The sequence below is a fragment of the Marinobacter sp. F4218 genome, assembly GCF_019443085.1.
GTDB lineage: Bacteria > Pseudomonadota > Gammaproteobacteria > Pseudomonadales > Oleiphilaceae > Marinobacter > Marinobacter albus.
In genome coordinates, this window is the sequence record NZ_JAHZIL010000004.1 from 115,344 (window position 1) to 173,014 (window position 57,671).

Here is a 57,671-nt window from a genome sequence, read left to right on the forward strand (position 1 = left end):
TTCAAGCTCATCCAGCTGCCACTGGCTGCGGTTAATGGATCTCAGCCGGCCGGTATTTTCCACCCGCTCCAGGTCGTTTTCGGTGGCCAGAAGGCTGTGGATGTAGAACGCCGGAATCCCCTCCAACGCCAGCATGACCGTATGCGCGCAAAGGAACCTTGGTAACTGCCAGTGGTCCGCGCCGGTCTCTGCCGTACCCTTCAGGGCATCGTAGAGCGCAATGTTGACTTCGTAGGGCTGGTCCCGCCCATCCGCCGTCCGGCGGTAGGAGACCTTGCCGCCGAAAGAATCCAGGGTGTTGATCAGCCGCTGCTTCTCTTCCTCGGTCAGCAGACCATCGGTGGGGCGCATGCCGATGCCATCGTGGGACGCAATGAAATTCAGGTAGGTGGTTCCCATCTGCGCCGGCGGCATGCTCATCAGCCAGGTTTTCAGGTGCTTGCAGTCCCCGGTTACCAGGGTATTGATCAGCAACGGTGGCAACGAGAAATTATAGATAACATGGGCCTCGTTGGCGTTGCCGAAGTAGGTCAGGTTCTCGCGGTTGGGGACATTGGTTTCGGTGATCACCACCGCGTCCGGGCTGTGGTGCTCAATCAGCAACCGCATGATCTTGATGAGCTCATGGGTCTCCTGCAGATGAATACAAGGCGTCCCCGGCTCTTTCCAGAGAAAGGCCACGGCGTCGAGCCGGAACAGGATTACACCGCGCTCCAGGTAATGACGAATAATGCCGGCAAACTCGATCAGAACCTTCGGATTGGCAAAATTCAGGTCCACCTGGTCTTCACTGAAGGTGCACCAGACGTAGCGCTCGCCGTCATCCGTCTGCACCGGATTCAGCAACGGCGAGGTACGGGGACGAACCACAGCACTCAGGTCGTCCCTGGGGTTACCTTCAAAGAAATAGTCCTTGCCCGGGTCCACACGTTTCCGGAAATTCTCGAACCAGCGGCTGCGGGCCGACATGTGATTGACCACGAGATCAGCCATCAGCTTGTAGTCTTCGGAAATCGCCTCGATGTCTTCCCAGTCTCCGTGGGATTCGTTCACCGCGAGATAGTCCATCACCGAAAAGCCATCGTCCGAGCTGTACGGAAAAAACGGCAGGATGTGGACCGCTGACACGGTATCCGCCAGACAGTCATTCAGGAACTGACGCAGCGTAACCAGAGGTTTCTGATCCGCCTTCTGCACGGTATCCGCGTAGGTGATCAGAATTATGTCGGATTCATCCCAGTTGTTCTGATGGGCAGGAGGTGGTGCCTGATTCGGCGCCAACCCCATGGTCTGTAGCAGTTGCTCGGCCAGAAAATCACAATCCAGTGCCGGATAAACCACTTCCAGCATTGCAACCAGCTTTGCCTTGAGCGGCTGGTTCATGGGCGAAACTCCTGGTTATCCAGTTCAACGGCTTCAAACAACTGCTCCTTGATGTCCGGGATGGCACTGGTAACCCGGTTCCAGCTGGGAATGAAGGGCGTGTCCATGGGGTTATCCAGAAAGTAAGCGCCTGCTCGCATCACGTTCTGGGCGAAGAGCTCAACCGCCTTCTCTTCCTTGTGACGGTCGAACGTCAGACCATTGATGATGGCGTCGTTCTGGTAGGTTTCCACAAAATCGAGCGCAATCCGGAAATACGAGGCCTTGATGGTCCGGAACTTTTCGCTTGAGAAGATCTCGCCGTTGGTCGCCAGCTTACGGAACAGCGCCTTGGAAATATCCATGCTCATTTTCGAGAGGCCTCGACTGGCATCTTCGGGAGAGAGCTCCTGATGCTTGTGGTCGTAGACGTCAGCAATGTCGACCTGGCAAAGACGGTTGGTGGCGTAGTTCCGTTTCATTTCAGACAGCACCCCAATCTCGAGCCCCCAGTCACTGGGTATTCTCAGGTCGTTGATCACGTCTGTCCGGAACGAAAATTCACCGGCCAACGGATAGCGGTAACTGTCGAGATAATCCAGGAAATCGCTGGGGCCACACACCTTCTTGAGGGCGCGAATGAGTGGAGTAACCAGCAGGCGGCTGACACGACCGTTCATCTTGCTGTCGGCCACGCGGGCGTAGTAGCCCTTACAAAACATGTAGTTGAAACCTGGATTGGCAACGGGATAGATCAAGCGGGCCACCAGGTCCCGGGAGTAGGTCAGGATGTCGCAATCGTGCAGCGCCACGGATTTTCCGACACCGGAGGCCAGTACGTAGCCAAAGCAGTACCAGACGTTACGTCCCTTCCCCATCTCCGTTGGCGCCAGATTCTGCTCGCGCAGCTTCAGATCAATACCGCGCATGCGCGGGCCGTCGTTCCAGAGAACCCTGAAGTTCTGCGGCAGGTCGGAAAAGTACTCCAGCGCATGACGATACTGCGCTTCGTTGGCTCGATCGAGACCGATGACGATCTGCTCCAGATACGGCACTTTGGTGAGTTCGTGAACAATATTCTTCAGTGCCGGGCCTTCCAGCTCCGAGTAGAGCGACGGCAGGACCAGGGACATGGGGCGGGCCTTGCGGAACTCCATCAAATCCGCTTCAAGGTCCTCCACTGGCCGGCGAACAAGGTTATGCAGGGTCGTGATAATGCCGTTCTGGTAAAAGTCGCCCATGGCGCCTCTCCTTTTTATTAGTATCCGTACTCAAAAAGGAGATTGAGTACGCACTCATTCCAGCCCTCGGGGCCGGGTTTGATGGAGCGCATGGCGTGTTTGGCCGATGGCAACTGCACCTCGTCGCTGTGAATTCCACGAATGACAACCGGGATATCCGCCGACTCCAGCATTTGCTGATCATTGGGGCTGTCTCCGAGGGCAATGGCAATCACCGGTTCATCGCCATACTGCTCCCGGTATTTATCCAGCAAAAAGCGGGCCCCATCCGCCTTATCAAAGATTCCCATCGCGTGATAAAACCGCCCGCCCTGCACCAAGCGGAGGTTTTCGGCCATTAACGCCGTCTTGAACTCTGCCAGTTCGTCCTCTGAGCCCTCCCATAGAAGAGGCTCGGTACCGAGGCGGTCCTTGGCCATGTCGGCGGACTCCTCATCCAGGCCGGTCACCTCGGCCAACTCCTTCGCCGACATATCCTCGAAGCCCCGAAACCGGGCGCCCGCCTGCCTTTGTGTTGCTAGCACACCGAGAACCTCAGACCGGGATGCCCCAAAATTCACCACTTCCTCCCCGGGATTGCCAAATGTGTGACCCGGAATCACCACCGCTGCACCGTTTTCGACGATAAAGGGAGCACTGTTCCCCAGCTCCTGCCGCAAGCGTCTGACTTCCGGCGCGGTCTTGCTCGAGTTGAGAATGAGGGGTATGCCACCCACTTCGAGCTTTTTGAGCGCGGGAAGCGCCGCCTCCCAGCGATAGTTGTCGTGATTCAGCAACGTGCCATCCAGATCCGAAATAATAAGCAGCCTTGGCTTTGTCATGGGAATTCTCCGTTAGGTTAATCGGAACCGCGGCAAACCAAGGGAATGATCCTCAGCCACCTCAATCAACACGTCGGCCCGGTCCGGCATTTCCTTCAGACAGGAACGGGTAACGCGCTCGTAGTGCATGATGAAGCGACGAACCTCTTCGTCGCTCATTATGCACAGGCCTTGTGCAACACTTATCGCAGCGCTCTTTTTTGGTGCCCCCTGAATTCGGGCAGCAAGCTTGTGTTCCTGAAGGGTGCGCCACTCCTGAACGCTTTCCATTGATGGCGCTTTCAACATCACCAGACTGTCGATCTGCTCAAACAGCTGGCGATAGCTTCCTTTGAGGCAGTCATTTACATAGGTGCGCCACACCCCCTGGGCGTCCTCATCCGCTTCAAGGCGGTTAATGGGCCGCTCAAGGGCCTCCTCCGGCTCGGGACTGGCTCCAAGGCACCACCCCTCCAGCAGAATGACACTCGCAGGGCCCTGAAAAACCGGCCAGTCGTTGGGTGGAACCCGGTCGTCGATCGACTTGTCAAAAGCCGGGATCGGAGTCCGGTCGTTTACGCCGACAGACCGGAGCGTTTCAATGACCTCTCGCCCCAGCTCTACATCATGAGTGCCGGGCACACCGCGGGTGATAAAAAGGGGGTGAACGGTGTCTGCGAGTTCACGACGCTCTGCTCTGGTAAGGTAGATGTCATCAAGCGAAAAGTTGGCCGTAGGGCAGAGGCGATGGGTACTGAGTATTTCCTTCAAAAACAGGGTCAACGTGGACTTGCCGGTACCCTGGGCGCCGTGGATACCCACGACAACTGTATCCCCCGCCTGGCGACGAAGGTCGACAATGTGGTCGACCAACGGGAGGATGGTCTGTTCGACAGTCCTTGCGTAATCCTTCGGAAGCGCTTCCTGCTTAATCAGTGCATCAACGGTTTTTTTCAGCTCACGTTCAGACACGTTTTGGTTCCTGACATTTATGTATCAATCAAAGGGATCAGCAGAATTCGTACCAATGGGAGTATAGGCATTTTATGAGCAACAACGATTTTCGTGTTGAACATCGCTACCTGGAACTCCCGGACAGTTTCTACACTCGGGTTCGGCCAAGCCCGCTGCGAGCGCCCCGGATGGTCTGTTTCAACGAGGGGCTTGCCGACCAAATGGGATTCCACACCGACAACCCGGAGGAATGGACTCGGGTAGGTGCCGGCGCAGAACTCCTCGAGGGCATGGATCCCGTTGCCATGAAATACACCGGCCACCAATTCGGTATGTACAACCCGGAGCTGGGTGATGGCCGGGGCCTGCTGCTCTGGGAAACCGTGGGGCCGGATGGTCGGCGTTGGGACTGGCATCTCAAGGGCGCGGGCACGACACCTTACTCCCGCTTTGGCGATGGCCGGGCCGTGCTTCGTTCCACCGTGCGCGAGTATTTATGCAGCGAGGCCATGGAAGGCCTCGGGATCCCGACCACCCGCGCGTTGTTTATGATCAGCGCCAAGGACCCGGTGCGTCGCGAATCCATCGAAACTGCGGCCGCCCTGGTCAGGGTCGCCCAGAGCCACATCCGCTTCGGACACTTTGAGTTTGCCGCCCATCATGAGGGCCCGGAGACTGTGAAAACCCTGATGGAACATGTGATCGCACTGCATTTCCCCCAACTGATTGAACTGCCGGAAGAGGAGAGACACCGGCGCTGGTTCGAAGAGGTGGTGGAGCGCACTGCCCGGCTGATTGCCGACTGGCAGGCGGTGGGCTTCTGCCACGGGGTGATGAACAGCGACAACATGTCCATTATCGGCGACACCTTTGATTACGGCCCTTACGCCTTCCTCGACGATTTTGACGCGGGCCACATCTGTAACCACACCGATCAGGGAGGCCGCTACGCCTATAACCGTCAGCCCCAGGTTGGCTTCACCAACTGCCAGTACCTGGCTAACGCGCTGTTACCGGTGATGGATGAAGATGATGTACGGCGGGGCCTTCGCTGTTACGAGGTCGCCTATAATGCCCGTTTCCTGCAAAACATGCGGAACAAACTGGGCCTACTGGCTGAGCAGGAATCGGATCTGGGCCTGATCATGGACACCTTCAGCATGCTCCATGAGCACCGCGTGGACTACACGTTGTTCTTCCGGGCGCTGTCGAATCTTCGCGCCCACGGCAATGCCCCCATCCGCGACCTGTTCGTGGACCGCAGCGTTGCGGATGAGTGGCTGAAGCGTTACGAGGAGCGGCTGGACAATGAGACCCGCCCCGATGACGAGCGCGAAAGCGCCATGCGTTCGGTAAACCCCAAGTACGTTTTGCGCAACTACCTGGCACAGCAGGTTATTCAGGAGGCCCAGAACGGGGACTACGAACCGATGAAGGCATTGCTCAAGGTTCTTGAACGTCCCTTCGACGAACAGCCCGAAAACGAGCAATACGCCGCTCCGCCACCGGACTGGGGCAAGCACCTCAATATCAGCTGTTCCTCCTGACCACACAGCCACAAAAAAGGGCGAAGCCTAAGCTTCACCCTTTTTTGGCTTTCAAAGCCAGAAGATCACACGGCCTTGGCTGCAATGATCTTCTCATGCCATTCAGCGGGGCCGGTCTGGTGAACGGAGGAGCCTCGGGAATCCACCGCAACGGTGACCGGCATGTCCTCAACTTCGAACTCGTAAATGGCTTCCATCCCAAGTTCCGGGAAGGCAACCACCTCGGCTTTCTTGATGGCCTTGGACACGAGATAGGCGGACCCACCCACGGCCATGAGGTAAACCGCACCAAACTCGCGAATGGCGTCGATAGCCACCTGGCCACGCTCGGCCTTGCCGATCATGCCTGTCAGGCCGGTCTTCTCCAGCATGGTGTGGGTGAACTTGTCCATGCGCGTCGCGGTGGTAGGACCGGCGGGGCCGACCACTTCTTCGCGCACCGGATCAACCGGGCCCACGTAATAAATAAAGCGACCTTTCAGATCGACCGGCAGTTCCTCGCCCTTCTCGATCATGTCGACCATCTTCTTGTGGGCCGCATCTCGGCCGGTCAGCATCTTGCCGGAGAGCAGGATGGTCTCACCGGGCTGCCAGTCCTTCACATCCTCCGGAGTGACTGTATCCAGATTCACGCGACGCACGTTTTCACCCACTTCCCAGGTGATTTCCGGCCAGTCTTCGAGGCTCGGGGGCGTCTGCAAGGCCGGCCCAGTGCCATCCAGCGTGAAGTGCGCATGGCGGGTCGCGGCACAGTTCGGGATGATTGCCACCGGCTTGTTGGCCGCGTGGGTCGGGTAATCCTTGACCTTGACGTCCAGAACGGTGGTCAGGCCGCCGAGCCCCTGGGCGCCGATACCCAGGTCGTTGACCTTGTCGAACAGCTCAAGTCGCAGCTCCTCGGCCCGGTTCGATGCGCCGCGCTCTTTCAGATCATGGATGTCAATCGGATCCAGCAGGGATTCCTTGGCCATTTCCATTGCCTTCTCGGCGGTACCGCCGATGCCGATGCCCAGCATGCCCGGCGGACACCAGCCCGCCCCCATCTGCGGAACCATCTTAAGAACCCAGTCCACAACCGAATCGGACGGGTTCAGCATGGCGAATTTGGACTTGGCTTCGGAACCACCGCCTTTGGCCGCCACGTGTACTTCAACCGTGTCACCCGGAACCATTTTGTAATGGATGATGGCCGGGGTGTTGTCACCGGTGTTCTTACGCTTGCCGTCCGGATCGTCCAGGATGGAGGCGCGCAGCACGTTATCCGGATGGGTATAGGCGCGGCGCACGCCCTCGTTGATCACGTCATCCAGCGGCATTTGGCAATCCCACTGGACGTTCATGCCGATGTTGACGAATACCGTCACGATGCCAGTGTCCTGACACAGGGGCCGGTGCCCTTCGGCGCACATGCGCGAGTTGATCAGGATCTGGGCCATGGCGTCCTTGGCCGCCTGAGACTCTTCCTTCTGGTAAGCCTCATACACACCCTGAATGAAATCCTTCGGGTGGTAATAGGAAATGAACTGCAGCGCGTCCGCTACGCTTTCAATCAGGTCGTCCTGGCGGATTACGGTGGTCATAGGCGCCTCATCAGCTTGATATCGTTATTTCGTGTCATCGAAAAATGGGGAACAGAGTTTACCAGAAAATCCCGTAAGCGAGGGATTCGACAGACGGCCTAGCCGGTTTGAAAGACTGTAATAGCTGGCCGGAAAAAAGCTATCATGCTAATCAAATCACAACAATGATCCCTGGAGGCGCCGTGACAGACCTCGTACTCATCGAAAAATCCGACCGCATTCTCACCGTTCGCATCAACCGCCTCGATCGAAAGAATGCGCTCACCCACGCAATGTACACCGCTCTGGGGGACGCTCTGGCAGCGGCGGAAAAGGATTCGGACGTCCGCTGCGTCCTGTTCACGGGTAGCGAGGATTGCTTTACGGCCGGCAATGACCTGGGCGAATTCGCCACCGGCTTGCCTGGCGCGTTCGAGGAAACGCCGGTCGGTCGGTTTCTGCTCTTGCTGGCAACAGCGTCGAAACCCGTCGTGGCCGCGGTCAATGGCCCTGCGGTCGGCATCGGCACCACCATGCTGCTGCACTGTGACCTGGTTTTTGCCGGCACCAACACCCGGTTCCAGATGCCATTCGCGAACCTCGGACTTTGCCCGGAAGGTGGCTCCAGCCTCCTTCTGCCTTCCTGGATTGGCAGGCCCCGAGCCGCGGAACTGCTTATGCTGGGCGGCGCCTTTACCGCAGACGATGCAGCCCGCCTGGGCCTGATCAACCGGGTCTGCGAGCCCGCTGAAACCGAGGCACGGGCCCTCGACGCCTGCAAACAGCTGGCAAACCAGGCGCCAGCAGCCATCCGTGCCACCAAAGAGCTACTGAATCGCCCCACCCTGAACCAGCTGAAGGAAACCATGCTCGCAGAGGGTGAACTCTTTGCTGAGCGACTGAAGTCACCCGAAGCCTCCGAGGCCTTCCGGGCCTTTGTGGAGAAACGACAGCCGGATTTTTCTTCCTTTGAATAGACCCTCACGCCCGCCGGAATTCTGTCTGGCGGGCACAGCGCTCAATCCTTAAAAATCCTCACAAAGCAGACACTGCCCCGGCTCGACAAACCGTTCAGTGCCAACTATTTTGCACAATGACCAATCTCCAACCGTGCGGGGAGGTTTCAAAGAGTCAGAATCACACTTTCGGCTGATCAACACTTGCCACACTGTCGCTATAGTCAAAGCTACAGAAATTGGCTCAAAGCGCTGGCTACAATTTCAGACAACAGTTTCAAGCAGAACAGGCCACTGACAACGGGCTTACCGGATCAGACCGGCCCCGTCAGCTGCCGAACATAACGACACAACAACAGGAAAAGGTTCCACCCATGTTCAAGAAAACTCTAATAAGTGTTGCCGTGGCGTCTTCCCTTGGACTTTCAGGCTGCTTTGATAGCGGCGATTCTGGGGCGAATGCTAATCCGGATTACAGGATCAATAACCCGGCTATCGATGGAAAAACCTGGCCCATTTTTAACCCGGTTACCAGTGCGCTTCCTCTTCCTAACGATCTTATATTCAAGTCGGATGATCCGAGCACGGCCATTATCGAAGCTGATGGAACCTTCAGCGTTGCCGACAGCGCCCCACCTGTAACCTCCGCTCTAAACGAGCTGAGTGGTGCATCAACTGTCGCTCCAGCCGTTGTTCGTCTGAATGGCCAGATTGATCCCAATTCGGTCGATTCTCGACCATTCATTATCGTGCAAACGGAAGCTGGCCCACGGCCTGTGCCAAACCCCAACCAAAACGTATTCCTGATTGAGCTAGCATACGCAAGCGGCGACCCGGTACAAGGGCTGGGCATGGGTGAGCCACCCACCATTCCTTTGGCCATAACTGCGCAGGTTGCAGCAGGCGCTCTGCCACAGGATCTATCTCTTCGAGGCCAGGCCGAAGCCGGTGCCTACCTGGCGGATCTTGCCCAGAATCCAACTTATACCCATGAAGTGGTCACACTGGATGGGACTTCGGCGATTCGAATTCACCCAACTGTTCCGCTGAACCCCAAGAAGCGCTACCTCGTCGTAGTGACCAAAGAAGTATTGGATGTAAACGGTGATCCAATCATCGCGTCACCGAGCTACAGCAACCTGACCGATCCAGAGCAACCACTTGGTAGTTCAACGCTTGCGCCGGTCCGCACGATCATTAACGACTTTTGGGAAGCTGTCGCGAGCAGCTACTTCGGCCTGAATAACACCACTCGTCCTGAGGCATTGTCTGCCGAAGACATCGCCCTTTCCTACAGCTTTACGACTTCCAATGACGAGGAGGTACTGAAATACATCGCCGATCCGACAACTTACTTCCGGGATACCGTAGCTGGTGCCGCGCGAGTTGCTGGCGTTAAAGCTGCCCTGGAAGCCGGCGAGACTGATTTCATCACACTGAGTACTGCTGCTGCTACTGCAGAGGCAACGGCTAACCCAGACGCCACGGCAGACGCGCTGAATGCCGGTCTTGGTGCACTTTTGCCTAATCCGGGCGACCGCAGTGGAAGCGCCACATTCGGAGCCCCTCAAGACGTAACGCTGGTATCGGCAGTAGCAAGTCAGTTCGTGGACTTTGGTCAAGTAAATATCGTCCAGGGCACAATCGATTTGCCATATTACTTGGGTATTCCTACCGGCCAAACTGAAGCCGAAGGTGCTGTAATCAACAGCAGCGATTTCACTGCGGATCTGACTGCTGCGTCAGTTATTGGCGATCAACTGGGCGTTCAGCTAGCGCAGTCTGACAAGTCGGTTAGCGATGTTGTGAACTACCGCTTCCCATTCCCCGAAGCAACCAATGCTGGCCAAACCGTACCTGTGATGGTTCTGTATCCAACAACGTGGGATGGTGTGTCGCAGCTCGAAACAGTCATCTACATGCACGGCATCACTACCGATCGCAGCGCCGCCCTCACCTTCGGTAGCGCGCTAGCTGCAAATGCCAACGTTGCTGTTGTTGCTATTGATCAGCCGTTGCACGGTGTGACTCCATTTAGCGCTGAAGAGCAGCAGAGCCTGGCTCTGACCCTGCTTGTTGCAGGCGGCGTTGTTCCCCAACCGGAACTGGACGCAAACGACGCGCCGATCGTCACTGCTGAGACGCAGGCAACCATTGATGCCGTAATTGCTGGCACGTTCAAGGTAGGCGTACTGCTCCAAATCCAGGCCCAGGTTGACGCCTCAACCGGTGGCACGAACAGTCTCGGCATCACAGATCCAACGGACCCTACACAAATCCAGAATGCCATCAGTACCGTTCTGGCTGGAGATGTAGGTGTGGAAGCACAGCAAACACTGGCAGGAGCTATCGGACTGGAGAATGCTGTCGCCAATGCTGGGAGTACCGTTCCAGGTCTGGCGCAAACGGAGAATGAGCGTCACTTCAACTTCACAGCTGGCGCGGCAAGTCAGCCTGTCCCGATGACGGCCACTTCCGGCCAGTCTGGCAGCCTGTTTATCAACCTGACCAACTTTACCAATACCCGCGACAAGCTGCGGCAAGCGGTGCTGGATCTCTTGAATCTGCGGGAGTCACTCGCAGGCCTGGATATTAACGGCGACTCCGCTGGGGATCTTGGAGGGCCCGTTTACTTTACCGGCCACTCCATGGCGACCATTGTTGGCGCGCCTTTCGCGGCAGTCGCCAATTCATCGGCTGACACTGCCGACGACCTTGTGGCCTCACACTTCCTGACCCCGGGAGCTGGCATCGTCCGCCTGCTGGAGAACTCTCCAGCGTTCGCACCTTCGATCCTCGGTGGCCTTCAAGCCGCCGCAGGACTTGAGCAAGGCGATGCCAATCTCGAAACGTTCTTCAACGTTTTCCAGGCAGCCGTGGACTCAGCGGATCCAATCAACTTTGCGGATGATCTGAATAACTCAGGCTCAAAGGTTCTGCTCTCCCAGGTTAACGGTGACCAGGTTATCCCGAACGATGCACTAGCGAATCCCCTTGGCAATGCATTTGAAGCTTACCTCTCGGGTACTGAACCATTCGCGGAGTTGCTTGGCGCAACTGCAGTCACGAATGCAAACGAGGTGGATCTGGGCATCACTACAGGCCCACTTACAGGGGCGACCGGAGTACCACTTGCCGATGCAGCGATCACTCGCTATACAGAGGGCACCCACGGAACACCTGTTCTTCCCCAAGGGGGCCCGCTTGATGAGCGAGTGTTTGCCGAGATGGTTCGCCAAACGGCTACCGTCACGGCAACTGGAGGCGGTGCTGTGATCCTCAATTTCATGGACGCGGATCCAGACATCACCGAAATCGTTCAGCAGGACTAACCGCTAACGTAAAAAAAGGGACGGCCTAGGCCGTCCCTTTTTTTGTCTTGAGAACAGTACCAAAGCCTCCCAACCTGCTCACAAAAAAGCCAGCACCCCGAGGGAACTGGCTTAATCAGAAAGCGCTAAATCTATTAGTGGAAAGAGCCAGATCGATTGCTCATCGCTCCTGGGCTTGCGACGAAGGCTAGAGACCTTGCCGCAGCCAGTCAGTTCGTTAGCGAAACCGTACCCTGCGGCAATAGATTCGCCTCAATATCAGCTTCCTTGAATAGAATTGGACGGTAATTCTTTTCAGAGTAACGCAGGCTTTGGTCATTAAAGAATGGAGACGCCGAGTCAGTTGATTGCGAGTAGCTAATCAGACCGAAGGCCTCCGGACCATTGTCCGTGAACTCCAATCCAAAATGCCAACTGGTTCCGCGCGCCATTTTCCAACCCTCGCCCGGAGCGTCAGACAAGCCAGCTGTATTTTCAATGGTACTTGGTGCAACGCGCGGGAAGCGCGTGTCCTGTGCAAAATTATCCGTTACTACACCAATTGCATTGAAAGCGCCATCTACTGAACCATCACCACCATGCCACGGGAAGGAATTGCCGAGATCACTTGGCGTGCCACCGCTCAAACTACCGCCTGGAAGCCCGGGTAATGCCCCACCCGATGGCTGGTAGTACTGAACAGAACCTAGAGCGACATCGTAGGCGATATTTACCGAATCGAGAGTCTCTAGTCCCACGGCAAGAGCCTGGAGCATCACATCGTCAGGACCACCTTCACCGGTACTCGAAGGTGTTGAAGGGGTATTAACAGGCTCAGTAGGATCAAAGGCTACAGTAAGATCCGAAGCGAAGCTGTCGCGGTAATTCGCGATGAATACCCGGAACACGTGGGCGCCAACGCTATCAACATTGTAGAGCCCGTCCCAAGATTGCAAAACACCGCACGCCTCGTCAACGGTTCGCGAACCTCCGCTGGGGAGATTGACCGCTGTCGCGCCAATCGCTGTGCAACGAGTCCTCAGTTCGGCAAGGAACTCATCCGTGTACCAAGCCCGATTGTTATAGATAACGTTAACCAGATCTTCAGCCCCAAATTTGCCATCCTGGCCTGCTGGCAACGGCGCAGTCGGTGACACTGGACCTGCCGACAGCGGATTCTGCAGCATCGTGATGCCAAGGCGCGTCCTGGGACCCAGTTCAGACTCTTCAGGCCCGAATAACGGCGAATAACCGGTCAGAAATTGAGCAGGATTGGTAGACCAATAACTGTCATTTGAGTTTTGAACCCAATCCGCCCGCAACAACTTTGGTTTATCGTCATAGGGAACCAAACCGTCACATTCGCCCTCAACCCAATCATCCCTTGAGGTATCGCCGTCGAGCAATGTCAGGCCGGCATTAAAGAGCTGATTATAGGCCTCGCTGGCCTGACGCTTAAACTGAACAACTGCAAGCGCCGCGTCAGACAGATTCGGCACCGAACTACTATCGATGTAGAAGGCATTGCCTTCGTCGTCTGCGTAGGTGGAATTGGTCCAAAATGTGGTACCGCAATCACGGAATACCTGCTGGAATTCCTCCAGATTCTTGGCCCGACTCATCTGCAGCCAGGTATCCAGAAGTTTGGTGGTACCGGCGTTTGCGTCCCTGTATGTATACGCCGTGCCATCCGCGCCCCATGTCGGCAGACCTCCCTGTGTTACGGCGTTCGCCGACAGCATTGGACCATACTCGGAGTAATAGAATTTACGCTCAAGGACGGTTGGCGTGGGGGAACCATTAAACACTTCTACTTGGAAGGTCTCAGACGTAATAGGGCGTTCCTCGCCATCCTTGATGTAGGTGAGATTATCCCCCGACTTTAGCGTCAACTCATAGAGCGTGAATCGCCGACTGGTGGTTACAGTGTGGGACCATCCAAGATTTTCATTGAAATTAATCAGCGGTATCGCGGTTCCAAGTAGCCCCGCCCCCATCGTGTTGAGATAACCTGGGACAGTCATTTGAACCTGATAAAGTCGTCGATGGCCGGTGTATGGAAAGTGCGGGTTAGCCAATAAGGCTCCCTTCCCGCTTTCGGAAAGCTCCTTACCAATACCCCATGCGTTACTAGCCAAGCCCATATCCTGGAAATTATCCGCCTGTTCTGCGCTGACCCGCGCGTTAGCAGCAATCCGCCGCGCCAGTTGTCCACTATCATCGGAGGATGTCTGTGCGACCACTTGAGGAGCGACCGCCCCTTCAGGAGGAACAGCAAGAAAAACAGCGCCTGTCGCAAAAAGAGCGCCGCTGGCATATTGACCAACAACCCGATAGTGAGCAAATAGGTCTACCGGTGTAATTGGCTTCACCCAAGGCTGGTCTCTGCATTCAGTCGGTAAGTCAGCAGGATCAGTTTCGGCCACGAACTTATTGTAGCCCTCGGCAAACCCTTCGATCAGAGCTTTGGATTCATCGCTGAGAGACGAGAATTCAGCCTCAGCACCACTCAGAATTTTCTGGGCCTTGTAACTAAAGTCGTTGATAATATTTATATCATCTGGCCCCGGCCCAAAGTACTTCGCCCGTTCGCTGCGGGCTTTTACTATTGCCTCTGCCAGTACACACACATTGTCCTGCGCTTGAGCGTAACCATGGCCAAAAGCCGCCGATTTGAGATTGTCGGCCGTAATATGAGGTACACCACCCGTGGTACGGCGGATGGTCGCTTCTAATTGACCATCCGCCGGGAAAAGATTGGTATCAACAGTGTTCCCAGAGCCTCCAGAGGAGCTATCGCCATCAAAACAACCCGTTAAGAACCCACTGCCTATCAATACGAGTGCCAGGCTTCGCCCGCCCCAACCTCCGCGTTTAGTCCAGTTTTTCATAGTGTCATCCTTATACTTGTTCACTACGGATTCACCGTTTCCGGCAACACTAATAAAACTAGCAGAGCCCCCGAGTTCGACCAGAAAATAACGGAACAGGAATTCACTTGATGATTTGAAAGGAGGCGGCGCCTTCATCCTTTGTCGCCGCCCGGTTCAGGTGGGCCTAGGAGGATGCTTTCTCAAACTTGATGGGGAATCCGAGTTGCCGTTGTTGCGTACCATCCCCCCGGTCAACCTCAATCACCATACCCCGTGCTTTCAACTGCGGATGCTCAGCCGCCTCCGAAATAGTCAGCACCGGTTCCACACACGCATCCTGGTCCGCGAAGATTTCCTGCCATTCCGCGAGCGTCTTTTCCGAAACCTTTTCCTTTAGCGCCGCTTTTAACGTCTGCTGATGTTCCGGGTTCTGGCTCAGGGCAAGGCTCTTCATCTCGCTCAGGACAAGGGTCTCACAGAGGCGCGCGGAGAACTGGGGTTCGAGGCTGCCGATGGACAGCCAACGGTTGTCCCGGGTTCGGTAATAATCGTAGAACGAACCACCATTAAGAAGGGCGGTTTCAGGCGCCTGTTCCTGCCCACCGGCGAGGCAGGCGGCACCGGACATGGCATTCAACGCGAAGGCGGCATCGGTCATGCTGATGTCGACAAACTGCCCTTCCCCGGTCTGCTGGCGCTCGATGACGGCAGCGAGAATGCCCATGACGGCGTGGTGCGAGCCACCGGCCACATCGGCCACCTGGATACCCATGGGAGGGGGGCCGCTATCGGCGCGGCCACAGTGGCTGCTGACCCCGGCCAGCGACAGGTAGTTGATGTCGTGGCCGGCACGGTTCCGGTAGGGGCCCGTCTGGCCGTATCCGGTGATGGCGCAGTAGATGAGTTGGGGATTGATCGCCTTGAGCGTGTCATACCCGATACCCAGGCGGTCCATAACACCCGGCCGAAACTGCTCGACCACGATGTCGTAGTCCCGAACCAACTCCTTCACTTTCTCAACGGCCTCGGTCTGTTTGAGATTCAGCTGGAGGGTTTCCTTACCCCGTGTCAGATAGGAAAACGCGGTGCTGATTTTCCCGTCAAACGGCGGCATCACCTTGGTCAGGTCCACCCTGTCCGGTGCCTCAATTCGCAGCACCTCCGCGCCCATGTCTGCCAGCATCATGGTCGCATAGGGGCCAGGCAACAGGGTGCTGAAGTCCAGGACTTTCAGTGAGGTCAAGGGGCCTGCCATGCTGTTCTCCTTACGTGGTCGGTTTCTTTTTGTCAGGGTAATCAGAGTTTCTCATGCTGCACGGTTTTGCCAACCGGGCCAACCGCCGGTTCCGTCATTCCAATTGGCCAATTCTTCCAGCTTACTGATATACCCTTGGTTGCATTGTTCTACTGGGGTTTTATGATGGGTCTCGTTTACATGGAATGGCGAGTAAAATGTCCAACCTGACGGTTTCAAAGCACTTCGTTCAGGCCGCACTGGCTGGGGCCGAGCGTCTTGGCTTCGATACTAACGAGATGCTGCGGGAAGCCGACATCTCCCCGGACCTGCTGCGCATCGAGATGGCCCGGGTCAGCAGCGATCAATTCAGCCAGCTAATGCAGGTGTTGTGGCACCGGCTTGATGACGAATTCATGGGGCTGGGCCCTCGACGCGCGCGCAGCGGCACCTTCGCGACCATGTGCGCCCTGGTTATCGACTGCCCCAATCTCGAGGCGGTCTACCGGCAGGCCTTCCAGTTCTCAAGGTTGTTCGAGCCCATGGTAACCATGGAACTGGTCACGGAAGGCCCGTCTGCCCAACTGGAAACCCGGATTGAAGGCGACATTCACGATCCCTCCTACTTTCTGCGGGAAAGCCTGCTGGTAATCTGGCACCGGCTCGGAAGCTGGCTCATTGGCCAGCCGGTTGAACTCGAGAAGGCAGAATTTGACTATCCCCGGCCGCCACATGGCGACGAGTACCGGCATATTTTTCACTGCCCGCTGGAATTTGAATCCGATCGTACCGCGCTGACTTTCGACAAACGCTTTCTCACGGCCCCGGTGATCCGGGACCGGTCGGAAATGCGGCAATTTCTGAAAACCTCGCCGGCAGACCTGCTGTCGAGACCCGATGAAAGCAACACGTTTACCGGCCGGATTCGGACGCTGATCGGGCGGGATTTCTCGAAACCGCTGCCAGACTTCGAATGGATCGCCGCAGAATTGCACACCAGCCCTCAGACCCTCCGGCGACGGCTGAAACAGGAGAACACATCGTTTCAGGAGATCAAGGATCTGCTACGCCGGGACATGGCCATCTACTATCTTGGGCGGCAGGAATTGCCAATCAACGACATTGCCGGCAAGGTCGGCTTCACCGAGCCCTCAACCTTCCACCGGGCCTTTAAGAAGTGGACCGGTGTTACTCCGGGGGCTTACCGGGAGGGCGAACGGGGAAATCTGCAGGAATGAGGTCCTTCAGGACCCCGTCGGGTCCTGAAGGTTGCGAATAAGACGCCCCATGGTTTGCGCGATTTCCTGAGTCCGCTGGCGGTTCATGGCCAGTTGCAGCAACCGCGAACCGTCCCTGGGATCATAGACCCAGCACGTGGTGGCGGCCGCCTCGCAGGCCCACTCCACCTGGGGATTAATGCCGTAGACCGACAGGTTCTGGTTTTTCCTCACGACGCGACCGTCGGCATCACGGCGAATTTCCTGAACGTTGATGGAGCTCTCGTCCGCGCTGATCCGATATTCGATGTCAGCCGGCTTATCCACCTGCACTATCGTCTGGTCTTCGCGCCATCCCGCCACTTCCAGCAAACTGTTGAGATGCAAGGTGAGTGCTTCCCTGTCGGTATCCACCAGGTAAAGCTTCCTCAATGACGAGACCTGCTGATCACCGGCGGGCTCAATCACCGCGATTTTACCGCCGTTGCCATTAGAGGACTGTGGCGCCTGCGCCTTTTCACTCCGAGCCTTCTCCACTTCGGTAATCAGCTTGAGTGCTTCCTGGTAATGACTCCCTTCCGTGCCCGCGGACGTTACATAGGCTTCCAGCGCGGATTGAGCCTCATTGAGATGTTTGGCCTGATACATGACCCGGCCGCGGTAGTAAAAATAATCCGCCGGTTTGCTGCCTTCAAGCTGTTGCAGTCGATTCAGGTATTCGCCGGCTTCTCCCCAACTCTCCGCAGCCACAGCTTCCTCTGTTGCCAGCATCAGACGACGCATCTCATGCTCCGGAGCCAATGCCATTGCTTGCCCCGCCAGCAATGTCGACGCCAGAACCAGCCCACGGGCCAGTTGACGACCTTTTTCATACGTTACTGCCATGCCATCTACTCCTGCTGATTATCCGCGCCAATCGCTGACTCTTCCGTCTCTGACTCGTCAAATTCGTCGTCGATGTCCGGAACGTCTCCGGCATCCACTTCCGCCTGATCCATAATGCCCTTGGGAAGCTCTTTTTTAACCCTGACACCAAGCTCAACAAACCGGTTGGCCTGTGAGATCAGGTTCCCCCGCCCACGAGTGAGCGTGTTCATCGCCGAATCGTACGTGCCCTGTGCCGTATGTAATTGGCCCCCGAGACGCTCCATCGCCTCCACAAAAACCCGCAGCTTGTCGTAGACTGCGCCGGCCCGGTCAGCGATACGACGGGCATTCTGGCTTTGCCGTTCATAACGCCAGATGTTTTCAATGGTCCTGAGCGTTGCCAGCAGTGTGGTTGGTGTTACCACGATAATCTTTCGCTCAAACGCTTCCGCGAAGAGGTTCTCGTCCTGCTGAAATGCTGCCACGAACGCAGGCTCAATGGGCATGAACAGCAACACGAAGTCCGGCGAATGCAACCCGTTTAACTGACTGTAGTCCTTTTCGCTCAGTGTGCGAATGTGGTTCCTGACCGCCTCTACATGCTCTTTGAGCGCTTTTTCACGGACGGCATCATCCTCCTCGGTTGCCCACTGCTGATACGCCAACAGGGACACCTTGGAGTCGATAATCAGATTCCGGCTGTCCGGGAGGTGAACAACCACGTCAGGACGAAGCAGCTGATTGTCAGCGTCGCGGTAGCTACCTTGAGTGTCGTATTCCACCCCCTTGCGAAGGCCGGACTTTTCCAGAACCCGCTCAAGAATCAGCTCGCCCCAGTTGCCCTGGATTTTTTTGTCCCCTTTCAGCGCGCGAGTCAGGTTCGAAGCTTCTTCCGTGATCTGACGATTCAGATCCTGAAGGGACTTGATCTCACTCCTCAATGCCTGACGATCACGGGTCTCGGTGGTGTAAACGTCTTCCACCCGCTTGCGGAAGTCCTGCAACTGGTCCCGGAACGGGTTCAGCAAAGTATCAAGGCTGGTACGTGTCTGCTGGCTGAAACGTTCGCTCTTCTGCTCGAAGATCTTGTTGGCGAGGTTTTCGAACTCCTGCTTCAGCGCATCACGGTTCCTTTCCAGGAGTTCAAGCTTCTCTGTCGTGGCACGCCGCTCCTTGTCCAGGGTGACCTCCTGCTCACGCAACGCAACCTGAGCCGCATGCAGTTCTCTGGACAACGCTTCTGACCGCTGTTGCTGGCTCTCACGCTCACCTTCCAGCTGGCCGATTCGCGTTCTGCGCCCCTCCAGATCGGACTCCAGGCCGGCAACACGATTCTCCAGCCCTGTGGCGCGCTGCCGCCAGTGTTCGAGATCCTGTTCATGCTTTGCGAGACGGGCTCCCTGCTCCTCCAGAGCCTTTTCCAGGTATTCCGTTTGCTGTCGATCCATCGCATTCTCGTGCTGAGCCTCCCGAAGCAACCGTTCGACGTCATCACGGGCCGTTGCCAGAGTTTCCAGGTCGACCGCCAGCTTGCGCCCTTCCAAATTTGCGCGAATCGCCACCACGGCCAACACACACACTGCGATCACCATTACACCCATCCAGCCGGCCATGAGATCAGGCCGGGATACCATCAAATCGGTGACAGCCTCTGGCACTGCGCGCACTCCTGTATCTGCTTGTGTTTGGTAACGAAAGCGGAATTATGCCCCAAAGTTACAGTCTACCTCATCAATGGAACCTTTTTCGCACCAAGCCGTGGCAGGCTTTACGGATCACCGTTGTGATATCGACTGCGTAGCAAATCCACAAACCGGCTGAATCTGTTTGTGGACGCGACACGTAATATCGTCTAAAAGGGTAAAAGGTTCCTGTGCCTTGAGGCATTACGTTTTTTTAACGGCTTCACGGGCGCGAACAGGATCGCAAATGGACTACTGATCATGTTGAAAGAACTCTGGCGAAAACTGGGAACAGACTTCATGCAACCGGACTGCACGGCGGGCGATGCGGATTCCGCATTGTTCGGATCCTGTGGCTCTGGCACAAGATCAGGGGGCTTTCGCATTCTCCCGCACATCACCCACACCGGGGAATTCCACCTCGAACGCCTGACCAGCCTCTTGAAAGCCCGCTATAGCAAGAGTTTCGAGCCGTCGGACAACAAATCCGGCAGTGATGAGGCCATCCGCGAGCTGATCAGTTACGCGGCCAGAATTCAGGACCAGGACGTGCAACGGGAGCTCCTGCTGTTCTACCTGAACTGCTCTCCGGTGATTCAGGAATTTCTGCGCTCCGAAACCTCTCTTGGAGACGCTAACTTTCCATTCCGGTAATCACTTACGCCTCAAACGTGAGACTCACTCGAAAAATCTGCCCTCTTAACCAACTGTAAAGCAACTACACACTTTGGTTGTTGTATACTCCTGCGCCTACTAATCTTCAGAAACATCAGACTGTCCGTCATTTCAGCAGCATGAAAGACGTGACCGGCAGTTGGCGCAGGGGTTCTTAATGGGTTCAAAACAGATGCGAGCTGGTTTTTGTCGCTCAATGAGTCTGCTAGCTTCCGGCTTGGTACTGTTGCTCGCCGGATGTTCGGCAGACCGCTACCTTATGGTGCCCAAAGAGAACCTGAATGAGCTGAACAAGTCGGTGCAGACTCAACGCGCCACTCTCGTGACAATCGAGGGCAACGCCAACGCCCGACACGAAAAGTTGCTGGGGGTGGAACGGGAATCCACCCAGTCCATTCTTGAAGCGATCAAGACCCAAGTTGAAAAGCCAAGCTGCCCCCCCGTTCAGCCCCAGACCATCTGCCCCAGTGCCGACCCATCGAGAGGCATTGCTGATCGGCTGAAGGGAAAGCTCATTGTCGGTGAAGTGGAACGAATCTATCTGGCTGATGCCGGCCAGGTCTACACCGCCCGAATCGACAGTGGCGCCGAGACGTCGTCCATTGATGCCCGTAACATCACCCGGTTCGAGCGGGATGGTAGCAATTGGGTTCGCTTTGATGTCCCGGTGTCCGGCAGCGATGAGCTAATCACTCTGGAGAAGGAGGTTTCCCGACGGGTCAAAGTGATCCAGGCCAGTGCCGAAGACCCTGAACGACGGGTTGTTGTGGAACTTCAGTTTGCCATAGGCGATCACCAGCAGGTCGCCGAATTCTCGTTAACGGACAGGGATGACCTGTCCTACGAAGTTCTGATCGGGCGCAATGTCCTGCGAGACGTCATGCTGATTGATGTTGGCCGGGAGTTCGCCACCAAGCTTCCCGACTCAATCCTTCATAGCAGGAACGACTCGTGACCCCCCGCTCCCGTCTGCCCTTTTACATCGCCGTTTTTCTCCTCATCGCAGCCGGCATTTCCCTGGCCATCTGGCGCCACATAGAGCTTGGCATTCCCTGGCTTTCCGGCGAACAGCGCCCCGTCTGGATGATTGAGGCCAGAGTTGATTTCGACGCAAACAGTGGGGCCGTGCTTGCGAGCCTGAATGTGCCAGAAAACCCACCTGGTTTCCGGATCCTCTCGGAGCAGGCCGCTTCACCAGGCTACGGATTCTCGATCATCGAGAAGAACGGAAGTCGTCGGGCTGAATGGACCAAGCGAAACGTGTCCGGGCGCCAGACCCTGTATTTCAAAACCCAGTTTATCCCGGACGATTCGGCAATTGACCGGCAGCCCACCCCAGAACCTAAAGCCCGCAAAATATTCTGGGAGGAGCCCCAGGCTACGGCTGTGCGCGAAGTACTGGCTCAGGCAGAGGAACGGTCCAGCACCCCGGAGAGCATGACCCGGGAACTGATCCGGTTCATGCAGCCGGATACCCGAACCCAGAACACCACACTGCTGGTTTCCGAGGAAAACTACCTCGATTTGCTGGTCGACATGCTGAATCACTCAGGTATCCCGGCACGAACGGCCGACGGGCTGAAACTGGAAGACGCCCGCCGCCGGCAATCCTTGATGCCTTTCCTGCAGATCTTCAACGGCGAGCAATGGCTGACTTTTGACCCGAATACCGCTGAGCAGGGGGTTCCAGAGAGTCTGCTGCTATGGCGACAGGGCTCGGCGTCTCTGCTGGATGTCGTTGGCGGGGACAACTCGGAAGTCAGCTTCTCGATGCTCCGGCAAACGGTTCCGGCCCTACAGCTCGCAACCATGGAGTTCGATTCCAACGGCCTTGGCTTCCTGAGCTTCTACGAGCTCCCCATAGAAGAACAAAGCATGTTCCGCATGTTGCTACTGTTGCCACTGGGGGCGCTGATGGTGGCCTTCATGCGGATTGTCATAGGCATACGCACCTCCGGAACCTTCATGCCGGTTCTGATTGCCGTAGCATTCGTCCAGACAACCCTGGTTCCGGGCCTGATCGCCTTCCTGTCGGTGGTCTCGATTGGCCTGATGATGCGGGGCTATCTCTCCAGCCTGAACCTCCTGCTGGTTTCGAGGATATCCGCCCTGATCATACTGGTCATCTTCATCACGGCGGGTCTCAGCATCATTGGATACCAGATGGGTTTCAACACGGGCATGACGGTGACCTTTTTCCCCATGGTAATCATTGCGTGGACCATCGAACGCATGTCGATACTCTGGGAGGAAGAAGGTGCCCATGAAGTCCTCATCCAGGGTGCCGGCAGCATGTTTGTCGCCATTTGCGCATATCTGCTGATGAGTGCTCCCTTGGCAGGCCACCTGACGTTCAACTTTCCCGAGCTGCATTTAGTGATTCTCGGCCTGATTCTGCTGATGGGCCAGTACACCGGTTACAAACTGAGCGAGCTCAAGCGGTTCACACCCATGAAGGCCTACGACTGATATGGGCTGGATATCACCGAGAACACTCAATCGTCTGGGTATGCTGAACATGAACCGGCGCAATGTGGATTACATTGCCCGGTACAATGAACGCTCCTCCTATCCGCTGGTCGACAACAAGCTCAAGACAAAACTCGCCGTGGCGGAATACGGGGTAAGGACGCCCCGCCTGCTCCAGGTCGTTCGCCAGCAACACGAAATTTCCGGTTTCCGGCAGATGGCAGAGGACCTGGGAGGCTTTGCCATCAAACCTGCCAAGGGTTCTGGGGGAAAAGGCATCACCGTCATTACCGGCCGGGATAACGACGAATACGTCAAGGCCTCAGGCTCCAGGATTCCGGCATCTTCCCTGGAACGACACCTCACCAACATCCTCGCTGGTCTTTACTCGCTGGCAGGCACTCCGGATGTTGCCATTGTCGAGAGCCTGGTTGAGTCCGTTCCCACCCTCGCCCGGTATTCCTTTCAGGGCGTGCCTGACATTCGTATCGTGGTGTTCAGAGGCTACCCGGTCATGGCAATGCTCAGGCTCGCCACAAAGGCCTCTGACGGCAAAGCGAACCTTCACCAGGGCGCGGTAGGTGTGGGCCTCGATATCGGCACTGGACAGAGCCTGAATGCGGTTCAATTCAACAAGCCAATCACGTTGCATCCAGATACCGGTCTGGCCCTGGAGAACATCGAGATCGAAGCTTGGGGTGAAATGCTGGAGATGGCGGCCCGCTGCTACGAATCAACCGGGCTTGGGTACATGGGGGTGGATCTGGTGGTGGATGCCCACGAAGGGCCATTGCTGCTGGAACTGAACGCCCGGCCTGGCCTGGCGATCCAGATGGCCAATGGCCGGGGGCTGCTGCCGCGCTTGCGCACCATTGAGCGCCTCAAGCGCCCCCATTTCACGCCGCAGGAGCGGGCCAATTACGCCATGGAGGTATTCGCCTCGCTCTAGCGGGGGAAGCGTCCACAAAAAAACCGGGGCTTTTGCCCCGGTTTTTTTATGCCTGAATTGACACTGCTACATTTCGCCCCTGGCAATCAGAAGCTTGCGCTCGTGGGACAGGCCTTTCAGAAGCCCCCACGTCATTACCAGCAGTATCGCGGTAAATGGCAGACCGGCACTGATCGCCGTCGCCTGGATCGCTCCGAGGGCGTCTTCACCGCCACCAAAGATCAGCGCAGCCGCGATTGCACCTTCCATAACTACCCAGAAAACACGCTGAGCGGTCGGTGCGTCGGTCTTGCCTCCGGCGGTGATGCTATCGATAACCAGTGACCCGGAATCCGAGGAGGTTACGAAGAACACCAACACCAGAATGATGCCCACGAAGGAAATGATGCCAGTCAGCGGCAGGTTGGTGAACATCTGGAACATCGCCAGAGAGACATCGGTCAGGCCATTTTCAGCCAGAGCACCAATACCATTCTGAATCTGCTCCAGTGCAGAGCCACCAAAAGCGCTCATCCAAACCACGGTAATCACAGTAGGAATGATCAGCACCGCAGTCACAAATTCCCTGACAGTCCGGCCGCGCGATACGCGCGCGATGAACATGCCAACGAACGGTGACCAGGAAATCCACCACGCCCAATAGAACACAGTCCAACCCTGGAACCACGCTTCGTCTTCACGGCCGAACGGGTTACTCAGAGGAACGATGTTGCCGACATAGCTTGAGGAGGTCACCCAGATGGTTTCCAGCACCGTCATGGTTGGTCCGGCGAAAATGATAAAGAACAGCAGGATTCCGGCCAGAGCCATGTTGATATTACTGAGTACCTTTACACCACCATCGAGGCCACGAAGGACGGATATCAACGCCAGCGCGGTAACACCCACAATGATCGCCATCTGCACGTTGATTCCCCCGCCCGTATCGAACAGGTAATTCAACCCGGAGGCCGCCTGCTGGGCGCCAAACCCGAGGGAGGTTGCCAAACCAAAGATGGTTGCAACGACGGCCAGAATATCAATGACGTGGCCAGGCCAGCCCCAGACCTTATCGCGCAGCAGGGGGAAGAACGCCGAGCGGATGGTCAGCGGCATGTTCTTGTTGAACGAGAAAAATGCCAGGGACAAAGCAACAATGGCGTAAACCGCCCATGGGTGCAGACCCCAGTGGTACATTGTTGCGCCCATGGCGAGATTAGCCGCTTCGGGCGTATTCGCCTCAACGTTGAACGGCGTCTCATACCAACCGGTGTAGTAGGCGGTGGGCTCCGCAACCGCCCAGAACATCAGGCCAATACCCATGCCAGCCGCGAACAGCATGGCGAACCAGGACATGGTTGAAAACTCAGGTTTGGCGTCCATCCCGCCCAGTCGAATCTTGCCCACTGGCATGAAGATCAAGGCCAGGCACACCACCACAAAGATGTTGGCACTGAGCAAAAAGAACCAGTCAAATGTCGCAATAATGTCCCACTTTGCACCGTCCAGAAGTTCTTTCGAGCCTGCCGGGAAAATGAGGGTTCCTACCACGAAAAGCACGACCAGTATTGCCGTAATCGGGAATACCGGCGCGTGAAGATCCAGGCCAAAAGGATTGATATTATCCTGGCCTGCGACGTAATCCGTCTGATATTCGTCTTTAACTACCTCGCCCACGTTTGGAGCCTCCTGAATTGGAAAGTCTTTTTTTGGGAATCGGTATTCAAACGTTACAAGCGCGTCATACTAATGTTTTGAACTCAAAACATCAAAACCTGGATGCAGTGATTCACTGCCCCCAATCTCAGCATAGACCATGATCTCGGGAACAGTGACCCAACATCAGGCAATCGGCTACAGATTTCGCGGCGTATCGATATACTCTGGTGCAAATATCCGCAAACCCCGGCAAACCGTCCCCACTTGAGGTATCCATGGAGAAAACCACAACCTTTCCGCTCCGCTACACCGTTTACGCACTGAGCATTGCCGGCTTTCTAGCATCTTTGGTCGCAAGTTTCTTCACCGATGCCGCCTACTTTTTCCTCGTTGCCTTCGGCGCGTTGACTGCTCTCGGCACTTACGACCTGCTTCAGAGAAGACACACAGTCAGCCGCAACTACCCTATCCTTGCCAACTTTCGGTACCTGCTTGAATCCGTTGGGCCGGAGATACGTCAGTACTTCATTCAGTCCGATACTGAGGAACGCCCTTTCTCAAGGGAACAAAGAACCATTGTTTATCAGCGCGCCAAGAACGTGCTCGACAAGCGGCCCTTTGGGTCCCAACTAGGTATGTACGACGAGGGATTCGAATGGATGAATCATTCTCTTAATCCCACCAAAATAAGCGACAGCGACTTCAGAATCCTGATTGGGAAACACTGCGCAAGGCCTTACAGTGCAAGCGTTTTTAACATATCAGCCATGAGCTTTGGTTCGCTTTCGGCAAACGCCATCCTGAGCCTCAATACCGGCGCGAGGCTTGGCGGCTTCTACCACGACACCGGCGAGGGCTCAATTTCCCGATATCACCGCCAACCCGGTGGCGACCTGGTCTGGGAAATTGGCTCGGGTTATTTTGGCTGCCGCCACAAGGACGGCACGTTTAACGAGGAAATGTTCCAAGAAAACGCCACCATCGATCAGGTCAAAATGATAGAGATCAAACTATCTCAGGGGGCCAAACCGGGACATGGGGGAATTTTGCCCGGGGCCAAGGTGACACCGGAGATTGCTGAAGCCCGAGGTGTGGCGGTCGGCGAGGACTGCGTGTCGCCTGCCCTCCATTCGGCGTTCTCCACCCCCCTGGAACTCCTTGCTTTCATCGACCGGCTCCGGGAACTGTCAGGCGGCAAGCCGGTAGGCTTCAAGCTGGCCATAGGCCACCCCTGGGAATGGTTTGCCATCGTGAAGGCAATGCTCGAAACCGGTCAAAAACCCGACTTTATCGTCGTTGATGGCGGCGAAGGAGGCACAGGCGCCGCGCCCCTGGAGTTCATTAACCGGCTCGGCATGCCTATGACCGAAGCCCTGTTGCTCGTACACAACACCCTCGTTGGCACGAACCTCAGGGAAGACATCGCGATTGGCGCAGCGGGCAAGATTACGTCGGCATTCAACATTGCCCGTACCCTCTCCCTTGGCGCTGATTGGTGCAATTCAGCCCGTGGGTACATGTTCTCACTGGGCTGCATTCAGGCCCTGAATTGCCATACCGGGCGCTGCCCAAGCGGTGTCGCAACCCAGGATCCCCGACGTGGCAACAAACTGGATGTGGAGCTCAAGAGCCAGCGGGTCTACAACTTTCATAAAAACACCCTTGATGCCTTGCAGAACCTGCTTGAATCATCCGGCCTGCGCCACCCGTCGGAGCTCGGCCCTGAGCACGTGGTGCGCCGTGTCTCCAAGACGGAAGTTCATTCCTACATGGATCTGTTCCCATACCTTGAACCGGGTGCCCTGCTCGAAGGTGAAACCGGCCACACGGTATTCGACAAGTACTGGCCACAGGCTAGCCCGGCAACCTTCGATCCGCCCGACTCTATTCTCAAGCTAAGAGAGACCAAGCTCCGCTGAAAATCAGGGCGCAAAATCTCTAAAGCCTGTTTATTTTTCTTATGGGCTGGTGTAGACTTCGCTCCCGCTAAGCCACTGAGATAGCTCTTAAGTTTTCTCGGGGCCCACAGCGAATCGGGGCGTAGCGCAGCTTGGTAGCGCACCTGCATGGGGTGCAGGGGGTCGTAGGTTCAAATCCTACCGTCCCGACCAGATTCAAAAGAAAAGGCAGGGGCCTGGGCCCCTGCCTTTTTTGTTTCCGCACCACTTTCACCCTCCACCACTACCACTAAAGCCGTGTCAAAACGCTACCCCAGTACCATAGTCTTCAAACCTTCAATGCTGCTAGCGTATGTCACTTGCAATGAGCCGCAATCGAAGACAGACGGAGAGCACCCATGGGCCCGAGGTCCACGATACACAAGGCAATGTGGCTGACCGCGGTGTTAACGCTACTCAGCGGACCAACGCCGACTCAGGCCTTTGAGGACGACCAGAAACGTACCGCCCGAGACATCGTTAAAGTGCTGGAGGCCTACGCTGTCTATAAGATGGGGCAATACGATCTGGCTTTTGAACGGTACCTCACACTGGCAAAAAGGGGTAACCGGCAGGGGATGCTGAACGTCGCCAACATGTACTCGGAGGGAATGGGTGTCGAGCAGAGCGATGCCAAGGCCTTCAGGTGGTACAGGCGACTGGCCGAGTCCGGCGACCGGATAGGAATGGAGGAAACGGCTCGCGCTTATCGAACCGGAGTGGGCGTCACCCGGGATGAGGATCGCGCAATCTACTGGGAGCATCTCGCAAACACCGGGAGAAACCAGAGCAACCGCCCGGACAGGAACTGATAGCACCCTTGCCCGGATCGTTTTCGCTCACTACCGACCTCGCGAACACGAAAAAAGCCGAAGAGGCTCGCCCCTTCGGCTTTCCTTTCGGCGCTGCGGTTATTTCACCGGCGCGTTCAGCACATCCAGCACCTCTTCCAACTCCGTTATCATCTGTCGGATCAGCTGTTTGTACTGGGAAGTATCGTCCTTCACCTCGTGGCTGCTGAGCTTTTGCTTGGCACCACCAATGGTATAGCCCTGATCGTAAAGCAGGCTGCGGATCTGACGAATGGTTATAACGTCTGCCCGCTGATAATAGCGGCGGTTTCCTCGACGCTTTACCGGCGATAGCTGCGGGAATTCCTGCTCCCAATAGCGCAGGACGTGTGCCTTGACCGCGCAAAGGTCTGCGACTTCACCAATGGTGAAATAGCGCTTCCCGGGAATGGTGGGAAGTTCGTTATTATGACTGGGTTCCAGCATACGCTTCTACTTTTTGCTTTAGTTTTTGTCCCGGGCGAAACGTAACAACACGCCGTGCACTGATTGGAATTTCCTCACCAGTTTTCGGGTTCCGTCCCGGTCGCTGTTTCTTGTCACGCAGGTCGAAGTTACCGAAGCCCGATAACTTCACCTGTTCGTTATGGCTGAGTGCGCCTCTGATCTCGTCGAAAAAAGCTTCCACCATTTCCTTGGCTTCGCGTTTGTTCAGGCCCAATTCCTCGTACAACCGCTCTGCCATTTCCGCTTTCGTCAAAGCCGCCATGTCTCAACTCCTCAGTGTTGCCCCCAGCTCTTCTTTCAATGCGTCGATTACACCATTGAAGAGCGAATGAACCTCGTCCTCGGTCAATGTGCGCTCCGGGTGCTGCCAGAAGAGACTAAGCGCCAGGCTCCGGTTCCCCTCGCCCAGGCTCTCACCTTCGTATACATCAAACGCACGCAGCGCTGTCAGTCGTTCGCCGGCATGCTTTCTGGCCACACGCTCGACATCGGCAAACGCCACATCGCTTCCGATAATGATAGCCAAATCCCGACGAACTTCAGGGAATTTTGAAATTTCTTTGAAATTAGGCACATAACCAGTAACGATCGAATCCAAGAATAGCTCAAACATCAGGATCGTGCCATTAAGTTCAAGATTTTTCTGAACTTGTGGGTGCAACGTGCCTAGCCATCCTACATGTTCGCCATCCCGGAGCAATTCTGCGGTCTGGCCCGGATGCAGCGCAGGATGCTGGCTGCCAACGAACTGGATCTCGATACCGAGCAGACGGAACAGGCTTTCCAGGTCCCCTTTTACATCAAAGAAATCGGCAGTTCTGCGACCGTTTACCCAGTTTTCAGGATACTGGGAACCTACCACAACGCCGGCCAACATCTGCTGTTGGTCAATTCGCTCGCCCTCCTGCTCGAACCGCAAACCGGTTTCGAACAGGCGAATCCGCCCCTGTTGGCGATTCTGGTTGTGGGCAACGGTTTTGAGAAGGCCACTCCAGAGACTGGTGCGCATGACCGAGAGATCGGAGGAAATGGGATTGGCAAGGGCAATTCCCTCGCGGTCCGGATCAATCAGCTTCTGAACCTTGGGATCCACGAAGCTGTAGGTGATAGCTTCCTGATAACCGTTATCCACGAAGAATTTCCGGATCGCCGATACCGGACGGGTAGCTTCATCTTGCTGACGCAGCCCAAGAGCCCCCGTGGGCTCGGTCACCGGCAGGTTGTTGTAACCGAAGATCCGGCCAACTTCCTCGATCAGGTCTTCCTCAATGGAGATGTCCGGGCGGAAACTGGGCACACTGATCCGCCACCCCGCCTTCAGGAGCTTGTCGATATGCAGGCCGAGCCGACTCAGGATTTCTTCAACGGTCGTCCGGTCAATCTCAAGGCCCAAAACGTCGTAAAGACGATCCGAACGTAAATCCACCACTCGGTCCTCCGGCAGGTGCTGATCACTGACCACTTCAATGATTTCACCGGGCTCACCGCCAACAATATCCATAAGCAACTGCGTCGCCCGCTCCATCGCTTCGCGGGCCAGATTGTAGTCCACGCCCCGTTCGAAACGGTGGGAGGCATCTGTATGCAGGCCGTAATACCGGGCCTTGCCCGCCAGGGTAATGGGATCGAAGTAGGCGGATTCGAGAATCAAGTCATTCGTCTTCTCACTGACCCCGGAATGCTCACCTCCCATTACACCGGCAATCGCAACCGGTTTCTCATGATCGGCAATCACCAGGGTCTGCTCGGTAAGCTCAACTTCCTGGCCGTCGAGCAGGACCAGTTTTTCGCCGGCCTTTGCCATCCGCACCACAATGCCGCCCCGGATCTCTTCTCGATCGAACGCGTGCATCGGCTGACCCAGCTCCAGCATGACGTAGTTGGTGACATCCACCGCCGCGTCAATGGAACGAATTCCTGACCGGCGCAGCTTCTCCTGCATCCACAACGGAGATTCTGCCCTGAGATTCACATTACGCAGAACACGGCCAAGATAGCGCGGGCAGCCGGCTGCCGCTTCGACCCGGATATCAGCAACCTCCGAGTGCACCGCCTCGATAGGTTTAATCTCAGGTCCCTCAACCAGCATGCTATTCAGTACGCCCACCTCACGGGCAATGCCCTTGATCGAGAGACAATCGCTGCGATTGGGCGTCAGGTCCACATCAATCGTTACGTCATTCAGCTTGAGGTAGTCGGCCACGTCCTGCCCTACCGGCGCGTCTGCCGGCAGCTCCATCAAGCCAGCATGGTTTTCCGAAAGTCCGAGCTCGGATTCGGAACAAAGCATGCCCTCAGATGGCTGCCCGCGCAGCTTTGCCTTCTTGATCTTGAAGTCGCCCGGCAGCACCGCACCGACCACGGCAAACGGGACCTTGAGGCCGTCTCTCACGTTGGGAGCGCCACACACTACCTGAACTGTCTGCTTGCCATCGCTTACCTGGCACACCCGCAGTTTGTCGGCATCCGGGTGCGGCTCAACCGACTGCACCTCGCCGACAATGACGCCGCTGAACTGACCTGCGACCGGCTCAAAACCATCCACTTCCAGACCGGCCATGGTGATCTGGTCCATCAATTCCTGGGTTCCGATGGTCGGATTTACCCACTCGCGCAGCCACTGTTCACTGAATTTCATGGTTATAGCCTTGTTGTCCTGATGCGGTTTCGCCTGTTGATTTGAGTGCCGTAGAACGCCGGATTAACGGAACTGGCGCAAGAAGCGCAGGTCGTTTTCGAAGAACATCCGAAGGTCATTGACGCCGTAGCGGAGCATGGCCAGGCGCTCTACGCCAAGACCGAACGCAAAGCCACGATATTCCTCGGCATCGATACCGCAATATTCAAATACTTTGGGATGAACCATGCCGCAACCCATCACTTCCAGCCACTTGATGCTGCCATCGGCCTCCCGGCCCCACTCGATATCCACCTCGGCAGACGGTTCGGTGAACGGGAAATAAGACGGACGGAATCGCACCTTGAGATCGCGCTCGAAGAACACCCGCAAGAACTCTTCCACGGTGCTCTTGAGATCCGCAAAACTGACATCTTTTTCGACCAGCAAACCCTCAACCTGGTGGAACATTGGGGTATGGGTCATATCAGAGTCACAGCGGTACACCCGACCTGGACAAATCATCCGGAACGGCGGCTTTCCAGCCTCCATCGTGCGAATCTGGACCGGGGAGGTATGGGTCCGCAGGAGCGTGCCCGGATTGAAATAGAAGGTGTCGTGCATGGCACGCGCCGGGTGGTGCCCGGGAATGTTGAGCGCTTCGAAGTTATGGTAATCGTCTTCGATTTCGGGGCCCTGCTCGACCGTGTAGCCGGCACGGGCAAAGAACTGCTCGATGCGTTCCAGAGTGCGGGTCACCGGGTGCAGCCCGCCAAGGTCCTGGCCACGGCCTGGCAGGGTAACGTCAATGGATTCGCTCGCGAGCTTCTGCTCAATTGCCGCTCGCTCAAGATCAGCGCGCCGGGCGTTGATGGCCTGTTCAACCTGCCCCTTGGCTTCGTTGATTTTCTGGCCTGCAGCGGGACGCTCTTCGGCAGAAAGCTTACCCAGTGTCTTTGCCTGCTGGGTGATCACACCCTTTTTGCCCAGGTACTCAACACGAATTTGATCAAGCGCCTGCAGACTGTCGGCCTTTTCCACCGCAGCCAACCCGTCCTGAACCAGTTGCTCCAGGTTTTCCATTGACCCTGCTCCAAACCAGAAATGGGAGTACTAATACGAATTCTTAAAACAAAAATAGGGGAAGAGCGTGCCCTTCCCCTATCAGAAGGCGCCTTCATGATGACATGAGACGCCCGTATCGATCAGCAATCGATGAAGAGCTTAAGCGATCACAGGGACGCTTTGGCTTTCTCGACAACAGCGGCAAACGCCTGCTGCTCGTTCATGGCCAGGTCAGCCAGAACCTTACGATCGATTTCAACGTTAGCCTTTTTCAGACCAGCGATCAGACGGCTGTAGGACAGGCCGTTAGCGCGGGCACCAGCGTTAATACGAGCAATCCACAGAGCGCGGAAAGCACGCTTACGGTTACGACGGTCACGGTAAGCGTACTGACCGGCCTTGATAACCGCTTGCTTGGCTACACGGAATACACGGCTACGAGCACCGTAGTAACCTTTGGCCTGATTGAGAATCTTTTTGTGACGACGGCGTGCGACCACACCACGTTTTACACGAGCCATATCTTAATCCTTCTACCTTAATAAACCTTTTCAGGAATGATTCGCGCGCTGTTTAGCCCGCGGTCATACGCTTGATGGAAGCCACATCAGACTTGGCAATCAGCTTGGTACCACGGAGCTGACGCTTACGCTTGGGGCTCTTCTTGGTCAAGATATGACTGGTGAAGGACTGCTTGTGCTTGAAGCCAGTGGCGGTTTTCTTGAACCGTTTCGTGGCTCCGCTTTTGGTTTTCATCTTAGGCATTTTTTAAAACTCCGCATTCTATTTTTAAGAACAACAAATGTGCCCCTGAACGACAAATCCCCCGCATGCGCGGGGGATCATCACCCGATCAGGTTCACTTCTTTTTTCGGGGCGCCACTATCATGGTCATCTGACGGCCTTCCATTTTCGGCCGCATTTCCACAGTTGCCAGCTCCTCAATATCCGTCTCGATGCGAGCCATGAGCTTCATACCAATTTCCTGGTGTGCCATCTCACGCCCACGGAAGCGAATAGTGATTTTGCCGCGGTCCCCGTTTTCAAGGAAACGTACCAGGTTGCGTAGTTTGACCTGATAATCCCCTTCTTCAGTTCCTGGTCGGAACTTAAGCTCTTTGACCTGCGTCTGCTTCTGCTTTTTCTTGGCAGCCGCCTTGGCCTTCTTCTCGTCGAAGATTTTCTTGCCGTAGTCCATTATCTTACAGACGATCGGATCGGAATCCGTAACCTGGACCAGGTCAAGCGATGCCTCTTCTGCTTGTTTCAAGGCATCCTCAATTGGTACTACACCGACCTGATTGCCTTCTGCGTCAATCAGTCGGACTTCGGTTGCGTCAATATTCTCATTGATCGGCGCTTTTGGTGTGCGCCCACCCCGATTCGCTCGCTGTTTAATAATTAGATCTCCGTCTTTGTTTTGCCCTTGCGTTCAACATCTTTCTGTAAAAGCTGCTCAAACGCTTCGAGCGATAGTGTTCCCAGATCTTCACCTTTGCGGGTTCTCACCGCAACAGCGTTGTTGTCGATTTCTTTGTCACCGACAACGACAAGATAGGGAACCTTGTTAAGAGTATGCTCGCGGATTTTAAAGCCGATCTTCTCGTTTCTCAAGTCAGCATTAACCCTATAGCCCAAAGAATCCAACTTTTTCGCCAGATTCTGACAATATTCACGCTGATTATCGGTGATATTGAGTATGGCAACCTGGGTCGGTGCCAACCAGGTCGGGAACGCCCCTTCGTATTCTTCGATAAGAATACCGATGAAACGCTCAAACGAACCGAGTACCGCGCGATGCAACATCACCGGTGTTTTGCGCTCTGAATTATCGGCGACATACTGGGCACCGAGGCGGCCCGGCATTGAGAAATCCACCTGAATGGTGCCACATTGCCAGACCCGACCGATGCAGTCCTTGAGCGAGAACTCGATTTTCGGGCCATAGAACGCGCCCTCCCCCGGCAACAACTCCCAGTCGACACCCTCGCGATTCAGGGCTTCTTCCAGTGCGGCCTCGGACTTGTCCCACACTTCGTCAGAACCAACGCGCTTCTCCGGACGGGTGGAAAGCTTATAGAGGATCTCATCGAAGCCGAAATCCTTGTACACCTCGTGCAGGAGATCGATGAACCGGGACACTTCCTCCTGGATCGCGTCTTCCTCGCAGAAAATGTGGGCATCATCCTGGGTGAAACCACGCACCCGCATCAGACCATGCAACGCACCGGATGCCTCATTACGATGACACGAACCGAACTCTGCCAGTCGCAGAGGCAGATCCTTGTAACTCTTCAGGCCCTGATTAAACACCTGGATATGACACGGACAGTTCATCGGCTTGATGGCGTAGTCATGCTTCTCGGACTCTGTGGTGAACATGTCGTCGTGGAACTTGTCCCAGTGCCCCGACTTCTCCCACAGGGCACGGGAGACCACCTGAGGCGTCTTGATCTCCTGGTAGCCGTGGTTGCGCAGCATATCGCGCATGTACTGCTCGATCTCCTGATACACCGACCAACCGTCCGGGTGCCAGAACACCATGCCCGGCGCCTCTTCCTGCATGTGGAACAGGTTCAGTTTCTTGCCGATCTTGCGGTGGTCACGCTTCTCGGCTTCCTCCAGGCGGTGCAGGTAAGCCTTGAGATCTTTTTTGTTGCCCCACGCAGTGCCATAGACACGCTGCAACTGCTCGTTACTGGTATCACCGCGCCAGTACGCCCCGGCAACCTTGGTCAACTTGAAGGCCTTGAGCTTGCCGGTGCTGGGCACATGCGGGCCGCGGCAAAGGTCAATGAAATCGCCCTGACGGTAAAAAGATAGATCCTCGTTACCCGGGATGTCCTCAATGATACGGACTTTGTACTCTTCGCCCATTTCGTCGAACAGTTTCACCGCTTCATCACGGGACAGCACGGAACGCGACACGGGGATGTCCTGCTTGGACAGTTCTTCCATTCGTTTTTCGATCCGCGCCAGATCTTCATTGGTAAACGGGCGGTCGAACTTGAAGTCGTAATAGAAGCCGTTGTCGATAACCGGACCAATGGTTACCTGAGCTGAGGGAAACAGTTCTTTCACCGCCATTGCCAGAAGGTGGGCCGTTGAGTGGCGGATAATGTCAACACCGTCCTCATCGCGATCAGTGATAATCGCCAGTTCGGTGTCGTCTTCAATACGGTAGCTGGTATCCACGAGCTTACCGTTCACCCGGCCGGCCAGTGCGGCCTTCGCCAGACCAGCGCCAATGTCTGCGGCGACGTCATGAACGGATACGGGTTCTGCAAAACTGCGATGGCTGCCATCCGGCAAAGTTACGACGGGCATGAAAAAACTCCAGTTGGTTACTCAGCGGTGATCTATACCAGAGATCACATGATAACGGCGTTCCACGACACAAACCGCGGGCCGATTCGACCGGGAGTCTAACAGAAAAAAACCCGGCAGGTTAATGCCGGGTTTTCAGGGGCGAGCCTGGCCTCTCCAGAATCAGGCCGCCTGCGGTTCTCCACCCTCACGGGCCCGCCTTCGAAGCTGTCCGAAGGCGAGTAACGCCAGCAGGATCAGAGCCGGAATGAACATCAGCTCTTTCGGCGGGCGTTCGTTCTGGACCTGCACCGCATCGATGCTCCAGCCGAAACTGATGCCCGCCTTCTCAGCAATGCTCCCGAAGCTTACGAAATCGACAACCATCTGATCTCCCTGCGGCGAAACCTCCAGCCCTGCTGCGGCCAGTCTCTGGGCCGGCGTCTCTGCCTCAGGCAGCGGCAGTCTCAGGTATTTCGATACTTCCTCTCCGTCAATCGACATGCCGGAAGCCTGGATGATGATGGCCTCATCGGCAGGTACGTCATCCACGTATTCGAGAACTTCAGCCCCAGGGCGATTCTCGGTCGGTGGATAGACCATGTCCCACCAGAAACCCGGACGGAACAGGGTGAAAGTAATCAGGAGCAGGAATACGGTTTCCCACCAACGGGTTTTGGTAAACCAGAAGCCCTGGGTCGCTGCCGAGAACACCAGCATCGCCGTCACTGCGCTGAAGATGGTCACCAGCAGGTCTATCCAGCCAGTAAGCCCGATCAGCAACAACTGCGTGTTGAAGATGAACATGAATGGCAGGATGGCGGTGCGAATGTCGTACGTGAAACCCTGGACACCCGTTCGTATCGGATCGGCTCCGGAGATTGCCGCGGCGGCATAGGCCGCCAGCCCCACGGGCGGCGTGTCGTCCGCGAGGATCCCGAAGTAGAACACAAACAGGTGAACGGCAATCAGCGGAACCAGCAGACCATTCGCCGCCCCCAGGGTGACAATAACAGGCGCCATCAGAGTGGACACAACGATATAGTTGGCCGTTGTAGGCAAGCCCATCCCGAGGATCAGACTGATGATGGCGGTAAAGATCAGCATCAGCAACAGGTTGCCGCCCGAGATAAACTCCACGAACTGGGTCATCACCAGGCCAATGCCGGTCAGGGTAACAGTACCCACAACGATGCCAGCGGTGGCGGTTGCAACCCCGATACCCACCATGTTTCGGGCGCCGGTGACCAGTGAATGAGCCAGGTCGATACCACCCTGTTTCAGTTGGCGGCCATAGTGACCCTTCTTGTAAAAAAATGCTTTTAACGGCCCCTGGGTAACGACAATGAAAATCATGAACACCGTTGCCCAGAAGGCTGACAGTTGCGGCGAGAACCGTTCAACCGTCAGACACCAGACCAGGACCACCACCGGCAGCAGGAAATAGAGCCCGGTTTTGACCGTGGGTCCGACCGGCGGAAGCTCGTCCATGGCCTCATCAGAATCGTCCTCCTCCAGTACCGGGAAACGGGTTGCGTAACCAACCAACCCCACGTAGACAAGGAGCAGCAACGGCGTGAGCACCCACATGGCCGCTGCCCCCAACCAGTCCTTCATCCAGCCGATGCCGTAGTAGACAACCAGCGTCAGGATGCTGAGCCCCAGCAGTATCACCACCCAGTTGAGCATGCGCTGAGCCAGTGTCGGGCGATCCACGCGCTCGATGCCCTTCATATTGAGCTTGCAGGCCTCCAGGTGGACGATGTAGATGAGCGCCACATAGGAAATCATCGCAGGCAGAATCGCGTGCTTGATGACTTCGAGATAGGAAATGCCCACATACTCCACCATCAGAAACGCGGCCGCGCCCATGATGGGGGGAGTCAACTGACCGTTGGTCGAGGCGGCAACCTCGACCGCTCCGGCCTTCGTTGCCGGAAAGCCAACCCGCTTCATCAGCGGGATGGTAAAGGTACCGGTGGTAACCACATTGGCAATGGATGACCCTGAAATCACCCCGCTCAGGCCACTGGACACCACTGCGGCCTTGGCCGGGCCACCACGCATATGGCCAAGCAGTGCGTAGGCCACCTGGATGAAATAATGCCCGGCACCGGCACGCTCAAGCAGCGCACCGAAGAGAACAAACAGGAATACAAAGCTGGTTGAAACGCCCAGCGCAACACCAAACACCCCTTCGGTACCAAGCCACTGGTGAGATGCGAGCTTGCTCAGGCTTGCGCCCTTATGGGATATAACGTCCGGCATGTAAGGGCCGGCGAGAGAGTAAACAATGAAAACCCCGGCAACGATTGTGAGGGGCAAACCCAGCGAGCGCCGCGTGGCCTCAAGCAGCAGTACCAGGCCAGACAGGGCGACAACCAGATCCCGGGTTTCCGGAGCACCGGGCCGTGTCGAAAGCTGATCGTAGAAGACGTAGAGATACGACGCCGCGAATGCCGCTGCCAGTGCAAGAATCCAATCATAGATCGGAACGTGGTTGGCGTGCTTTCCGCGAATCATCGGGAACGCAGCAAAAGCCAGAAAGGCGGCAAAGGCCAGATGAATTGATCGCGACTCTGTGGAGTTAAAGACGCCAATCTCGAAAATGTACGGTAGCGGTGACGCTATCCATAACTGAAAAAGGGACCAGAGCAGAGGGACGACAAAAAGGATGACTGCAGCTGCGCCAGTCGTGGCTCTCCCACCGGATTCGGTCTGGAGAACCTCTTCGACTTTCGGTCGGTCGGCGTCATTCCCGGCTCTCGGGTCGCTATTGCTCATAGCTGAATCCTGTCAGAGGAAAACGGGAGGGTCAGTCATGGCCGCCGGCAGGAAGTGCCGGCGGCCACCTAGAAATGGCGCGTGATCAGTCGATCAGGCCAGCTTCCTTGTAGTACTTCGCCGCACCTGGGTGCAGGGGCGCACTCAGAGCGTCGGATACCATTTCCTCTTTGTTCAGGTTGGCAAAGGCCGGGTGCAGGCGCTTGAAGCTGTCGAAGTTCTCGAACACTGCCTTGACGACCTCATAAACCACCTCGTCCGGAACGTCAGTGGATGACACGAAGGTTGCAGCCACACCAAAGGTTGTTACGTCCTCGTCGCTACCACGGTACATGCCGCCCGGAATGGTGGCTTCGCGGTAATACGGGTTTTCGGAAATGAGCTTGGCGGTCGCGTCATTTTCGACGTTGACCAGGACACTGTCACAGGAGGTCGTTGCCTCTTTGATGGAACCGGACGGATGGCCAACGGTGTAGAAGAACGCATCGATGTTTCCATCGCAAAGCGCCTGCGACTGCTCCGCCGCCTTGAGTTCGGCCGCCAGCGAGAACTTGTCCATGCTCCAGCCCATCTCATCCATCAGCACCTCTGCAGTGGCGCGCTGGCCAGAACCGGGGTTACCCACGGAAACCCGCTTGCCTTCGAGATCCTCGAAAGTGGTGATCCCTGAACCCTTGCTGGCAACCACGGTGAACGGTTCGGGGTGCAGTGAAAAAACCGCTCGCAGGTCCTTGTTTGCGCCATCGTCCTTGAACTGGCTGGTGCCATTGTAGGCGTGGTACTGCCAGTCGGACTGGGCGACCGCCAGATCCAGCTCGCCCTGACGGATCGCGTTCAGGTTGTATACTGAGCCGCCGGTGCTCTCAACTGAACAGCGGATACCGTGTTCTTTACGGTCCATATTCACCAGACGGCAGATGGCACCGCCCGCCGGATAATAAACGCCAGTCACACCACCAGTACCAATCGTCACAAAACGCTGCTCTTGAGCGGAAACAGAAGTTGAGGCCGCGCCAAGACTGACAGCAGCAGCAACGGCGAGAGCGGATGCCTTAAGTTTCAGTGTCATGTGAGTTCTTCCTTCTTCTGATAGTTGTCATAGAAAGCCCGTCGTTTCTTGGGGACAGGCTCGAGATTCATCTTAGAACATAGACCAGTTCGGCCTATAAATAAAGTACGAGTTTCCCGGCTAACCTTTTGACCAGACAACAAAAAAGCCCGCAGAGCGGGCTTTTTTGCGGGTCCTCGGAAGGACTACTTCGAGGCGCGGGCCTTGGCCAGCATGCGGTCCGGGCGCAGCAGGAAGCGCGCCAGGGCCGGCAGCAGCCAGATAGCCCCAACCATGTTCCACAGGAACATGAAGAAGAGCAGGAAGCCCATATCGGCCTGGAACTTGATCGGCGAGAAAATCCAAGTCACTACGCCGAGGCCCAGGGTCACACCAGTGAACATGACCGCTTTACCGGTGGAGCGCAGGGTCTCGAAATAAGCATCCTGCAGGGTCTTGCCTTCCAGCAGGAACTTTTCAAGCTTGCTGTAGATGTAGATACCGTAGTCCACACCAATACCGACACCCAGGGCAATAACCGGCAGGGTCGCGACCTTGATACCGATGCCCGAGACCGCCATGATCGCCTCGCACAGGATTGACGTCAGCCCCAGCGGGATAACGATACAAAGCACGGCGCGAATGGACCGGAATGTCAGCAGGCACAGCAAACTCACCACACCGTAGACCATCATCAGCATCAGGTCCTTGGCATTGGAGATGACCTCGTTGGTGGCCGCTTCGACACCCGCATTACCGGCTGCCAGAAGGAAGGTATGGTTCTCGTTGCTGTTGTTTGCCGCAAATTCCTCAACCCGCTCCACCGCGGTCTGCAGGGTTTCGGCCTTGTGATCCTCAAGGAAAACCAGCACCGGCGTAAGGCTGCAGTCAGTGTTGATCAGCCCGGAAGGTGCATTTCGGATAGACGCGTTAATAATGGTCTGGTTGCGGGAAATCTCGAACCACTTCCAGTTACCTTCGTTCAGCGCCTTGGTCACAATCTTGGAGACATCAGCCAGGGATGCGGTCGACTGAACCCCCGGTGTGTTTTGCAACTCCCACTGCAGACTGTCCATGGCACGCAGCACGTCATACTGGGTGCACTGCTCGACCGGCGTCTTCACCATAACCACGAGCACGTCGGCACTGGTCGAATAGTTATCAATGATGAAGGCGTTATCCTTGTTGTAGCGGGAATCCGCGCGTAACTCCGGCGCACCGCGATCCAGATCGCCCACCTTCAGGTCCTGCTTGTAGTAGAGACCAAGTCCCAGACCAATAACGGCGATCAGCAGTGAAATCGGCGCCACACCAGGATGGGAGAAGTACGACATAACTCGCCACTTGCGATCCTGTTTCTCGCCATGATTCTGAACATGGCGAACACCGCCCTTGGAAATCCCGACATAGGACATGATCAGGACGTGCAGCACCAGATTGGTGACAATCACGAAGGCGACACCGATACCGGCAGCCACAGCCAGATCCCGGATTACATCGATCTCGATGAAGAACAGTGTCAGGAAGCCGAATGCATCGGAAATCAATGCCAGCATGCCGGGGATGTAGAGGGCACGAAACGCAAGACGCGCAGCCGTGACGGAGTCAAAGCCTTTGGCTGACTCGACCGCCATGGCGTTGACTATCTGAACCCCGTGGCTGATCCCGATCGCAAATACCAGGAACGGCACCAGAACAGAGTACGGATCCAGACCATAGCCAAGCAGGCGCAACGCGCCCAGTTGCCAGAACACCGCGATAATCGAGGTGAATACCGGAACCAGCGTGCCCGCGATGCACCGGGAATACCAGAACAGCAGCAGCGTGGTCAGAATGATGGTGATACCGGCGAACCAGGCGATTGAACCGATCCCCTCGATCAGGTCGCCCACTTTCTTGGCGAAGCCCACGATGTGGATGTCAATATTGGGATTCTGGGCTTCGTACTTCTGACGGATCTTTTCTTCGAGCTGACGGGAGAACTCGCCGTAATCGAGCGGCTGACCGGTCTCGGGGTTCTTCTCGTAAAGCGGCGCGTAGACAATCGTGGACTTGAAATTGTCCGCAATCAGACGCCCAACCTCGTTTGAGCGCAGCGCATTCTGGCGCAGCTGCTCGAGGCTGGTGTCTGAGCCGTCGTAGTTATCGGGAATGACGGTGCCGCCCTGAAAGCCCTGCTCTGTAACTTCAACCCATCGGACGTTGGACGTCCACATGGATTTAAGCCCGGAGCGGTCAACGCCGTTCAGGTAGAAAACCTCATCGGTGATCTGCTTCAGGGTCTCCATGTACTCGGCGCTGAAGATGTCACCTTCTTTAACTTCGACCGCAATTCGGACGAAGTTGCCGAGGTTCTGGAGATCATCCCGGTGATCCAGCATGTTGATGATGTAAGGATGTTGCAGCGGGATCATCCGCTCGAAGCTGGCGTCGGGCTGGATTTTCGCAGCGTTGTACCCCAGGAACAGGGTCACCAGTATAAAGCCAATCAGGATGGCCGCGCGGTTGTTGAAAATCACGCGTTCCAGAAATGGCTCCGCCTTTGGCGTCGTCAGGTAATGTTCGCCCTTGTCATGCTTAGGGTTGGACATTCAAAAGCCCCTCTATTTTTCTGTTCGGTTGTTGCCACATCAGGGCGTTATTGAAGGTTTTTGCCTTTGGCATCGGTCATTTTCACGCCACCTTCACCAACCAGCAGCAGGTTGGTACCCGAAACCGGCACTACACTCATGACGCCCTGTCGGTCGTCACGCAGATACTCACGGAAGGTATCACCACCGTTACCGCTGGTGAGGACGGCGCCGCTATTACCAACCAGTACAATTCGGGAATCCTCGGCAAAGCCGTCGTTCAACGTTGCGGTGGAACCGGTACTGACCATAGACCAGGACTTACCAAGGTCCGTTGACAACATCAGCGTCCCACGAAGGCCAAACGCAAGGATTTCATTCACCCGACCGGTACCGATCACGCCAAACAACGAGCCCGGATACGGGCCTTCACGCCGCTCCCAGTTCTGTCCCTGATCAACCGAGACATGAATCTGGCCGGCTTCGCCGACGATGACCATCGCACCGCCACCGACTCTCGAGATGGCGTTCAGGTGGAAGTTCTGGGGATTACTCAGTTTTGGCGACCAGTCCTGCCAGGTCTCGCCCCCATCTTTGGTGTGGAAGAACATACCATAGGCACCAATCACGAACCCCTGATTCTCGTCTGCAAACCAGACGTCGAGGAATGGATTGACCGGACCGATGTCGAGATCCGCCTGCATATTCTCAAGTGCGAAGTAAAGATCATCCAGCGCCCATTCGAGATCGGATTTCTTCTCCTCTGGCGCTGCCTCTACGCGCTCTTCCATGGCAGCAATGGCTTCTTCCTGGCTCTCGATCGCCAGTTCAGCGGCGCGCGTTCCGGTAAGCTGAAGCTCCCAGGTTTGGCCGGCATCATCCGAATGAAGCACCACACCGCTGTGACCCACCGCCCAGCCATGGGTGTCACTGCCGAAATCAATACCGGTCAGGGTGACAGAGACCGGAACCTCTGCCTGGGTCCAGGTGTCACCCTCATCATCGGAAAAGATGATGTGGCCACGCTCGCCAATCGCCAAGATACGGTCGCCGGCACGTTCCACATCATTCAGAAGATTTTCGGGAGCCAGCTCAGTTGGCCTTGCTGGTGTTTCAATAACGTCCGTCAGTGCAAATGCGACAGGGGACGCACAGGCCATGGAAAGCCCAAGGCACGCTGCACCCAGGGTTTTACACATAAAGCTTGTAGCCATTCGGATTGCCTATAGGTTGTTTTTACGTGTGTCTCTGACCGGGTCATCCCGGCTCTAACTGTAAAGATACCGGCAACCTTTCGGATGCCGGTATACCGAGCGCCTACTCCATTGGGCGCGGGAAACTCCTGGTTATCTGAACCTTAGCGGACGCTCCGGCGGCGCAGGGAAGCCGGAGAGAAGTACCGCTTGTTCGGAACGTCATCTGTGAAGACCCTGGTATTCGGTTCTTCGGTGTCCAGGCCCTGAACATGATAGCGACGGGCCTGGAGATCGTGAAACGCTTCAAGCGTAGTCCATACGCCCGGCAATTCGTAATAGTTTTTAAGAACGCCCATGCTCACGCGCCACAACTCGCCACGGCCGTCATACTGGTCAAGCAGGGCGGTATTCCAGCTATCCTCGTCAACATAGAAACGACGCTTGGCGTAGATGTGTCGCTCGCCATCCTTCAGGGTTGCGGTCACGACATGGACCCTGTGCAACTCCCAACGCATCAGATCAGGATTCAGATGCGCCATTCCGAGGATTTCGGTGTAAGGCAGTCCTTCCTGAGCAATCTCATAGTTGTTGTACGGGATATAGATTTCGCGCTTACCCTCATAGGTCCAGTTATACCGATCCATGGCACCGTTAAAGATGTCGGTGTCATCGGCGGTACGCAGGTTATCGGCTGCCGCGATCGGGGAATCGTAACCGAGGTTCGGCGCCCGGCGGACACGGCGTTGACCGGCGTTGTAGCCCCAGCCGTTACGCGGGTTGATGATCTGGTTCATGGTCTCGTGCACGAGAATCGCACCACCAGCCAGACGGGGCGGAGACTGGGTAAACGAGAGGTAGTAGAAAATCACGTTTTCGAGGGTCTTTTCACCGCCTTCAGGATTGTAGAAGTTGAAGAAGGCTTCTTGCTGTGATGTCACCAACGTGTAATCGCCGTTCTGCTGAACCGCCACTTCACTGGCACGTCGGGTCAGCGAGACACCACGCCAACGGGTCAGATGGTTCCAGATGACCTGCCACGCTTTCTGCTCATCATTGCCGCTGAGAATCGGGAACGGATAGCCGCCGAACGCACCATCGATACCGGCGCTTTCACCAACGATTTCGGCACTGGTAGCATTTTCGCGGGTATTGGCTTCAACCCAGTCCGGCAGGGAATGGCTCCTGCGGGTTTTGTACACCGGAATCCGGAACGTGGTCGGGTAGGTTTCCAGCATCGCCTTCAGACCATCCGTGAGGTGCTCGGAATACTGGTCAGCATTGCTGGCATTGATGGTGAACAATACCTCGTCGTCCGGGAACGGATTGGGATGGTGCTGGCCGCTCCCCTCGTAGCTTGCCGGTGGCTTGGTGATGCCACCATCCCAGGCGGGAATGGTTCCAGCCTCGTTGCCCGCCTTCGGAGAACCGAAAGGCGTCAGATCTTTGCCGAGGCGCGCAGCCTCACTTGAGGAAACCGCGGCGTATGCCGGCGCTGCGGCGACAGAGAGGGCCATAAGGCCGCCGAGAATAGCGTTCTTATTGTATCTCATTATGTAACCTTAATCCGTCTGGAAGCCTCTGGAGGGCTTTTTATTATCGTCTGATGGGAGTACAGACTTTCCACCAGATTAGCGGATCGAGCATTATTGTCTATCGACCGAAAGTGCGATTTTGTATCCGGCTGTGACCACCACCTACAATCCCAGCCGGATCATCACGGGCTTGGTCAGCCAGCCAGACTCTTGTGAACGACCTCGTAGACGTCGCGTGACAAGCCTGACTTGTCACGGATACGCTCCAGTGCCGACTTCATCAGTTCGCTGTACGCGGGGGCAAACTTCTTCCACCGGGTCAGAGGTGTTACCAGGCGCGCGGCAATCTGGGGATTACTGTCGTCCAGGCGACAGACCTGATCCGCCAGGAAGTTGTATCCTGAACCGTCCGGACGGTGGAAGGCTGCGAGGTTCTGGCCGGCGAAGGCCCCAACCACGGAGCGAATCTTGTTCGGATTCTTCCAGTCGAACGCCCTGTGCTCCAGCAGCGCCCGGATCTGGGGCAACTGGCCGGCCCGATCGCTGGCAGCCTGCACCGAGAACCACTGCTCCACCACTTGCGGATCTTCCTGGAAACGCTCGTAAAACTCCTCCAGGACCCGCTCGCGGTCTTCCTCGTAATCGGAGTTCACCAGGGCCCGGAGCGCGCCCAGCCGATCGGTCATGTTGTCCGAATTCCGGAATTGACGCAGAGCCAGTTCCCGACCTTCCTCGTCGTTGATCTGCAGCAACCAGGCCAGCGCCGTGTTACGCAGACTCCTGCGCGCAATCTGCTCCGGCGTGACCGCGTAGTCGCCTTCTTCCAGGTTGCGACGGTAACAGGCGACCAAATCATCGCGAAGCGCGATGGCCAGATGTTTGAGCACACGCTCACGGGCCTCGTGAATTGCCGGTGCATCGGCACTTTCCGCCAGCTCAATCAGGTACGCGGCCGAGGGCAGCTGCAGCATCTTGGCGACCAGTGCCTGATCGAGCGACGAATCCGAGATCAGGTGGCGATAGGCGGCAACCAGACGGGCGTCAATCGACGAATCTTTGGGTGCACCGATCAGTGACTGAATGACATCCACCGCCAGACGCTGACCGGCATCCCAGCGATTGAATCCATCGGGATCGTGACTCATCAGAAACAGCATCTGCTCACGGGTCCACGGATAGCGCACACGGACCGGTGCCGAGAACTGACGCAGCAGTGACGGCACAGGGCACTCGTTCAGACCGTGGAACTCGAACACGTGGGTTTCACCGGTCAGCTCCAGCACACGCTCTGTCGGAGCGTCCTGGGAATCGGATTCGAGACGCAGTGGCAGCGACTCTCCCCTGCTCCCGAGAAGACCGAGCGCAAACGGAATGTGCTGCGGTTTCTTTCCGGTCTGCCCCGGGGTGTCCGGAATGCTTTGCCGGATCGTCAGCCGATAAATGCCCTGCCCCGAATCAAACTCGTCTGACACGTCGAGCACCGGGGTTCCCGCCTGCTCGTACCAGAGCCGGAACTGCGACAGATCACGACCGGAGGCGTCCTCCATCGCCCTGACAAAATCGTCGGTGGTAACGGCCTGGCCATCATGACGCTGGAAATACAGGTCACTGCCCTTTCGGAACATGTCAGGGCCAAGCAGGGTGTGGATCATGCGAACCACTTCGGCACCCTTTTCATAGATGGTCAGGGTGTAGAAGTTGGAGATCTCCATGTAGGAGGCCGGGCGGACGGGGTGCGCCATGGGGCCACCGTCTTCGGCAAACTGCGCGGTGCGCAGGACATTGACGTCTTCAATACGCTTGACCGTGGGCGAACCCACGTCCGCCGAGAACTGGGAGTCCCGGAAGACCGTGAAGCCTTCCTTGAGGCTCAGTTGGAACCAGTCCCGACACGTGACACGGTTACCCGACCAGTTATGGAAATACTCGTGGGCCACAATCGCCTCAATGCGCTGGAATGCCACATCCGTAGCCGTTTCCTGGCTGGCCAGTACGCACGACGAGTTGAAGATGTTCAGGCCCTTGTTCTCCATAGCGCCCATGTTGAAATCATCGACGGCCACGATCATGAAGATATCGAGGTCGTATTCGCGCCCGTAGGTCTCTTCGTCCCAACGCATGGAACGCTTGAGGGAATCCATCGCGTGATCGCATTTTTCAGCGTTGCGCGGTTCCACGTACATGCGCAGATCGATGTCGCGCCCCGAGCAGGTGGTGAATGTGTCCCGCTTTTCCACCAGGTCGCCGGCCACCAGGGCAAACAGGTAACAGGGCTTGGGAAACGGATCTTCCCAGGTGACAAAGTGACGCCCCTCACCCAGATCGCCCCGTTCAACATCATTTCCGTTCGACAGCAGTACCGGGTAAGCCGATTTATCTGCCTCAACCCGGGTCCGAAACCGGGACATCACATCCGGACGATCAGGGAAGAAGGTAATGCAGCGGAATCCCTCCGCCTCGCACTGGGTGCAGAACATCCCGGACGATTTGTACAGACCCTCGAGGCGGGTGTTGTTCTGGGGCTCGATCCAGGTCACCACCGACAACTCGAACTGCTCGGGTACCGATTCCACAATCAGCTTGTCACCGCGATCCTCATACTCGCCCTCACTCAACGCTTTGCCATCGAGGGCGACGGACTCAAGGACCAGGCTGTCGCCGTCAAGTTCGAGCGGAGCCGCACCGGCGTCGGACTCCGGATTGCGACGGACGGCCAGGGTACTGTGAACGCGGGTGCCGTCCTCGAACAGCTCAAAGCGCAGGTCGACCGTATCAACCAGGTAAGCCGGCACTCGGTACTCGCTCAGGTAAATGGTCTGGGGCTGGTTGGTACGCATGATCTATCTCCAGATTACTCAGCCGCTGCCTGCCGGCGGTCCGGCAAACAGGTAGTGTCAGGTCAGACGGGGATGGCGCAATCAGTCGTCCATCACCCGGAAACGTACTTCGTACCCGGTAAACTTCCGGATATTGATCACTCCGGTATCCAGAATGAGGTACTGGCCCTTGATGCCCTCCAGCACACCTTCCACTTCCGGATTCTTGTCCAGATTGTGAGTTTTGATTTTTTCGGGCCAGACATCAACCGGGTAGCTTAACCCGAGCCCGTCTTCATCCACTTCGCGAATTGCATCCTGGCCGTGAGTCTCCCGCAAGGCAGACAGATCATCGGCAATCAGGGCCAGCATCCGCTGTCGCTCGTCAGCCAGGTTCAGCTCAGGCACATCACCTTTCAGCATGGCGCGCCAGTTGGTCCGGTCCGCCACATGGCTCTTGCAGGCAACTTCCACCAGCCCGGCAATATATCGGGTCGCAACACGAACCATGGGGATCGCATCAACCGCGCCCTGGTCTATCCAGCGGGTGGGCACCTGGGAACCACGGGTAATTCCCACCTTCAAACCGGACGAATTGGCCAGGTAAACGACATGCTCAACCATACAGTGGGTTTCGCCCCACTCCGGCTCGCGACAGGTACCAAGGTGATAATGGCACTTTTCCGGACTCATGATGCAGCTGTCGCAGGCCGCCAGCTTCCGGAAACAGGGGTAACAGTAGCCCTGGTTGAAGCTTTTCTTGGTGGCGCGGTCACAGTTAATGCAGCGAATGACGCCATCGAAGTCGAGGCGGACACGCTTGCCGAGAAATTCGTTCAGCGGAACGCGACTGTCCCCCACCGAGATGGAGTAGGCCACCGGTGCCAGAGCTTCGGCAGGCATTTTGCGCAGCCGGCCGGTTACGTCGATCAGCTCGCTCAAGACTTGACCTCAACGAACTGGTCAGGGTCCACGTCGCCTTTGCCGGCATTGGCCCGCTGCACCGACGGATCGCAGGCGGTGCCAGCTTTGGCGCCGCGGTCAATGTAGCCAGTGCGCTCCTCTTCAGGTATCTGGTGCAGGTTCTCGTAGTAAATGACAGCCTGCAGACTGATTTCCCGCTGCTCCGGTGTGAGCGTCCTGCCGTCCGGCCATTTTCCGAGTTCGATCGACTGACGAAGGCTCCGGTAGACATTGGGATCCAGTCGCTCAATCAGTTCATCGTAGGTCATTCGGTTCTCCCGAAACGTGTTCCAAAAAAGTGCCTCAACCGTTTGACAGATGCAAACGATAACGATTATCATTTCTTCACCAAATGACGACGGTCGTATCATTTGGTCTCTCTCATCAGGAGCTAAATGCTCTTTTTATGCCCCGCCCTCAGGCGGGGCTTTTTTTTGGCTCCTCACTGTCTCTTTACGGGCAGAATCAGCGCCAGGGCCACTCCACTGACAAATCCGCCCAAATGGGCTTCATTGGCCATGCGCCCCAACCCCAGAAATTCCGTAAAGGGCGTGAAACCGATCACCATCCAGACCACGGCAAACGTCACCAGTGCCGGCGGAAAGTGAAATCTCGGAACCTTGCGCTGACTCAGCCAGCAATAGCCCAGAATGCCATATACCACACCGGACAGACCGCCAAACAAGGGTCCGGAAACCAGGTATTGAAGTCCATTCGAAAAAATACTGGTCCCGAGAAAGAGCACAATCAAGCGCCCACGCCCATCGAACCATTCGATCTGGCTTCCAAGAAACCACAACATGACCGCATTGAAGATGATATGGGTCCAGCTGAAGTGCAGGAAGTCAGGGGTCAACAGTCGCCAGACCTGCCCGCCGGCCAGGGTATTGGCCAGCGCATCAACGCGGCCAGCCATGGTACTCCAGTCAAAGTCCCGGGGATCGATGACCATCAGCGCGGCAGCAAACTCGTTCCGGCCCATCGCCGTGACCCAGATCATGATCACTGCAAGTATGATCAGGCCCAACACAACAGGTGCATGCCGGGGCGAGGGTTGCCAGCGCCCACGAACGAAGACCGGAGAATGGTGCTGGCGTTCCACCGCGTCCCGAAGATCCGGTTCGGCCAGGAACCTCTCCAAAGCTATCAGGACCGGTTCGGCATGCTCCGGATTCTCCAACCACAGAACCTGATGATCGTTTTCTTCTGTGATCCGATGCGCAACGCCCTGCCCAGACAGCCATCGACTGAAACCGGCGAGATTCACCGTGGTATCCATCTGCTTCACGCGGTACACAAAAAACCTCGCCTATCAGGGTATATAGGGTAATCGAGCTCCGTTAACTCAACGGGCAATACTGTCTTCCGTGCCGGAATACCCCGGCTGCTCCGGACGATCGACCTCCACCCAGACAAACTTGTCCGGGGAAAGCACCGACTCATCGTCCATACGGTACGCTACCAATCTGCCGTATTTCACCGCACTGTAATCAATGCAGGCAACGTTGGCCTTGAGCGGCGCCGGCTCCCCTTCCATCCAGTAGTGGCCCACAAACACCGGGGGCGCATCCAGCGGGTAGCTGATAAGTTGCTTGCGCTCGTTTTCCGTCAACTCCATGCGCGCCACTTCCGGCGGCAAAGGATCCGGCTGAAATACGACATCGGCATAGGTACGCGGGGCATCGGCCCAGAATTTGGTCCGGAAAAACTCACGGACATAACCGTCCCGGCCGGTGATTGCCGTTCCCTCCGGCAAGCGCAAATCCGTTCCCCGAAGCAAGGTGTCCATGACCTGGCCGGCAAACGACTCGATGGCCGCCGACGCGTGCAGGAAATCCTCGTCAATGCAGGCGCCACCCTGGAGCTGTTTGAACTTGTCGATCAGTTCTCCGTCCCAACAGGCGTGGACCACCCGGAAATCCTCTTCCTCGATAAACAGGGGGATGGTGTAGAACCATTCCAGGAACTCGTTCCATTCATGGGGATGGGCGTCAAACTGCTCAAGGGTTTCGCGAATCAGCCGATCATGGCGGGCATTGTGCTCGCGCAGCCACTTCTTGCCGCTGCCGGAACGGGCACGGGTGCAGTAGCCCAGCGCATTGTACTCGTGATTGCCCATCACAATCCGGGCCGAGCCATGCTCCACCATGTCGCGCACCAGGTGCAGGGCTTCACGGATTCGGGGTCCGCGGTCGATAATATCGCCGATGAAAATCGCCTGGCGCCGGTCGTGCTGATACACACCGTTCACCTTCCGGTAGCCCATCTGTTCCAGCAACCGGATCAGGGTGTTGGCGCAACCGTGGATGTCGCCGATGATGTCGAAGCCGCGGCTTGCGGAGTGTCTGTTTACAGCCATGATCAACTCGCTGAAATTTCACTTGCCCAGCCAAGCTTGTCACGGCAGGTGGCATAGAAATTGTGATCGGTGGGGTGGATCAACCGGATCTTGAAGGGTTTCTTGGTGATACGGATAATGTCGCCCGGCGCACAGGCGATGTTCATCTGACCGTCGAACGAAATCTGCGGGTAGGTTTCGTTGGTTTCCCCGATCACCAGTTTGATCTCGCTTTTGCCATCCACCACGATGGGGCGACTGCTGAGCGTATGCGGAAACATCGGCACCAGCACAACCGCATCAAGCTTCGGATGCATTATCGGGCCACCCGCCGAGAGCGAATACGCCGTCGAACCTGTCGGTGTGGCGACGATAAGTCCGTCGGAACGCTGGCTGTAGACAAAGTGGCCATCAATAAACAGATCAAAGCCGATCATCCGGGTCGACTTGCCCGGGTGCAGCACCACATCGTTGAGCGCGGTTCCAAACCCCAGCGGCTGCCCGTTACGCTCTACATTACCATCCAGCAGAAAGCGCGTTTCTTCCACGTACTCGCCTTCCAGAACCTTGCCCAGACGCTCTTCCAGATCGGATGGAGAAATATCGGTAAGAAAGCCCAGACGGCCTCGATTCACACCAAGCAGGGGGATCTTTGACTTCGCCAACTCCCGCGCGGCACCCAGCAAGCTGCCGTCACCACCCACAACAATGACCAGGTCGCAGATCTCACCCAGCAGCTTTTTGCTGGCAACCTGCAAACCATGGCCCGGCAGCATACCGGCGGTGTCTTCCTCGAGAATGACGTGGTAGTTGTTGGCAATCAGGTATTGTTTGAGCTGACGCAGTGATTCAACCACCTTCACGCTGCCCAATCGGCCAATAACACCAATATTCCTGAACTGATCCATGAGGCTTCCTGTGGTGTCGGGATGCGGTGGGGCCGGCCAGATCCGCCAGCCCCGTGACAATCTGGCTCACAGTTTAACGAAAGTCACCCCGATACTGAAAAAAGATCGAAACTTCAGGATTGATGCTGCTCGCAGCGGTCGTCAATGCCGGACCGAAACTCGCCTGGTTGGCTGATCCGCATGATGGGCTCGCCACAGGTCTTGCCATCCTTACCCTCGTGCTGGCACACCGGGTTCTCGTAATGCTCAAGCCACTGGCGATACGCAGGCTCGTTCATGCCGCAGCGCTCTGCCGCGTATGCCACCGGATTGGTGAAGTAGGTTTCGATGTCGTCGTAGGGCAAGGTGATATGGCCGACACCGGGATGGTAAGCCACGAGAAACACAGCCTGTTTCCTGAGCTGGCCCATGATGGAATTTTCCGCAGGCTCCTGGTGCTGGAGCTCATGGTTCTCCTGCTCAAGTGCCGCTATCCGCTCATCCCGGAGTTCCAGTTCACGGTGCTTCCGGTCAAGCTGTTCCCGGAGGAGCACCAATTCCGCATCGGTGTTGGCGTCGTCCCGCTCCTTTTCCTCGCCACCGGAGGCAATCTGCTCCTGCATGGTGAGGTACTGCTCATTCCGTTCAGACAAGCGCTTCTTAAGCTGCTCGTTACTCAGGCGCTGGCGTTCGTACTTTTGCTCCAGGTCGGAAAATTCACTGCGCAGCGTCTGCAATTCCAGGCGATGCTCCCGCTGGATTTCAGACAATGAATCCCGATGGACACTCTGGAGGGTTTTGATGCGGAGACGCTGCTCCCGAATGAGCTGGGCCAGACGGGCCCGGTCGGCCGCGTTGTCCGCGTCTTCCTGAGACTCTGCGGACGTTGCCGGAGCCGAATTGAGCACCGGAATGTCTTCTTCCTGCGCCGGTTGAGGCTCAATTTTTCGAAACTTCAGAGAGTTGGAATCGACAGCCTTGCGAATGGCCTGGAAATGATTGTTACCGGGCGTCATGTCCGGATCCCAAAGCTCCTCGGCATAGCGAGGCTCCGGGCATTGGCTCCGGCACACCAGCCGGATGGGGCCTCCCCCCATGTCCGGGCCTTTGGCACCGCGCTTGGCCAGCTCTTCAATGGGCACGTTCCAATTGCTATCCGCCCGGCCCTCCTCATCGAACCAGATCCGGAAAAACACCAGGGATTGCACGAGGAGATCGCCACTCAGCTCAACCAGAACCGCTTTAACATCGGTCTCGGCGAGGTCCGATAACCCTACGTATCCGTCCAGAAAAGCCCCAAATTCACTGGCACGCATCTGGCGCGCCACATGGCTTCCATCCACGAAAAACACCGCCGCATAACCATCAGTCGCCTGGTCGGCAGATACCATTTGTGACTCTCCTAGCTCTTAAAGATTCGACACCAACACGATGAAGTCACACAGAATGTTCCATCGGGTTCCGGTGTCGGCAAACACCGCCCTCACCGGTTGAGAGAGGGCGGATACGCAAACTGACAGACTCAGGCTTACTAGTCTAGCCAGTCAATCTTCGGTGCACAGAGAAAAACTGCAACGTTTTGTGATCACAGTTGCGCAGCGAGCCGGCTTCCCTGATCAATCGCCCGCTTGGCATCAAGCTCCGCCGCGACATCGGCACCGCCGATCAAATGCACGGCCACACCGGCTGCCTCAAGCCCCCCCTGAAGCTCACGCAGCGGCTCCTGTCCGGCGCAGATGATAATGGTATCAACCGGTAGCACGCGATCCTCGCCCTGCTCCGCACCTTTGGGCGTGACCGTGATATGCAGCCCCTGATCATCAATCTTGCGGTAGCTCACGCCCGGCACCATCTGAACCTGACGGTTCTTCAGGGACGTCCGATGAATCCAGCCAGTGGTTTTGCCAAGATTCTTACCCACCTTGGATGCCTTGCGCTGCAACAGGTAGACCTCCCGGGCAGGTTCCGGCACCTCGGGCGAGACGCCTTGAATTCCACCACGGTGCTCGACACTCAGATCAACGCCCCACTCGCGCATGAAGTGCTCGGTATCAAGCGAGGCTGAAGCCCCCTTGTGCACAATGAATTCTGAGACATCGAAGCCGATTCCTCCGGCCCCGATCACCGCCACTTTCTGCCCAACGGGCTTGCGCTCGAGCAGGGCATCGAGGTATCCGATGACTTTCGGGTGATCAATCCCCTCGATGTCCGGTGTGCGCGGCTCGACGCCGGTCGCCAGAACCACGTCATCGAAACCGCCAGCCTTGAGGTCGTCAACATTCACCCGGGTGTTGAGACGGACATCCACGCCATGCTTGTCCAGCATGACCCGGAAATAACGCAGCGTTTCATGGAACTCCTCTTTCCCGGGAATCCGCTTGGCGACGTTGAACTGGCCGCCAATTTGGCTACCGGCATCAAACAGGGTCACCTTGTGACCACGTTCGGCCGCAACCGACGCAAAGGCAAGGCCCGCCGGCCCGGCACCAACCACCGCAATTGATTTGGGCGCAGCCGTCTTGACCCAGGTCAGCTCGGTTTCATGGCAGGCCCGGGGGTTGACGAGGCAGGAAGTCAGCTTGCCGCTGAAGGTGTGATCCAGGCAGGCCTGATTGCAACCGATGCAGGTGTTGATTTCATCGGCACGATCTTCAGCCGCCTTCAGGACCAGGTCCGAATCCGCCAGGAATGGACGCGCCATAGACACCATGTCGGCATCGCCTTCGGCCAGGATTTTCTCGGCAACGTCCGGCATGTTGATCCGGTTGGTGGTTACCAGCGGGATGCTTACCTCACCCTTGAGGCGGGCGGTCACTTTGGTGAACGCACCGCGGGGCACGGAGGTTGCGATGGTCGGCACCCGGGCTTCATGCCAGCCGATGCCGGTGTTGATGATGGTCGCGCCAGCCTTTTCGATTTCCTTGGCCAGGTGCACCACCTCTTCCCAGGTACTGCCATCCTCAATCAGATCCAGCATCGACAGGCGGTAGATCAGAATGAAGTTCTCGCCCACCCGCTCCCGGACACGACGCACGATTTCGATCGGCAGGCGAATCCGGTTCTCATAACTTCCGCCCCAACCATCGGTACGGTGGTTGGTGTGGGACACAATGAACTGGTTGATGAAGTAACCTTCGGAGCCCATGATCTCGACACCGTCGTAGCCGGCGCTCTGAGCCAGCACTGCACAGTCGGCGTAATCCTGAATCTGTTTCTCGATACCCGCCTCGTCCAACTCTTTGGGCTTGAACGGGTTGATTGGCGCCTGGATGGCAGAGGGCGCCACCAGTTCCGGCGAGTACGCATAACGACCTGCGTGCAGGATCTGCATACAGATTTTGCCGTCAGCCTCATGAACGGCCCGGGTAATGACCTTGTGATTTTCCACTTCGTCTTCGTTGGTCATCTTGGCCGCGTGCTGGAACACACCGCCCTCCACGTTCGGCGCAATACCACCGGTAACAATCAGGCCAGCACCACCACGGGCGCGTTCCGCGTAAAAGGCCGCCAGACGCTCAAAACCGTTTTTCGCTTCCTCGAGACCGGTGTGCATGGAACCCATGAGAGTCCGGTTGCGGAGCTTGGTAAAGCCGAGATCGAGGGGTTCGAGCAGGTTGGGGTATTTGGCGACACCGGGGGTAGCGGGTGCGGTCATGATTGATCTCCTCATTATCAATGGTTGCGGACCTTTGGAGGCCCGACTCGTTTTATGGCCCTAAATTACCCGGCTGACTTGCCATCAACAATATCCCTTAATAACATTCTATTATCTTCAGACAACATGTCGGACAAGCGCTGATAATGACCAGACAAACAGCCTCCCCCCAGCGCCCGCGCAATGCCCTGGGCAACATCAGCGTGCTGCACGTGTCGGTTCTGCTGAGGGCGGCCGCGGCGGAAGGCGCAGATACTGAACACCTGACCTCCAACTTCCGGCTGAGCGCAGAAACCCTTGCGTCCGCTGCTGCACGGATCAGCATTCCGCGTTTCATGCGACTGGGCCACGCTGCCATAGCCCAAACAGGGAACCGTGCCCTCGGTCTGCGCATCGGGGCCCTGACACGGCCCGTCGATGCGGGCATCGCCGGATTGGCGGGCCAGTCAGCGGAGACCGCTGGCGAAGCCCTCAGCACGCTCATCCGATACTCCCTGCTCACCAGCCAGAACAGTCGCGGCGCCCCCTCCCTCAACGCAAAAGATCGCCAGGCCCTGTTCTATTCCATACGCCCTTACAACGCGTTCAACTTTTTTGTCGTGGATTCAGTGCTCGCCGCCTGGACCCAGTTTGTTCGAAACGTTACAGGCCAGTATGAGGTGCTGGAGCGGGTCACCATCGAGTATCCGTCCGTTGGTCAGGATGATCTGTTTGAAAGCTGGTTCCGGTGCCCGGTTCATTTTGGCGCCAAGGAGAACGGCATTACCCTCAAACCCGAGATCTGGACTCAGCCGACACGGCAGGCGCAGGCAGCCATGCATGAAAAACTGGTGGACCTGTGTGAGCGGGAGTTGCAGCAAATTCGGAAAGGCTGGACCACCGGCGACCGGGTAAAGCACTTGCTGACACCTCTGTTCAAGGGTGAAAGCCCGAGCCTTGAAACCATTGCCAGCAAACTGGGCGTGGCTCCCTGGACGCTACAGCGGCAGTTAGCTGCGGAGGGAACAGGGTTTCGTGAACTGGTGGACGAGACGCGGAAACAACTGGCAAGGGATTATATTCGCGAAACCGAGACGGCTCTTTCGGAGATTGCCTGGCTTCTGGGCTTCGCCAATCCGGCGGCATTTCATAAGGCCTACCGGCGGTGGTTTGATATCAGCCCCGGTGAACACCGGAACCGGCTGAAGGCAGAACGCTAGATTTCGGTAGCGTCGTCGTAGCCTTCGTCGTCGTCAAACTCTTCGAACTGGCTTTCGATCAACTCTTCTTGATAATCCGACATGCATCTATCCTGCGTGGGTTCATTCAGAAGCAGGTTGACGCCAGATCATGACAGTGCAATGACAGAGAACAGAAAAACCGAACTACGAGGGAAGGAAAAATGGCGGAGCGGACGGGACTCGAACCCGCGACCCCCGGCGTGACAGGCCGGTATTCTAACCAGCTGAACTACCGCTCCGCGTTGGTCATCACGTCGTGCCCGAACTGGGCGGTGCAATCAGGGGTGTGACTGCTCGGTGACAACGAGGGCGCATTATAAAGAGGCACCCGGTTATGTCAACGCTTTTCCCGAAAAAAATTCCCGGGGGCGTTGACGCTAGAGGGCATCGACCATGGCGTCCTTGCCCTGAGCCGTTTTCCGGTACTCGATCGGTGTCATGTTCGACCAGCGCTTGAAAGCCCGATAGAAAGTGCTGGGCTCAGAGAACCCGGTCAGGTAAACGATCTCGTCAATCGATTCGTCGGTGGTCGCCAGCAACTGACGGGCCAGACGGTAGCGGAAGTCCGCCAGCACCTGGTTGAAGCTGGTCTCTGCCTCCGTCAGCCGGGTACGCAGGGTCCTGGGCTTGATTCCGAGGCGCTCGGCAACCGCATCGAGGGTGACCTCGCCGCTATCCAGCAACTCCGCCACAATCCTCTCCACCTGCCCCACGATGTCCCGCTTCTCAAGACGAGCCACCTGTTCGCTGGCAAACCGTTCATGCAGGTCAAGCAACTCGGGCTCCGCATGGGGCGAGGCATGGGTGAGCAGCGTCGCCGGGAAATACAACCGGTTCTCCGGCGCGCCAAAGACCACGTCACAGCCAAGCACCTCGGCCGCGTGCTCCTGGCCGGAGTCTCGGTGATGTTCAAACTCGATGCGGGAGGGGTAGAAAGAATCGTCGGTGATGGAACGGAAGAAGGTAATCACACCCTGCACAAAACATTCATTGAAATGTTTCAGGCGACTCACTTCATCAGAGGCCGCATCCAGAACCATGCAGGCGTCGTCGCCCTCAATAAAGAAATCCGTGTTGGCGGCGTCGCTCAACAGACGCTGGTAAT

The 57,671-nt window shown here is 56.7% G+C and carries 43 protein-coding genes and 2 tRNA genes (2 of these 45 cut by a window edge); 12 read left to right on the forward strand and 33 right to left on the reverse strand.

Annotation, left to right across the window (positions count from 1 at the left end; translation table 11 throughout):
• The 4 genes in view from K0B93_RS15860 to K0B93_RS15875 are tightly spaced (at most 17 nt apart) and all read right to left on the reverse strand, a layout consistent with a single transcriptional unit that may run on beyond the window.
• Positions 1-1,383, reverse strand: partial view of a sugar phosphorylase gene (locus K0B93_RS15860; RefSeq protein WP_219868245.1) — the 5' portion only. 348 nt of this gene lie to the left of the window's left edge; 1,383 of the gene's 1,731 nt are visible here — the first part of the coding sequence; the start codon lies at positions 1,381-1,383; its stop codon lies beyond the left edge, outside the window.
• Positions 1,380-2,603: a glycosyl transferase gene (locus K0B93_RS15865; protein ID WP_219868246.1), complete on the reverse strand. Its 1,224-nt coding sequence runs from the start codon at positions 2,601-2,603 to the stop codon at positions 1,380-1,382. The genes K0B93_RS15860 and K0B93_RS15865 overlap by 4 nt, the downstream gene beginning before the upstream one ends.
• Positions 2,604-2,620: 17 nt before the next feature.
• Positions 2,621-3,424, reverse strand: coding sequence for an HAD-IIB family hydrolase (locus tag K0B93_RS15870; protein WP_219868247.1), 804 nt, complete (start codon positions 3,422-3,424; stop codon positions 2,621-2,623).
• Positions 3,425-3,436: 12 nt separating this feature from the next.
• Entirely contained in the window at positions 3,437-4,375 is a 939-nt protein-coding gene (locus K0B93_RS15875; protein WP_219868248.1) for a hypothetical protein, read from the reverse strand.
• Positions 4,376-4,449: 74 nt separating this feature from the next.
• On the opposite strand from K0B93_RS15875, the gene K0B93_RS15880 reads away from it, so the two are divergent.
• On the forward strand, positions 4,450-5,904 hold the full coding sequence (locus tag K0B93_RS15880) for a protein adenylyltransferase SelO (protein WP_219868249.1): 1,455 nt from the start codon (positions 4,450-4,452) through the stop codon (positions 5,902-5,904).
• A 65-nt stretch (positions 5,905-5,969) separates the two neighbouring features.
• On the opposite strand, the gene K0B93_RS15885 is transcribed toward K0B93_RS15880, so the two are convergent.
• On the reverse strand, positions 5,970-7,484 hold the full coding sequence (locus K0B93_RS15885) for a fumarate hydratase (protein ID WP_219868250.1): 1,515 nt from the start codon (positions 7,482-7,484) through the stop codon (positions 5,970-5,972).
• 182 nt (positions 7,485-7,666) lie between these two features.
• Here K0B93_RS15885 and K0B93_RS15890 point away from each other — a divergent pair, with 182 nt between their 5' ends.
• Together K0B93_RS15890 and K0B93_RS15895 are read left to right on the forward strand one after the other, a co-directional pair.
• Positions 7,667-8,440 (forward strand): enoyl-CoA hydratase, encoded by a 774-nt coding sequence (locus K0B93_RS15890; protein ID WP_219868251.1) that lies wholly within the window; start codon positions 7,667-7,669, stop codon positions 8,438-8,440.
• A 353-nt stretch (positions 8,441-8,793) separates the two neighbouring features.
• Positions 8,794-11,751 carry a hypothetical protein gene (locus K0B93_RS15895; protein ID WP_219868252.1) on the forward strand — a complete coding sequence of 986 codons (2,958 nt, stop codon included), beginning with the start codon at positions 8,794-8,796 and terminating at the stop codon, positions 11,749-11,751.
• 209 nt (positions 11,752-11,960) lie between these two features.
• Here K0B93_RS15895 and K0B93_RS15900 read toward each other — a convergent pair whose 3' ends face one another.
• Both K0B93_RS15900 and K0B93_RS15905 read right to left on the reverse strand, forming a co-directional pair.
• Positions 11,961-14,759: a penicillin acylase family protein gene (locus tag K0B93_RS15900; RefSeq protein ID WP_228743565.1), complete on the reverse strand. Its 2,799-nt coding sequence runs from the start codon at positions 14,757-14,759 to the stop codon at positions 11,961-11,963.
• A 28-nt stretch (positions 14,760-14,787) separates the two neighbouring features.
• Positions 14,788-15,858 carry a CaiB/BaiF CoA transferase family protein gene (locus K0B93_RS15905; protein ID WP_219868253.1) on the reverse strand — a complete coding sequence of 357 codons (1,071 nt, stop codon included), beginning with the start codon at positions 15,856-15,858 and terminating at the stop codon, positions 14,788-14,790.
• Positions 15,859-16,055: 197 nt separating this feature from the next.
• On the opposite strand from K0B93_RS15905, the gene K0B93_RS15910 reads away from it, so the two are divergent.
• Positions 16,056-17,075, forward strand: a complete 1,020-nt coding sequence (locus K0B93_RS15910) for an AraC family transcriptional regulator (RefSeq protein WP_219868254.1) — start codon at positions 16,056-16,058, stop codon at positions 17,073-17,075.
• Positions 17,076-17,081: 6 nt separating this feature from the next.
• Here K0B93_RS15910 and K0B93_RS15915 read toward each other — a convergent pair whose 3' ends face one another.
• Positions 17,082-17,939 carry a hypothetical protein gene (locus tag K0B93_RS15915; protein WP_219868255.1) on the reverse strand — a complete coding sequence of 286 codons (858 nt, stop codon included), beginning with the start codon at positions 17,937-17,939 and terminating at the stop codon, positions 17,082-17,084.
• A 5-nt stretch (positions 17,940-17,944) separates the two neighbouring features.
• The gene (gene rmuC / locus K0B93_RS15920; protein WP_219868671.1) at positions 17,945-19,369 is read right to left on the reverse strand and encodes a DNA recombination protein RmuC; all 1,425 of its coding nucleotides are present in this window, start codon (positions 19,367-19,369) and stop codon (positions 17,945-17,947) included.
• Between the two features lie 495 nt (positions 19,370-19,864).
• Here rmuC and K0B93_RS15925 point away from each other — a divergent pair, with 495 nt between their 5' ends.
• From K0B93_RS15925 to K0B93_RS15940, 4 genes are all read left to right on the forward strand, one after another.
• Positions 19,865-20,257: a hypothetical protein gene (locus K0B93_RS15925; RefSeq protein WP_219868256.1), complete on the forward strand. Its 393-nt coding sequence runs from the start codon at positions 19,865-19,867 to the stop codon at positions 20,255-20,257.
• A gap of 217 nt (positions 20,258-20,474) precedes the next feature.
• Complete coding sequence (locus tag K0B93_RS15930; RefSeq protein ID WP_324125545.1) at positions 20,475-21,233, forward strand: ATP-dependent zinc protease; 759 nt, start codon at positions 20,475-20,477, stop codon at positions 21,231-21,233.
• On the forward strand, positions 21,230-22,747 hold the full coding sequence (locus K0B93_RS15935; protein WP_219868258.1) for an inactive transglutaminase family protein: 1,518 nt from the start codon (positions 21,230-21,232) through the stop codon (positions 22,745-22,747). Before K0B93_RS15930 ends, K0B93_RS15935 begins: the two co-directional genes overlap by 4 nt.
• 1 nt (position 22,748) lies before the next feature.
• Positions 22,749-23,696 (forward strand): alpha-L-glutamate ligase-like protein, encoded by a 948-nt coding sequence (locus K0B93_RS15940; protein ID WP_219868259.1) that lies wholly within the window; start codon positions 22,749-22,751, stop codon positions 23,694-23,696.
• 66 nt (positions 23,697-23,762) lie between these two features.
• On the opposite strand, the gene K0B93_RS15945 is transcribed toward K0B93_RS15940, so the two are convergent.
• Positions 23,763-25,352 carry a BCCT family transporter gene (locus K0B93_RS15945; protein WP_219868260.1) on the reverse strand — a complete coding sequence of 530 codons (1,590 nt, stop codon included), beginning with the start codon at positions 25,350-25,352 and terminating at the stop codon, positions 23,763-23,765.
• A gap of 257 nt (positions 25,353-25,609) precedes the next feature.
• Between K0B93_RS15945 and K0B93_RS15950 the strand changes: the two genes are divergently transcribed.
• From K0B93_RS15950 to K0B93_RS15960, 3 genes are all read left to right on the forward strand, one after another.
• Positions 25,610-27,253, forward strand: a complete 1,644-nt coding sequence (locus tag K0B93_RS15950) for an FMN-binding glutamate synthase family protein (RefSeq protein WP_219868261.1) — start codon at positions 25,610-25,612, stop codon at positions 27,251-27,253.
• A gap of 115 nt (positions 27,254-27,368) precedes the next feature.
• Positions 27,369-27,445: transfer RNA gene (locus K0B93_RS15955), tRNA-Pro, on the forward strand.
• A 185-nt stretch (positions 27,446-27,630) separates the two neighbouring features.
• Entirely contained in the window at positions 27,631-28,083 is a 453-nt protein-coding gene (locus tag K0B93_RS15960) for a tetratricopeptide repeat protein (protein ID WP_219868262.1), read from the forward strand.
• Between the two features lie 99 nt (positions 28,084-28,182).
• On the opposite strand, the gene K0B93_RS15965 is transcribed toward K0B93_RS15960, so the two are convergent.
• The 21 genes from K0B93_RS15965 to K0B93_RS16065 all read right to left on the reverse strand — a co-directional run bounded on the left by K0B93_RS15965 (position 28,183) and on the right by K0B93_RS16065 (position 55,346).
• Complete coding sequence (locus K0B93_RS15965; RefSeq protein ID WP_219868263.1) at positions 28,183-28,548, reverse strand: MerR family transcriptional regulator; 366 nt, start codon at positions 28,546-28,548, stop codon at positions 28,183-28,185.
• A complete protein-coding gene (gene ihfA, locus K0B93_RS15970) occupies positions 28,529-28,831 on the reverse strand; it encodes an integration host factor subunit alpha (protein ID WP_007151838.1) in 303 nt (100 codons plus the stop codon). The genes K0B93_RS15965 and ihfA overlap by 20 nt, the downstream gene beginning before the upstream one ends.
• Before the next feature lie 3 nt (positions 28,832-28,834).
• Positions 28,835-31,207: a phenylalanine--tRNA ligase subunit beta gene (pheT, locus tag K0B93_RS15975; protein WP_219868264.1), complete on the reverse strand. Its 2,373-nt coding sequence runs from the start codon at positions 31,205-31,207 to the stop codon at positions 28,835-28,837.
• Between the two features lie 63 nt (positions 31,208-31,270).
• Positions 31,271-32,269, reverse strand: coding sequence for a phenylalanine--tRNA ligase subunit alpha (pheS, locus tag K0B93_RS15980; protein ID WP_219868265.1), 999 nt, complete (start codon positions 32,267-32,269; stop codon positions 31,271-31,273).
• 149 nt (positions 32,270-32,418) lie between these two features.
• Complete coding sequence (rplT, locus tag K0B93_RS15985; RefSeq protein WP_008170485.1) at positions 32,419-32,772, reverse strand: 50S ribosomal protein L20; 354 nt, start codon at positions 32,770-32,772, stop codon at positions 32,419-32,421.
• A gap of 52 nt (positions 32,773-32,824) precedes the next feature.
• Complete coding sequence (gene rpmI, locus K0B93_RS15990; protein ID WP_088828864.1) at positions 32,825-33,016, reverse strand: 50S ribosomal protein L35; 192 nt, start codon at positions 33,014-33,016, stop codon at positions 32,825-32,827.
• Between the two features lie 94 nt (positions 33,017-33,110).
• Complete coding sequence (infC, locus tag K0B93_RS15995; protein WP_218637411.1) at positions 33,111-33,650, reverse strand: translation initiation factor IF-3; 540 nt, start codon at positions 33,648-33,650, stop codon at positions 33,111-33,113.
• Between the two features lie 2 nt (positions 33,651-33,652).
• Positions 33,653-35,578, reverse strand: coding sequence for a threonine--tRNA ligase (gene thrS / locus K0B93_RS16000; RefSeq protein WP_219868266.1), 1,926 nt, complete (start codon positions 35,576-35,578; stop codon positions 33,653-33,655).
• A gap of 162 nt (positions 35,579-35,740) precedes the next feature.
• Positions 35,741-38,341 (reverse strand): TRAP transporter permease, encoded by a 2,601-nt coding sequence (locus K0B93_RS16005; RefSeq protein ID WP_219868267.1) that lies wholly within the window; start codon positions 38,339-38,341, stop codon positions 35,741-35,743.
• A gap of 85 nt (positions 38,342-38,426) precedes the next feature.
• Complete coding sequence (locus K0B93_RS16010) at positions 38,427-39,410, reverse strand: TAXI family TRAP transporter solute-binding subunit (RefSeq protein WP_219868268.1); 984 nt, start codon at positions 39,408-39,410, stop codon at positions 38,427-38,429.
• A 185-nt stretch (positions 39,411-39,595) separates the two neighbouring features.
• The gene (locus K0B93_RS16015) at positions 39,596-41,980 is read right to left on the reverse strand and encodes an efflux RND transporter permease subunit (RefSeq protein WP_219868269.1); all 2,385 of its coding nucleotides are present in this window, start codon (positions 41,978-41,980) and stop codon (positions 39,596-39,598) included.
• A 47-nt stretch (positions 41,981-42,027) separates the two neighbouring features.
• Entirely contained in the window at positions 42,028-43,173 is a 1,146-nt protein-coding gene (locus tag K0B93_RS16020; protein WP_228743566.1) for a WD40/YVTN/BNR-like repeat-containing protein, read from the reverse strand.
• A gap of 143 nt (positions 43,174-43,316) precedes the next feature.
• On the reverse strand, positions 43,317-44,705 hold the full coding sequence (locus K0B93_RS16025) for a DUF1329 domain-containing protein (RefSeq protein WP_219868270.1): 1,389 nt from the start codon (positions 44,703-44,705) through the stop codon (positions 43,317-43,319).
• Positions 44,706-44,881: 176 nt separating this feature from the next.
• Positions 44,882-47,524: an aminopeptidase N gene (pepN, locus tag K0B93_RS16030; RefSeq protein WP_219868271.1), complete on the reverse strand. Its 2,643-nt coding sequence runs from the start codon at positions 47,522-47,524 to the stop codon at positions 44,882-44,884.
• Positions 47,525-47,605: 81 nt separating this feature from the next.
• Positions 47,606-48,445: a DUF2797 domain-containing protein gene (locus tag K0B93_RS16035; RefSeq protein WP_219868272.1), complete on the reverse strand. Its 840-nt coding sequence runs from the start codon at positions 48,443-48,445 to the stop codon at positions 47,606-47,608.
• Positions 48,442-48,735: a YeaC family protein gene (locus tag K0B93_RS16040; RefSeq protein WP_219868273.1), complete on the reverse strand. Its 294-nt coding sequence runs from the start codon at positions 48,733-48,735 to the stop codon at positions 48,442-48,444. Before K0B93_RS16040 ends, K0B93_RS16035 begins: the two co-directional genes overlap by 4 nt.
• 173 nt (positions 48,736-48,908) lie before the next feature.
• Positions 48,909-49,763: a rhomboid family intramembrane serine protease gene (locus K0B93_RS16045; protein ID WP_285368763.1), complete on the reverse strand. Its 855-nt coding sequence runs from the start codon at positions 49,761-49,763 to the stop codon at positions 48,909-48,911.
• Between the two features lie 48 nt (positions 49,764-49,811).
• Positions 49,812-50,825, reverse strand: coding sequence for a metallophosphoesterase (locus K0B93_RS16050; protein ID WP_219868274.1), 1,014 nt, complete (start codon positions 50,823-50,825; stop codon positions 49,812-49,814).
• 2 nt (positions 50,826-50,827) lie between these two features.
• Positions 50,828-51,712 (reverse strand): NAD(+) kinase, encoded by an 885-nt coding sequence (locus K0B93_RS16055; protein ID WP_219477721.1) that lies wholly within the window; start codon positions 51,710-51,712, stop codon positions 50,828-50,830.
• A 113-nt stretch (positions 51,713-51,825) separates the two neighbouring features.
• Positions 51,826-53,082: a DNA repair protein gene (locus K0B93_RS16060; RefSeq protein ID WP_219868275.1), complete on the reverse strand. Its 1,257-nt coding sequence runs from the start codon at positions 53,080-53,082 to the stop codon at positions 51,826-51,828.
• A 194-nt stretch (positions 53,083-53,276) separates the two neighbouring features.
• Complete coding sequence (locus tag K0B93_RS16065) at positions 53,277-55,346, reverse strand: NADPH-dependent 2,4-dienoyl-CoA reductase (RefSeq protein WP_219868276.1); 2,070 nt, start codon at positions 55,344-55,346, stop codon at positions 53,277-53,279.
• A gap of 146 nt (positions 55,347-55,492) precedes the next feature.
• On the opposite strand from K0B93_RS16065, the gene K0B93_RS16070 reads away from it, so the two are divergent.
• Positions 55,493-56,545 (forward strand): AraC family transcriptional regulator, encoded by a 1,053-nt coding sequence (locus K0B93_RS16070; RefSeq protein WP_219868277.1) that lies wholly within the window; start codon positions 55,493-55,495, stop codon positions 56,543-56,545.
• A 183-nt stretch (positions 56,546-56,728) separates the two neighbouring features.
• Here the strand turns inward: K0B93_RS16070 and K0B93_RS16075 are convergent.
• Together K0B93_RS16075 and K0B93_RS16080 are read right to left on the reverse strand one after the other, a co-directional pair.
• Positions 56,729-56,805: transfer RNA gene (locus K0B93_RS16075), tRNA-Asp, on the reverse strand.
• Positions 56,806-56,943: 138 nt separating this feature from the next.
• A protein-coding gene (locus tag K0B93_RS16080; protein WP_219868278.1) for an AraC family transcriptional regulator crosses the window boundary here: on the reverse strand, positions 56,944-57,671 show its 3' portion. It continues 304 nt past the right edge of the window; 728 of the gene's 1,032 nt are visible here — the last part of the coding sequence; its start codon lies beyond the right edge, outside the window — the gene reads right to left on this strand; the stop codon is at positions 56,944-56,946.

Bases quoted from the DNA above. Each gene is read 5' to 3' on its own strand.
- K0B93_RS15865 (WP_219868246.1), bottom strand. From the start codon at position 2,603: ATGGGCGACTTTTACCAGAACGGCATTATCACGACCCTGCATAACCTT.
- K0B93_RS15870 (WP_219868247.1), bottom strand. From the start codon at position 3,424: ATGACAAAGCCAAGGCTGCTTATTATTTCGGATCTGGATGGCACGTTG.
- K0B93_RS15880 (WP_219868249.1), top strand. From the start codon at position 4,450: ATGAGCAACAACGATTTTCGTGTTGAACATCGCTACCTGGAACTCCCG.
- K0B93_RS15885 (WP_219868250.1), bottom strand. From the start codon at position 7,484: ATGACCACCGTAATCCGCCAGGACGACCTGATTGAAAGCGTAGCGGAC.
- K0B93_RS15895 (WP_219868252.1), top strand. From the start codon at position 8,794: ATGTTCAAGAAAACTCTAATAAGTGTTGCCGTGGCGTCTTCCCTTGGA.
- K0B93_RS15900 (WP_228743565.1), bottom strand. From the start codon at position 14,759: ATGAAGGCGCCGCCTCCTTTCAAATCATCAAGTGAATTCCTGTTCCGT.
- K0B93_RS15905 (WP_219868253.1), bottom strand. From the start codon at position 15,858: ATGGCAGGCCCCTTGACCTCACTGAAAGTCCTGGACTTCAGCACCCTG.
- K0B93_RS15910 (WP_219868254.1), top strand. From the start codon at position 16,056: ATGTCCAACCTGACGGTTTCAAAGCACTTCGTTCAGGCCGCACTGGCT.
- K0B93_RS15915 (WP_219868255.1), bottom strand. From the start codon at position 17,939: ATGGCAGTAACGTATGAAAAAGGTCGTCAACTGGCCCGTGGGCTGGTT.
- rmuC (WP_219868671.1), bottom strand. From the start codon at position 19,369: ATGGATCGACAGCAAACGGAATACCTGGAAAAGGCTCTGGAGGAGCAG.
- K0B93_RS15925 (WP_219868256.1), top strand. From the start codon at position 19,865: ATGTTGAAAGAACTCTGGCGAAAACTGGGAACAGACTTCATGCAACCG.
- K0B93_RS15930 (WP_324125545.1), top strand. From the start codon at position 20,475: ATGAGTCTGCTAGCTTCCGGCTTGGTACTGTTGCTCGCCGGATGTTCG.
- K0B93_RS15940 (WP_219868259.1), top strand. From the start codon at position 22,749: ATGGGCTGGATATCACCGAGAACACTCAATCGTCTGGGTATGCTGAAC.
- K0B93_RS15950 (WP_219868261.1), top strand. From the start codon at position 25,610: ATGGAGAAAACCACAACCTTTCCGCTCCGCTACACCGTTTACGCACTG.
- K0B93_RS15960 (WP_219868262.1), top strand. From the start codon at position 27,631: ATGGGCCCGAGGTCCACGATACACAAGGCAATGTGGCTGACCGCGGTG.
- K0B93_RS15965 (WP_219868263.1), bottom strand. From the start codon at position 28,548: ATGCTGGAACCCAGTCATAATAACGAACTTCCCACCATTCCCGGGAAG.
- ihfA (WP_007151838.1), bottom strand. From the start codon at position 28,831: ATGGCGGCTTTGACGAAAGCGGAAATGGCAGAGCGGTTGTACGAGGAA.
- pheT (WP_219868264.1), bottom strand. From the start codon at position 31,207: ATGAAATTCAGTGAACAGTGGCTGCGCGAGTGGGTAAATCCGACCATC.
- pheS (WP_219868265.1), bottom strand. From the start codon at position 32,269: ATGGAAAACCTGGAGCAACTGGTTCAGGACGGGTTGGCTGCGGTGGAA.
- rplT (WP_008170485.1), bottom strand. From the start codon at position 32,772: ATGGCTCGTGTAAAACGTGGTGTGGTCGCACGCCGTCGTCACAAAAAG.
- rpmI (WP_088828864.1), bottom strand. From the start codon at position 33,016: ATGCCTAAGATGAAAACCAAAAGCGGAGCCACGAAACGGTTCAAGAAA.
- thrS (WP_219868266.1), bottom strand. From the start codon at position 35,578: ATGCCCGTCGTAACTTTGCCGGATGGCAGCCATCGCAGTTTTGCAGAA.
- K0B93_RS16005 (WP_219868267.1), bottom strand. From the start codon at position 38,341: ATGAGCAATAGCGACCCGAGAGCCGGGAATGACGCCGACCGACCGAAA.
- K0B93_RS16010 (WP_219868268.1), bottom strand. From the start codon at position 39,410: ATGACACTGAAACTTAAGGCATCCGCTCTCGCCGTTGCTGCTGCTGTC.
- K0B93_RS16015 (WP_219868269.1), bottom strand. From the start codon at position 41,980: ATGTCCAACCCTAAGCATGACAAGGGCGAACATTACCTGACGACGCCA.
- K0B93_RS16020 (WP_228743566.1), bottom strand. From the start codon at position 43,173: ATGGCTACAAGCTTTATGTGTAAAACCCTGGGTGCAGCGTGCCTTGGG.
- K0B93_RS16025 (WP_219868270.1), bottom strand. From the start codon at position 44,705: ATGAGATACAATAAGAACGCTATTCTCGGCGGCCTTATGGCCCTCTCT.
- pepN (WP_219868271.1), bottom strand. From the start codon at position 47,524: ATGCGTACCAACCAGCCCCAGACCATTTACCTGAGCGAGTACCGAGTG.
- K0B93_RS16040 (WP_219868273.1), bottom strand. From the start codon at position 48,735: ATGACCTACGATGAACTGATTGAGCGACTGGATCCCAATGTCTACCGG.
- K0B93_RS16050 (WP_219868274.1), bottom strand. From the start codon at position 50,825: ATGGCTGTAAACAGACACTCCGCAAGCCGCGGCTTCGACATCATCGGC.
- K0B93_RS16055 (WP_219477721.1), bottom strand. From the start codon at position 51,712: ATGGATCAGTTCAGGAATATTGGTGTTATTGGCCGATTGGGCAGCGTG.
- K0B93_RS16060 (WP_219868275.1), bottom strand. From the start codon at position 53,082: ATGGTATCTGCCGACCAGGCGACTGATGGTTATGCGGCGGTGTTTTTC.
- K0B93_RS16065 (WP_219868276.1), bottom strand. From the start codon at position 55,346: ATGACCGCACCCGCTACCCCCGGTGTCGCCAAATACCCCAACCTGCTC.
- K0B93_RS16070 (WP_219868277.1), top strand. From the start codon at position 55,493: ATGACCAGACAAACAGCCTCCCCCCAGCGCCCGCGCAATGCCCTGGGC.